The following is a 57,671-nucleotide window of genomic DNA, read 5'->3' on the forward strand; positions in this document are numbered from 1 at the left end:
CAGACGCCCGCGCCGGGTGCGCACGACTGCTACGCCGCGTTCAAGGCCGCCATCGAAAAATGCCACGGCGAGGGCGGCGGGCGCGTCGTCATCCCGCGGGGCGACTGGTTCTGCGCCGGTCCCATCGTGCTGCTGTCGAACGTGAACGTGCACCTCGCGCGCGGCGCCCACGTCTATTTCAGCAACGACCCGGCCGACTACGCGAAGTACGGCGACGTCGATTGCGGCGCGAACGGCAAGCTGGTCGTGTCGCGCTGGCAGAGCAACGACTGCCTGAACTTCTCGTCGATGATCTATGCCCGCAACCAGGACAACATCGCCCTCACCGGCGACGACTGGACCGCGATCCTCGACGGCCAGGGTGGCGTGCCGTTCGCCGGCCGCGCCGACTGCTGGTGGACGTGGAAGGGCAAGAACGCGACCGTCAATTCCGTCGCCCAGGACAAATCGCCGAACTACGTGCCCGGCAAGCTGGCGCAGAACCACGTCAACGAACTGAATCCGAAGTCGCTGGCGGACGTCGCGCCCAACCTGCCCGAAGACAAGCGCCGGCTGATCCAGGGCGAAGGCGACAAGTGGCGCGCCGACGACGCCTACCTGCCCGCGCTGTCGGAAGCCGGCGTGCCGCTCGAGAAGCGCGTGTTCGGCCTGGGGCATTACCTGCGCCCGCCGATGATCCAGCTGATCGGCTGCACGAACGTGCTGCTGGAGGGCTACCAGGTGACGCACACGCCGTTCTGGCAGCACCACCCGGTCGCCTGCCGCAACCTCGCGATCCGCAAGGTGCATGCGAACAGCCTGGGCCCGAACAGCGACGGCTTCGATCCGGAAGCGTGCGACACGGTGCTCGTCGAAGGCTGCCAGTTCAACACGGGCGACGACTGCATCGCCATCAAGGCCGGCAAGAACCTCGATACGCAGTACGGCCCGGCGCAGAACATCGTCATCCAGAAGTGCACGATGCAGAGCGGCCACGGCGCCGTCACGCTGGGCAGCGAGATGGCCGGCGGCATCCAGAACGTGTACGCGCAGGACCTCGTGTTCGAGAACATGAACTGGGCGACGAATCCGCTGAACACCGCGATCCGGCTGAAGACGAACATGAACCGCGGCGGCTTCCTGCGCAATTTTTACGTGCGCAACGTGAGCATCCCGAACGGCGTGCAGACGAGCCCCTCGTTCTACGCGTCGCTGCCCGGGTCCCCGATCGCGTCGAAGACGGTCGCCACGGCCGCCGGCGCCGTCGTCACGTTCGACTGCGACTACACGCCGCGCGCGGACAACGTGCGCGTGCGTCCGCCCGAGGTGCGCAACGTCCACATCTCGAAGGTCAGGGTGGGCAACGTGAAGACGAAGGACGGCAAGCAGGCGTCGTGCTACCAGGCCTTCGTCATCCTCGGCCCCGTCGCTTCCGACTACAACGGCCCGGCCCCGGCGCCCGCCGTCCTGCCGGTGCGCGACGTGACGATCACCGACTGCGACTTCGGCACGCCCGTCGACACCGATCACCCGTGGTACACATACAATGTGCGCGGGCTGAAACTGGCCAACGTCATGATTGGCGGGAAGCGGTACGACACGACGCTGTCCGCCTGAGCGTCTGGATGGGCCGTCGGCCCGGCGTCCATCAGCCGCCGTTCCCGCGCAGGCGGGAACGGCGTACATACGTGCGCGCCAGCACGACAACGCCATCGCCTCTCCCTCGATGGCATGGATGACGCCGGCACCGGCGTGACGGGCACCATCGCCCGGCCGCCGCTGCGCCCGCAGCGACAGCGGCCGGCCTTAACATGCCTTTACCATATCAAAACAAGATATATCCCCCAGCATTGGGCATAACTCGTTTCCCGGCGTCACGCTAAGCTTCTTGCCTCAGGAAAAGTCCGCACGCCAGGGCAGCCGTGCGCGCCGCGACCGACGGTAGAATGGCCGCAAACGCCGGCGCCAGCCTCTGCTGCCGCCGGCCTGCGCGTCGCTCCCCGCCCGGCCGGTTGCGGCTTTCCGTCCATCCGAATCGCAGAAGAAGACCATGTTCAATCCATCCGACCATCCGCACCGCCGTTACAACCCCCTCATGGGCGACTGGGTCCTCGTGTCGCCGCACCGCGCCAAGCGTCCGTGGCAGGGGCAGCAGGAAGCCATCGACCGCTCGGCGCGCCCGTCGCACGATCCGACCTGCTACCTGTGCCCGGGGAATACCCGCGTCAACGGCGAAAAGAACCCCGACTACACGGGCACCTATGTGTTCGAGAACGACTTCGCCGCGCTGATGCCGGACACCCCGGAAGCCGCGCCGGGCGCCGACCCGCTGTTCCACACGATGAGCGCGCGCGGCACGAGCCGCGTGATCTGCTTCTCGCCGGACCACGCCAAGTCCCTGCCCCAGCTGTCGCTGCCGGCCATCGAAGGCGTGATCGACACGTGGTGCGGGCAGGCCGCCGAACTGGGCGCCACGTACCGCTGGGTCCAGGTGTTCGAGAACAAGGGCGCCGTGATGGGCTGTTCGAACCCGCACCCGCACGGCCAGATCTGGGCCACGAGCTATGTGCCGAACCTGCCGGCCGCCGAGGATCGCCAGCAGAATGCCTACCACGCCGAGCACGGCCGCCGCATGCTGCTCGACGTGGCCGAGCGCGAGATCGCCGCGGGCGAACGCGTGGTCGTCCAGACCGAGCACTGGGTCGCCGTCGTCCCGTACTGGGCCGCGTGGCCGTTCGAGACGCTGGTGCTGCCGCGCTTCGCCGTGCGCCGCCTGGAAGAGCTGCAACCCGCCCAGCGCGCCGACCTGGCGATCCTGCTGAAACGCCTGACGACCCGCTACGACAACCTGTTCCAGACCTCGTTCCCGTACTCGATGGGCTGGCACGGCGCGCCGTATCCCGTCCAGGGCGCCAGCACCGAAGACGGCGCCGGCTGGCAGCTGCATGCCCACTTCTACCCGCCGCTGCTCCGTTCCGCCTCGGTGCGCAAGTTCATGGTCGGCTTCGAGATGCTGGCCGAGGCCCAGCGCGACCTGACCCCGGAACAGGCGGCCGAACGCCTGCGCGCGCAATCCGAAGTGCACTACCTTGAAACCGAATCCCCTCAATCGACCTGACATGACCGATAACCGCCTCATTTCCCGCACCGACCGTACCGCCGCCGCCTTCGAAACCGCCTTCGGCAGCGCGCCGACGCTGTTCGTCCAGGCCCCCGGCCGCGTCAACCTGATCGGCGAACACACCGACTACAACGACGGCCTCGTGCTGCCCTGCGCCATCGACTACCGCACCGCCATCGCGGCGCGTCCGCGCGCCGACCGCAAGGTGCGCGTGGTGGCCGCCGACTATGCCGACGCGCTCGACGAATACGACCTCGACGCCCCGATCACCCGCCTCGCCGCGCCGATGTGGGCGAACTACGTGCGCGGCGTCGTCGCGCAGTTCGTCGCGCGCGGCCTGCCGATGCAGGGCATGGACCTGGCCATCGCCGGCGACGTGCCGCAGGGCGCGGGCCTGTCGTCGTCGGCCTCGCTGTCGGTCGCCGTCGGCCGCCTGTTCGCGACCCTGCCCGGCTTCGAGGCGCTGTCCCCGATCGACATCGCGCTGATCGCGCAGGCGTCGGAAAACGACTTCGTCGGCACCAAGTGCGGCAACATGGACCAGATCAGCTCCGCCTGCGGCGTCGCCGGCCACGCGCTGCTGATCGACTGCCGTTCGCTCGACGTGAAGCCCGTCCCGGTGCCGGACAACGCCGCCATCATGATCTTCAATTCCAACGTGACGCGCGGCCTGGTCGACAGCGCCTACAACGTGCGCCGCGAACAGTGCGAGGCGGCCGCCCGCCACTTCGGCCTGCCCGCGCTGCGCGACCTCGACCTGGCCACGCTGGAAGCGCGCGGCGTTGAGCTGGACCCGGTCGTGCTGCGCCGCGCGCGCCACGTCGTGACGGAAGACGAGCGCGTACTGGCCGCCGCCGACGCGCTGGCCAGCGGCGACCTCGCGCGCCTGGGCGAGCTGATGGCCGCGTCGCACGCCTCGATGCGCGACGATTTCGAGATCACCGTGCCGCCGATCGACAAGCTGGTCGACATCGTCAAGGGCGTGATCGGCCTCGAAGGCGGCGTGCGCATGACGGGCGGCGGCTTCGGCGGCTGCGTCGTGGCCGTGGTGCCGCATGCGCTGGTCGACGCGGCCCGCACGGCGGTGGAGCGCGAGTACCGCTCGCCGGACGGCAAGCCGGCCACGATCTACGTGTGCAAACCGGCCGCGGGCGCGGGCCAGGTCGTACCGTGACCTGGAAGGCGGCGGCCGGACGCTATGCCTCGATGCCTTACCCGCATTGCGGCCGCAGCGGCCTGCGGCTGTCCGCCGCGTCGCTGGGGTTGTGGCACAACTTCGGCGGTGCCGACGATCTTGACCGCCAGCGCGACATCGTGCGCACGGCGTTCGACCACGGCATCACGTGCTACGACCTGGCCAACAACTACGGCCCGCCGCCCGGGTCGGCCGAAACGAATTTCGGCCGCATCCTCGACCTGGACCTGAAGCCGCACCGCGACGAGATCGTCGTGTGCACGAAGGCCGGCTACACGATGTGGCCGGGCCCGTACGGCGACTGGGGCAGCCGCAAATACCTGGTCGCGAGCCTGGACCAGAGCCTGAAACGCATGGGCCTGGACTACGTCGACGTCTTCTATCACCACCGTCCCGATCCCGACACGCCGCTCGAGGAAACGATGGCGGCGCTCGATTACATCGTGCGCAGCGGCCGCGCGCTGTACGCCGGCATCTCGAACTACGGCGGCGAACGCACGGCCGCCGCGGCGGCCGAACTGCGCCGCCTCGGCACGCCGTTCGTGATCCACCAGATGCGCTACAACATGCTCACGCGCCAGCCCGAGACCGACTTGCTACCCGTACTGGAACGCGAAGGCATCGGCGGCATCGCGTTCTCGCCGCTGGCGCAGGGACTCCTCACCGACCGCTACCTCGGCGGCGCGCTGCCCGCGGATTCGCGCGCGGCGGGGTCCGTCGGATTCCTGAAGCCGGAGCACATCACGCCGGCGCGCCTGCACATGATCGGCGCGCTGAACGACGTCGCGCGCACGGGCGGGCGCACGCTCGCGCAACTGGCGCTCGCGTGGGTGAAGCGCCAGCCGGCCATCGCGTCGGTGCTGATCGGCGCCAGCAGGCCGCAGCAGGTGCTCGATGCCGTGCGGGCCGTGCAGATGGCGCCGCTGGCGGGCGACGAGATCGCGGCGGTGGAGGCGATTCTCGCCGGGCAGTAGCCACGCGGTCCGGACGCCCGTGTGGCGTCGGTGTCCCCCGTACCGGACGACGCTTGGCGAGCGATTGTTCACAAATAAAAAAGTCTGCCATAACCGCTCCAAAGAAATCAAAGAGTTAGACCCGACTGGACTACAGTTGCCCAACAAAAAAGTTCGCCACAAAAGCGTTCGATCGTTAGTATGAGGCAATCATCGCAATAAAAATGTTTGCCACAAAACGGGGCAGTTGTTGCTAGCCCAACGTCTGCTTTTGACCGAGGCTGTGTCAAAACGCAGACCCGGTGAGACGTCCGCGAAGCTCGGCCTTTCAAAACGCTCGCTACGAGGTTTTCACGAGGTCGGGAATGGTAAAGAGACCCCCGAAAACGTCGTGATTTCGCGTTTTTACACAGCCTGGACCCGAAGCGGACAATATCTCGGCAGGTTAACCGATGGGTCTACGAGAACATGCGTTGTGCCAAAGCGAAGGCGAGAGGTAACACTGCGATGGCAGCCAATACATACACCCAACTAGGGTGCGCGAAATTAAGTGTCCATCCCATCACGGGCGTAGCTTTCGGCACTATTAGCCGAGTGTCGCGTTTACTGGAATAGAGGCCGAGCGGCCCGCGCCAAGTCCAATTGGCTGGGTTACGCCATTCCATTTCATTGATATCGTCTTGTTTCATTCGCCGCCACCTCGGGTTCCATCGACTGATGAAATTTTACGCTCGGCTACCGTAAAAGTAGCGTAAAAAGTACACTTAAAACCGTTGCGAGACGACTGCTATTGGCCGATCTCGGCCGTTGGACTCGAAAGCGTGTCGTGACGAAATTTCGGGGCAGCTTACTGGAGTATCCTTAGAATTTCAGCAAGCAAGACATCTAAGGCAGGCTTGAAATCCACCTGTGCGGCGGATGGTAGCACCTCAGATTTCCTAACTTGCTGATGTAAGTGCATATCCGCAACTTTGCGCATAGAGCCGTCCAAGTGTTTCATCTGATCACTAAAAGATCGGGGCGCTGTGTAATTATTGGCTACTTCGGCTTTGTTGCGTAAATTGAGCGAAGGCCGAGCTGACGCTATTTGTGGTTCGTTTTATAACACTGGAACCGTAACCGGGGCGCCCAGCCGAGTAAAGCGGTTCAGCACGGCAGCCCGCACGTGTAGCTCGGCAACCTGACGGTCGAAGTCGCGTGCCATGATGCGTTCGCCCAGCAACTTGAAGCAGCGCATCTTGGTCTCAACGAGGCTACGCCGGTGGTAGCCGCCCCATCTCTTCCATATTGCCCGCCCCAGCCTTTTTGTCGCCCGGAGGATGTCGTTGCGTGCATCGGCACCGCAGCGGTATGCCTTCCAGGGCCTGGCGTTCTTGCGGGTTGGGATGATCGCCTGCGCAGCACGCAACGCGATGGCTTCATGGCAGTCCTTCGTATCGTAGGCGCCGTCGCCACTGACACTGGCAATGCGCTCGTGAGCGGGAATCTGGCCCAGCAGCGCTGGCAGGACAGGTGCGTCGCCGATACTGTTGTCGGTGACTTCCATAGCCCGGATCTCAAGCGTAGACGCATCGATCCCAAGGTGCACCTTGCGCCATTGGCGGCGGTAATCCGCGCCGTGCTTCTTCGTCTTCCATTCGCCTTCGCCCAGCATCTTGACGCCCGTGCTGTCCACCAGCAGATGCAAGCCCGTTGTGGTCGGCACAGCGCCGATAACGACCTGCAGCGTCTTTTGCCGCCGGCTAACCGTGCTGTAATCCGGCACCGGCCAGTCGAGCCCAGCCAGGTGCAGTAGGCTTTGCGTCATCCCCATGGCCTGGCGTAGTGGCAAATTGAAGAGGCACTTGATGCCCAGGCAGAACTGGATCGCCTCGTCGCTGAACGCCTGGCTGCGTCCGCGCTTGCCGCTCGGTCGCCCGTGCCAGTTCATCCTCGGATCAAGCCAGATGAGCAGCGAGCCGCGTGATTTCAACGATTCGTCGTACGTCTTCCAGTTGGTCGTGCGGTACTTCTGCGGGGCTGGTTTCATCCCGCTCAGGCTACCAGACCTGCGCGTTTTACGCCGGTCGGGCCTGATTTACGCAACAAAGCCTCAGGGCAGTACCAACTGCTTGGCTGGGATCCCGACCAATATATTTGCCGGGGCAATGACGACTATAATTCCGTGAATTGCGCTGACTCCGCCGCGTGGTTTGTTATCGACAAGCCGAGCCTGGTGAAGAAAATGGATAACGGCATCTCGCAGGACGACGCCGTTGCTGCGAGCAAGGCAGTCAACGGCGGGTCCACTATTGAAACCGTTAACGGGCTGGACGTTCGACTTCAAAGCATCATGTTCTTGCGCGATATCCTGCTGGACCGGGTCGCCGATGCGCCATCTGAAAGCCTGACATTCTCCTAAAGAAGGAATAGTGCGCGGGAGCCCACTGGCCAATTCAAACAAGATGGTACACCCGTGAAGCGTTTTATATTAAAAGTCCCGCCGTGGCAGATCGTTGTGTCACTTGACAAACAAAGGCCGTAATTCCATGAAGATTTCCGCGTTATTATTTCTAGCCGTAGTCGCAGCAACCAACGTTGCTCATGCCGAAGTCGAGGTCGAGCAAACATGTTGGACGCACGTTTCGCGAGGAAAAACAGATCGAGACATTGCATTCGTCATGAGAACTTATAAGGACACAGAATTGAATAAGGAGGTGGGCGCGGTTATTCAGTACGCGGGTTCCAAGGAAACCATTCCGCTTGTTTTCGAAAATTTTCAGACCGATCTTGACGATCCCGATTCGGGTAATTACGAGCTCGCCCGGATTGAAGTCGTCAACGGCAAAGCCGGTGGAGAATATGTGTTTTCTCAAACGGGCCAAGGGATCAAGCAGGGCAAGGGAGTGGCATACAAGAAGTCGAAGACCTCGAAGCCAATACTGTTCTTCTATACCCCAGAATCGCTAGCAAAGTGCCCGTTTCCAAAACCTCAGAAGTAAGAAGCGGTTTCTCCAATCCACGCGTGCAGTCCCCTGACGAGGAAATTCGCGGTCATCGGCAATAGCAGGTTTGCGCAGACGCGCCGATCACGGCGCCGACACCGCGCTTGCTACGCCAGGTCCGCCGGCGTGCGTCCGGTCAACTTGTCCGATGTGGCGGGGCAAGGTGCGCCTGCCGGGTGTCGGCGTGCGGCCGATCGTTTTCCATGGCCGCTCAGATCGACAGCTTCAATTTCGCTTCTTGCTGGAAGCGGTGCACCACGGGCATATCCGGGGTCGCGGCGTTCTTCGGTCCGAGCAGGCTATTGTCGTTGGCATGCGATCTGAACGACCCACTGGTGCCGAGCTCGATACCTTGAGAATTGAAGGTGGCGTAGCTTCGCGCGCCGTTGATCTGAATTTCTTCCTTGGCGGTGAACGTGATCCGGTTCGCCGTGTGTGTGATGTTCAGCTTTGCCAGCAGGTTGATGCTGTCCGAAAGGGCCTTGACGTCGATGTCGCCTGCAGCGGCGATCAGGCGCATTCCGAGTTCAACTCCGACGTTCAGTTCCGAATTATTCGCTTGAGCGAGGTCGAGCTCGCCAGCTGCCCTCAGCAAGAAGTTTGCGATCAAACGTAGCTCATCCGGTGTCCTATGAAAATCCACGTTAGAGATCGTCATGGGCAGAATACCGCCCTCTGAATCTGATTCTTCAGGCCAGCCCACAATGCGCATGGAATATCCTACGTGTTAGATGACCGCTCCTGGCCGATATCAGTCTCTGTCAAATAGTGAGACACTGCGAGATCTAATTTTAGGTGGACCATGCGCTGCAAGAATGCGCTAGAAAAATTGCTTGTTTGAGTTGCAAATCCTGGCCGCGTTGCAACCGCAAAATCCAGAACAGCCCCAGCCAGACCGGCAGCGGTTGCAAGCTTCCAAATTTCGTCATGATTGTTTGCTAAATACGATTCAGCATCGGCCAGTTGGGCCGGGAAATTATCAATTTCGGCGTCACTTACGACAAAATTAGCGCCTGAATCAACATGAAATCGTCCCTTCAAAGGTCGCTCCTGCCCCTTTTTCCAAGTGCGGAACGGAACCAATTTTAGCCCTGGAAGTAACGCATCAATTTCAAGGTCCTCACCGTACACTCGTAACACGCAACTCATATCTTTTCCCATTTCACGAATGGCCGGTAGTGGCCGAAGCCGGTCTGTCGCGGCAGAATAGCAGGTTGCTCGGCAGGAAAATCCTTGGATTGTCACGACCGGCCGGTCCCGACCCATACCAGACGTTGCTGCGATGGCTTTACCGTTGGAGAAACCTCGTCAGGAAGAGCAGCGCGAACGGGCTGATCAGTAACGTTGCAGTCAGCATCCTCAATCCTAGAGCCACTCGCGAGCGGCTTTGAGGGTTTGCCCGTACCAGATCCCATGACCAAGCCGCACTTGTGCCTGCCACCGCAGCCGTAAAGATAAAGCTCAGAACAAACGGGCCAATCGTGCTGAGCGGATCCATTATTGGGATGATTGTTCGGTGACTGGGTGTCCAGGTCAGGATCCCGATTAGCCACACGACAAAGAACGCCAAAGGAACTATCCCTACGCTCATCAGCCCGTTGGCTATCAGGAGCTTGGTGCGTGTCGACATACCTGTACCTTATTCGGGAGTTGCCATAACGTCTGCGTCTGGCCAATCTACGCCGTCCAGCGTACGGCAACTGTCGACCCAATCCGGACCTTCACAGCCACTACGATCAGGCATCACGTTTAGCGTCGCGGGGCCAGACTATTATTCAGATAGGAAGAGATAACTACCTCGTCTATCTTGTTTGACTACGCCCTGCCAGTGCGCCGCAGGTTGTTGAGCGCACAGGCGTTCCCTTGCCTCTTCTGACATCGAACTAAAAACTGCACGATACCGTTCATGATGGGGAGAGTTTCCTACAATACTCCCAGTAAACTCCTTGATATTTGGTGCTCGACAGCTATCAAGGATCATGCTGCCGAATACCGAGACGGTCTTACCAATGTAATGATCGCCGTATCGCAGCATATACACTGGGTCCACGAATCGATACCCTACAATCAAGGGTTCCGGGTCGCAAGTTTGCGGTTCATCGTTAAGCTGATGTAGGCGTTGCTCCATTCTGCTGGCGAGACAGGTTGCTAGTCCCTCTGCCTTCTCGAAAACACCTGGTATGTTTCGACAGTCCCACCGCTCGCGCAACCAATACTTCTGACCCTGTATCAGCAGTGGGCAAAGCGAAGGGCATGCGCGCCCTAGAGCGTCAAGTCTGTCTGAGATTGCCTTGTCTTGTGCTGTTAGCGAAGGATGAGAGCAAATGGTCTCTTCCACGTCGTACTTTGCCAGTGAACAATCGATCGGTGCTGAAAGCGCAAGTGAACAACTAACGGTTGATGAGACCAGCATCAGTGCAGGCATTAAAACTGGGCGACGTCGTGTTTTATCCATGGCAAACAATTCAACAATCGCAAGTATCGTTATTCGGAGTGAACTGCAAACGTCTGCTCCTGGCCGAACCCGGCCGATGATCCAGCATAGCATGTTGCTGATGCGGAAAAGTTACGGACAGTGATAACCGGCCGCAACCGTCCCCTTGCAGACGTAATCATGTCAAGCACGGATGCTAATCGAGTTGAACAAGGTCGTAATCTTGGTACCGCTTCACCCAAGGGAAAAACCTCGAACGAACTATTCGCTGGCCACAAAGCGCCTGGATGTCCGACAGGTCGAAATCGAAACTCGACGCCCCTGGCGGCACTGGCTCACCGCGAGCGTAAACGAGCGGGTTGAGTAAATAGAGAATCTTGCCGTCACGATTGACCACGAGTTGCACCTTCCTGCCACTGTGAAGACGAAACGCTGTAGCCAGGATGTCGGAACCATTAGAGTCCCGCTGCCAGCCGTCTTGCCAGTGTCCAGCAGCTCTAATTTTTTCGAGTAGCTTTTCGGGGAGATTGCACATGGTTCCTGAAATTTCGACAGTCCGGTATTGGCCGATTTCGGCCGCTCAACGCGGCTTATCCATTGTTCCGTCAACCGGTAAGTAATTTCCATAGAACTGTAGCGCAAACAATCACAAGTAATAGCTGGAACGAAACCACGAACCAAAACCGAATCGGTTGATTTTTCCTTCTGTATAACGTGCCAGCAGCATTCGCAACTCCGCTGCGAAGGGCGAGAACGACGCGCTGGCCAACGTAGAGCCCAAGGCAGGCCACTAGTGTGAATCGAAAAATTGACGCCATGTCGCCCATATTTTCTAAACTTTCGGCACCGCGGTTAATCAGCAAGGAGCCGTCGGTTATTCCGCTCTTGGCCAATCTCACCCGTTCGGTGTACGGCAACTTTCGACCCAGAGCAGAGGTCCAGAAATCGGAACGAGCCGTTGTAGATCCGACATTCGCCGCACTGCGCGCTACAGCACGCGTTCTGAATGTGTAAACCGTAGGTAGATTGTTTCGACTAGGGCGTGCTTGCCCGCAAGCTCGGGATGGCTTGGCCAAGCTCTCACTATCACTCGAACGTATCGCCAGTCGATTACATCCAGCAAATCCCAGTCAAAGAAGGTGACGAACGAAAGCACCGCGTCGCCTGTGAACTCTGTTTGTGCGTGATCCCAGTAGCCAGAATCCAATTCTCGATTGAGCATCCAGGGCGCGAGCTCGCCATATGCCAACGCGAGCGAAATGCGCTCCTGCGGCTTCCCGTAACTGCCGCACGGCAGGCCTGCGGGCATGGTGACCAGTGCATCGAATAGATGCTCTTCGACGAGCGAGAAACGCTCTTGAGCCTGCCATGCTTCGTCATCACGCCCACCTGTGCGGAAATAGTTGTTGAACAGTTCTCGACTTGCCAAGCGAAATCTCATCATCGCCGAGTGAATGTCGAATTCAGGAACCACGAAACTGGTCATGCAGGTCCACCCTTAAACTGGCTCAGTTCTTCGATTAGCTTGCAGACAGAAGCCCCTCGCCCCGCTCCGCTCTTGGCCGAGATCCGTTTGTCGCGATGGACTGCCTTCGACCCGAAGCAGACCAAAAAGAAAGATTTGTAGTTCGCCTGGCGCATGAATACATCAGGACGAGTTGGTGTCACGCATACTCTGCGGCTCCCCCTTCCAGAACGCCATGGCAAGCAAAAAGCCTCCGGCAACGACGCCATTTGTTATCAATGCAAGTACCCCGTGAGGGGCCAAAATTATCGAGCCGCCGAAGAGCAGCACGAAGAAGATCAAGATGACCGCCCATCCTTCCCATACCAAAGGGAGTCCCCATCCCCAGCCATTTCTGGCTGATCGCACGGGGAACCAATAGCGTTTCTCCCTCATTACCATTCTCCAATGGTCGAGTGACCGCTTGTGGCCGAACCCGGCCGATCGAGCCAGCATAGCATGTTGCTGCGCCGACAATCTATCGGACTGTCACGACAGGCCGAGTTTGACCCGAAGCGGACCTTCACAAACGATTTTCGGGTCGCATGCAATTCCTAAACACCTAGGGCCATGCCGCCTTTGATGGTTGCCCAAGTGACGTCGCATTCGACACTCCCTTCGGAACGTACAAGACGTACGGTCTCCGGCAACACGAATGTTGACTCGATCAGATCGAAATCGATGGGCTTTGCCAAGACGCAGAAGAATCCGCTCCGGTTCTCTCCCCATCGGTATGGCCGCACTAGTTCATTCCCATGCTGCAGAAGCAGATCGACTATGGGTTCCAGGTGCGTGTAGATAGGCCGAGTAGACGAGTCAAACGAGATAGTTGTAACCATTGAATTATCTTGCTGCGTTTGAACCGGCGAAGTATCAGTTGCCTACGGACGCTCCTGGCCGAGCTCGGCCGTTCAAGCCAGCATAGCATCTCATGTTCGGTTTCCTTTTTTTTCAGGTCTTGGCCGTCGTGTTGGTGTCTTCAGACTGTTTTTGTTGATTGGAGAACGAGACCAGGGTCGTCACCACCGATACAAGGCACATTCCTACCAGACCAATGCATGACAGTAGATCCGAGGATCCGCCGAAATACCACGGGCCGTAGCTGTCCCTGAATAGGAAACCGTCACCAGGTGATTTGACCGGGCCGAGTAACAGTAGAGAGACAACAACGTTAGCCATAGCAATCGAGACTCCCGAGTGGCCCCGGGCCAGACAACGGGTCAATAGCCAGTTAAGGAAGATCAGCACCGGACCGACCCAATACACGTAAAGGAGAGCGGCGATAAGTATCGCGCTTGAAAAGTCCAGCATCGCTAGTTTCCGTTATCGAACGACCTGATGAGTAGCTGATGTGCGTCCGCTTCTGGCCGAACCCGGCCGTTCGACTCAGCATAGCAGGTTGCCGAGCTGGAAAAGTCGCGAACTGTCACGACAGGCCGGAACCGACCCATACCAGACGTTCCCGCGCAGATCAACCGGGCACTCGAAGCAAAATTCGCCTAACTACATCAGCATCGGCCTTGTAGTGTTCGATCCAGAAGAGGCCCGCTTGCTGAACGTATCGCCAGAACTCGCCCTCGGTAATGATCACTTCGTCATCAGACACGCCAAATGCCACACCATTAAAGTGCATCCTCGCGTCAGGATCGTCGGGGTCAGGAAAGGCGCAGTATTCCTCGTTGTATGCGTATGTGCCTCTCTGCGTAACGACATCGAGGACCCTAACGAGCGCTCGCTGTTCGCAAACGTAGTTGAAAAAGCTCTTGACCGTCCAATGTGGATCGTCACGCCAATCGGCAATAGGGAAAGGAACTTTGTTCACGCTTACTTTCTCGACAGGCCATACTGAAGGGCCGCTTCTGGCCGATAGCGGACGTTCAGAATGGCTCAGCTTACGGCGTTGTTGCTCTCAGAGCAAGTCGACCGCTTGTCATGTGCTCTAAGCACCGCCGCAGTTGTGGCAAACTTTTTTAGTTTGTGGCTAACTTTTTATTTTGTGGCGGACTTTTTTATCGCGCCACAGCGATCCTACTTTGGCCACAGTGGAACGAAGTGGGCGCCGAATTGCAGGATCGTGCAATTTGTTCCCGCGGCGTTGCCGACCGAAGTCATGTTTTGAACTGTCCCACCGTATCCGATCGCGTATATCTGGACGTGCAATCCACGCGTGACCGCCATGAGGTGACCGGTCGTGCCTACGTCGATCGTCGCGCCGGTTGGAAGACCGTAGGCCAGGCGCTCCTGGACGAAGTCCGGCATGACGTTCGGATCATTGGCTTCCAGCTGAGCGAGGGTATGGATGAGGCAATTGTGTCCTTCGGGCGTGGCCTGGCCCTCGTTGAAGTGTTCAAACAGGTTCGCAAGCGAGGCATCGGGCGCCTGAACACCTTGTTGCTGGAGAAACTCGGTGACCGATTTCGGATACGACGGCACTTGCAGTGGTTCGAACATGACGATGTCGTCCGGATTGCCCGAGCCGGGGCCTTGTGGGTCCTCGTCCTCGTCCTCGCCCTCGACCTCGACCTCGTCCGACGCCGCGCCCCATGAAAGGGTTGCGGCGGTACCGCCGACCGAGGAAAAGCCCTTGTTGAATGCCGTAACCTTTCGGGCCAACGCACGCTGGACCTGGACCGACTGTTTCTCGGCGGTGTTGAGGCGGGCTTTCTCCGTCGGCATATTGGCCACGCCGAAATAGGGATTTACCAGGGCAGCGGAAGAAATCGTCGGGAGCGACTCGTAGCCGACTATCTTCCAGCCCAGCTGCTGCGCCTCGCTCGCCGCACAGCCGATGGCGCGCGCGGCCAATTCTTCCTGCCAGTTGTCGAGCTTCGATTGCTTCATCGGATCGCCACCCTCTTCGTCCGGCGCATAGAAGTCGAACCCCGACGCACCGACGAGGAGACGCCCCACGAGGCAGGCCGACGACATACCTCCGAGAACGTTCACCTCGGCCTCGTTGAGGATGCGCGCCTTTATCGACAGGCTCTTCTGCGCCGCGAGTTGCAGCACGTTGTTGAGGCGCAGGATGTTGTCAGGGACGAGTGGAATGAGATAAATGTAGAGCTCGCCCATCATTCCCTGACGGCGCCGTTGCTCGGACTGCTCTTCCGGCGTTTTGATGCCCAGCACGTAGCGGATCGAGTGCACGGGATTGAACGAGAACGATACGAAGGGCGTCAGGCTGAAGTCGAGACCTCGATACAGTGCGGGCGCCTTGTCGGCCTGTTTGATTTCGGTGCTGAAGGCACCATACGTATTGATGTAGCGCTGGATGAGGCTGTAGTATTGGTCGCCCTGCTTGTTCCCGCTCCAGTGCTGCTTGACCGCCTCGCCCTCGAGGGCGCGCAACTTGCGGGCGATGCCCATGGCTTCCTCGTCGAGTTGATCCAGTTGCGCCTGCGATTCGACCAGCCCCGGCTCGACGCTCGCGCGGTGGCGGGCCTCTTCGCTCGAGGCCGGAATCTGGTCGAGCGAGGCAAGACTCTGGTTCAGGATATCGAAATCGCTGAAGTAGTCGCGGCGAAAATGCAGCCCCCGATAGACGGCAATGCATTCGATTTGCTCGGTCGTCTCCGGCAAACCGGCCATGCCGGGCATGCCGGGCATGCCACAGGGGATGATGCTCGTCACGGCGGACTTGCTGGAGGAAAAGGACTGCCCGGCCTGCACCGTCTTCTTCTCGAAGTCCGTGACCTTCTGCGTCCATGTCGTCTCGGCCGCGAGCAGCCGAGAAGCGATTTTCCTCAACCAAGCCGCCGGATTCTTGCCAGCGTTCTTGTGGATTAACTCCAGCGCCTCGCTCGCTGCGATCGACCTGCATCGTCGATGAAATTGCTTGAGTTCGTGACCATGGTAGGCGATCGTTCCAAGCAATTGCTGACCGGTCGCCAGGTCGACCAGGCCGCCGTTGACATACCGGGAGACCGTCTGCGCGAGCAACCGGGTGCGCCGGGCCACGCGCGCCCCGAACGCGGCGTGGCTGCGCAGCGTCATCAATGCCGTGATCTGCGCCTCGAACAACGTGTTTTCCGCGATCTCTGCCGGAAGCAACGGCAAGCCGTGGTTGGCTTGCGCTTGCAGGAGGTCACGCCCGAGCGCGCGCAGCAGGGACGACATTTTCTGGAGCGCGGACTCGAAGGCTTCGATGGCCTTGCGGTCGAGGACATTCCCTTCCATGAACGTCTTGATGGCCACGCAAAGCTGGAGAAGGCACGCCTCGATCCGCTTCTTCACTCGACCTCTCCCGCGCCGGCCACACGTCGCGCCGCTTCCGCATAAAGTGCCGTCATGAGGTCGTTGCCGTCGGCGATCGAACGCGGCACAGGCTCGAGCAGGGGCGCGGCCCAGGACATCGAATCGAACTCGGCGCCGTGGACGAGGACGATCTGCGCCCACTGCCAAAGCGCCTGTTCCGACACGATCCCGCGGGCCAGGGCCCGATCCAGGCCGGTACTCACATGCGCGCGGACGGCCGCCCTGCCCCTCGCTTCGATCGCCTCGGGCCGCAGCGCCGCAAGCGCCTCGAACAAGCGCTGCGCGAAGGCCTGACGCTGGTCGTCTTCGAGAATCGATTGCTGGCGCGCGCGGATCAGGAGCACGGCAGTCCTTCGACGGCAGGATCGCCAGCGCGTGCCGGGCCGTCCGTGAATGCAATGTGCCCGCACCCGCCCCCCGCCTCGACTTCGCCAGAAGCCACAGTCCGCCGGCACCCGGCAAATGGCAGCAAGTGGATAGATCGTTCGAGTCCGAGAATCCGTATGTGCATACGATGGTTCGTTGTCGTTGGACGGTGGCCGTGGCGGCGCCAATATCGGTTGCGCGACGGGAACGTGGCCTTGCCTCCCGCACGTCAGCGCGCTGCAATGTTGACGAGATTGTAAACGATTGCACAGCCGTCTACCGTCAATAGACCGTAGACCGATAAATTTTTGCCAATCGACACGATGCCGGTGCCAAGCATTCCCGTCCCCGTTCCATGGCGGCGTTCTGCACCAAATTCGGGTCAGGCACGACAGGATCGCGGCAGTCGGACCGTTTCCGCCCGGGCCGTGGCGGCTAATCCGTTCTGCGCGCGCACCACGTCGCCAGCGCGGACCCGGACAGGTTGTGCCACACACTGAACAGCGCGCTCGGCACGGCGGCGAGAGGACTGAAATGCGCCGCGGCCAATGCCGCGCCGAGGCCGGAATTCTGCATCCCGGTCTCGAACATCACCGCCTTGCGCTTGGCGAGGTTCATGCCGAACAGCCGGGCAAACCCATAGCCGAGCGCAAACCCGAGCAGGTTGTGCAGGATGACCGCCGCGAATATCAGCAGGCCGTTCGTCAACAGTTTCGGCTGGTTCAGCGCGACGATGATCGCGATGATCAGCACGATCGCCACCGTAGACACAAGCGGCAGCGCCTTGACGCTGGCCGCCGCCTGCCTGGCGAACAGGGTCTTGGCCGCGATGCCGAGCGCGATCGGCAGGATCACCACCTGCACGATGTCCACGAACAGCGAAGTCGTATTAATGTGCATCCACCCGCCCGCGAGCAGCGACACGAGGGCCGGCGTCGCGAACGGCGCGATCAAGGTGGACACCGACCCGATCGACACCCCGAGCGCGACGTCGCCCTTCGACAGGAAGGTCATCACGTTCGACGCGGTGCCGCTCGGGCAGCAGCCGACGAGGATGACGCCGACCGCGATCTCGGGCGGCAGGCGCAGCGCGAGCGCGAGCAGGTAGGCGATGCCGGGCATGATGAGGTAGTGCCCGACGACGCCGATCGCGACATCCTTCGGCCGCCGGAAGACTTCGCGGAAATCCGCCGCCGACAGCGTGAGGCCCATGCCGAACATGACGATGCCGAGCAGCGGCGCGATCCAGGTCTTGTAGCCGGTGAACAGCGGCGGCGCGAAGAATCCCAGGGCGGCGAACAGGAGGACCCACACCGAAAAGGTCTTGCCGACGAAGGCGCTGGCTTTTTCTACGGCGTTCACGCGTGGGTTCTCCTGGTGTCGATGTGCGATGGGTCCGGCATTATATGTCCGCGCCCTGACCTTTGGCGGATGCGGCGCTGCGCAATCCGCGTTAGTATCGCCCCACCATGACCGATACCGCCTCCGCCCCCATCCGCCTGCCGATCGGCACCCTCGACGGCGTCGCGTTCGACGTCGTCGCATGGGGCCCGGCGCACGCCGACGTCGACTTCAGCGTGGCCTGCATGTTCGAGCACGAACTGGGCGGCGCCATGGGCGGCGGGCTGCTCGCCCTGGACCAGGCGCTCGGCGGCCAACTGGCGCGCCTGCGCGCGGCCGGCGCGTTCCGGGCGCAGCCGATGGAAACGCTGCTGGTCACGACGCCGCCGCCGGGCGTGACGCCGCGTGCGGTGCTGGTGATCGGCATGGGCGATCCGGCGGCGCTGGACGGCGACCTGCTGCGGCGCGCCTGCCGCGTCGCGATGCGCGAGGCGATCCGCCACGGCGCGACGTCGATGGCGTTCGCGCCCAGCGTGCTCGATGCCGGCCACACCGACAACGCGGCGCTGGACATGCAGGAGGTCATGCTGGACGGGATGCTCGGCGCCTTGCGCGCGGAGCACGTGCTGGCCGACGCCGGACTGGCGGGCACGCCGGCGCTGCGGCATTGCACGTTCGACGTCGGCGCGCCGCGCGCGCAGGCGGCCGGGCGCGCATTCGCGGCGGCGTTCGCGCGGGCGACCGCCGCAACCCGTCAATGAATCAGTCCCGGTCGGCGCGGCAGCGCATGCCCTGCAACTCCTCAGGCGTCGGCGACGCCAGGGCCGGGCCGTTGATGGCATACGTCGCCCCGTTCGACGCGGTCACGACGTTATGACTCCCGTCGATGGTGGCCGTGCTGTTCGGCCTGCCCCAATGAAAAAACCAGCGCAACGTCCCGTGCGCGCCCGGCTCGACGAGAATGCCGAAGATATCGCGGTAGCCGGCAAGCGTCGGAAAGACCGGCACGTTTTGGTGCAAGCGCTTCCGCGTAAGGTCGTACGCGCGCCGACGTTGGCGGTCGTTGTGCATCGGGACATTGATCCAAACCGGGCTCTGACCCCGGTGGCAAAAAAAACGGCGCGCCGCCCGAAGGCAAGCGCGCCGGTGGCAACGACAGGCCGGCACCGCCGTGCCGTCCCGTCCTACTCGGAAATCAGAAGTGATATTCGGCCTTCACCATCGGCGTGCTGGCCGATGCGCCCGGCACGTGCTTGCTGTCGTTGCCGAACTTGTTGTGCCAGTACTGGTACTCGAAACCGGCGCGGAAGGTCTTCGGCTTGGCGCCCAGCAGCGGGCCGACGTCGTACAGCAGCTGCATGTCGATGTTCGTTTCCGGCGCGGTCTGGTTGCCGAATTCGTCCTTGCCCTTGGATGCGATCCAGTTCGCGAAGCCTTCCCACGACCAGCCCGTGCCGCCGACCGGGAATGCCCACACGGCGCCCAGCATCGGGTGCGTGTCGTAGCGGTAGCGCGGGGTCGAGACGCCCGAGAACTCGTTGGTCGGCGCGTTGCTCTCCCACAGGCCGTAGATGCCCACGTTCAGCAGGCCCGGTGCCTTGAAGGAGAACGTCGGGCCGACGACCAGCATGCGCTTCTTCGAGTTGTAGCCGGCGTCGTCCTTCGTGTTGACGTCGAAGCCGAAGGTCATGCCGACGTCGCTCACGGGGCCGTAGGCGAACGGGTTGCCGGTCGCCTTGGTCAGCGAAACCGTGTTGCGGTACAGGAGGTAGAACTCCTGCGCGCCCGAGCTCGCGCCCGGCGCCGACGGGTCGGTCTTGTTCGACAGCAGGACATCCAGGTTGAAGAAGTTGGTGCCGTAGGCATAACCGCTCACGTGGTTGATGTCGAGGATGTCCTTGTGGATGTCCGCGCCGTTGAACGGCTCGCGGAAACGGCTGCCGGTACGGTAGCCGATCGACGTATCGCTCCATTCGGCGGCCTGGACGGACGTTGCCGCGCACGCGCACAGCGCCATGGTCAGGACGGTTTTCTTCATGCTTTGCTCCCTTGGACGATTGGTTGGTGGTTGTTGGTGGCGCCCGCATCCCCATGGCTCTCGGCAGGGATGTCGCGGGTTCCGTTAAAGAAGAGGTTCAGCGCGACCGCGGCGACGGCGGTCAGCAGGATGCCCGACTCCAGCAACGGATGCAGGCTGTGGGCCATCTGTTGGGCCCAGCGCGGCGCCACAAGCGGGATCAGGCCGAAGCCGATCGACAGCGCGACAATATACAGGTTGTAGCGATTGTTCCGGAAGTCGACGCGGGTCAGGATGCGGATGCCTGCCGCGGCAACCATCCCGAACATCACAAGGCCGGCGCCGCCCAGCACGAATTGCGGGATCGCTTCCACGAGCGCCGCCATTTTCGGCAGCATGCCCAGCACGATCATGATGCAGCCGCCGGCCACGCACACCCAGCGGCTCTTGACGCCGGTGACCGCGACCAGGCCCACGTTCTGCGAAAAGCTCGTGTGCGGAAAGGTGTTCAGCAGGCCGCCGATCAGGGTGCCCAGGCCGTCCGTGCGCAGACCGGCCGCGAGCTGCTTGCGGTCGAGGTCCTTGCCCGTCAATTCGGACAACGCGAGGAACATGCCGGCCGATTCGATCATCACGACGATCATGACGACGGCGAACGTGACGATCATGACGAGATCGAACGTGGGGGCGCCGAACGCCAGCGGCGTCACGAGCCGGAACCAGGCGGCCTGGCCGACCTTGGCGAAGTTCATCTCGCCGAACGCGAACGTCACGATGCAGCCGGCGACGATGCCCAGCAGGACGGAAATATTGGCGAGGAAGCCACGGGTGTAACGCACGAGGCACAGCACGACCGCCAGCACGAACGCGGCGATGCCCAGGTGGTCCAGCGCGCCGTAGTTCGGATTCGGCGTCATCGGCACGGGGCCGGCCAGCTTCAGCGCGGGCGCCGCACTGCCCGGCGGCAGCGCGCTCGCGGCCTGCGCGGCGCTGGCGCGCGCGGCGTCGACCATCGCGGCCAGCTTGACCGTGTCGACGCTCTGCGCCGTGTTGTCCGGACCGCCCATGGCCCAGCCCACGCCGACGCGCATCAGGGTCACGCCGATGATCAGGATGATGGTGCCGGTGACGACGGGCGGAAAGAAGCGCAGCAGGCGGCTCATCAACGGGGCGATGAGCAGCGCCACGGCGCCGGCGCCGATGCCGGCGCCGAAGATCGCGCGCGCCCCGTCGACGCCGGGCACCGCGTTCGCGATGGCCACCATCGGGCCGACGGCCGCGAAGGTCACGCCCATCATCACCGGCAGGCGGATGCCGAACCAGGAAGTCAGGCCGAGGGACTGGATGAGGGTCACGATGCCGCAGCAGAACAGGTCGGCCGAGATCAGCATGCTGACCTGTTCGGGGGGAAGTTTGAGGGCGCGTCCGACGATCAGCGGCACGGCGATGGCGCCGGCGTACATGACGAGGACGTGCTGCAGGCCGAGCGCGGTCAGGCGCCCGAGGGGCAATCGCTCATCCACGGGATGGCGGGAAATTTGGGTCATGCTTGTCTCCTGTGCGGGGGTGGTCCCCCTTTGGTTTTTGAACTGCCGGTGCTGCCGTACTGCGTGTGGTGCGTGTACTGCGTTACTGCGTTCGAAACGAAGGATGCATGCTGCCCGCGGGACGCCGGCCGCGCTCGTGACGCGGCCGGCCGGGGCACGGGGCCCCTGGTGATCAGTTGACTGGGGCGCCCTCCTCGTACCAGCGCTTGATCAGGTTGCGCTCGTCGGGCGTGATCTGGGTCGCGTTATTCAGCGGCATCTGCTTGAGCACGACGGCCTGCTGGTACATCTCCTGGGCGTGGCGCTTGATCGATTCCGGCGAATCGAACGAGATGCCTTTCGACGCCATCGCGGCCGAGTGGCACATCGAGCAACGCTGGGCGACGACGCCTTTCACCTGTTCGAAGCTGACGTTCTGCGCGCTGGCGCCGGCGGCGGCGCCGCTGTTGGCGACGGCCGCGGTGGGCGCGGCGGACGCGATGGTCGGCACGTCGATCTCGGGTTTCGGGACCAGGTAGACGATGAGACCCATCAGGGCGGCGACGCCGAAGCCGGCGAATTCCCACGGCACGCGCTTGCCGTGCACCATCGCCTTGTGGCGGGCCACGAAGCTCTGGCGGATCAGGGCGCCCGTCAGCATCATCAGTACCAGAACGACCCAGTTGTTGTCGCCCGAATAGAGCCAGCCGTAGTGGTTCGACAACATCGCGAACAGCACCGGCAGCGTGAAATACGTGTTATGGACGCTGCGCTGCTTGGCGCGCCAGCCGTAGATCGGGTCGACCGGCTGGCCGGCCTTGAGCTGGGCGACGACCTTGCGCTGGCCCGGGATGATCCAGAAGAACACGTTGGCGCTCATCGACGTGGCCAGCATGGCGCCCACCAGCAGGAAGGCGGCGCGGCCCGCGTACAGCTGGCAGGCCAGCCAGGCGGCGAACACGACGAACACGAAGATGATACCGCCGACGATGGCGTCGCCGTTCTTCTTGCGGCCGAACGTGCGGCAGATCGTGTCGTACACGAGCCAGAACGCGACGAGGAAGCCCAGCGCGGTGCCGACGGCGGCGCCAGCGGTCCAGTCGTGCACCTGCTTGTCGACCATGAAGGTGCCGGCATTGAACAGGTACAGCACCGTGAACAGGCCGAAACCGGACAGCCACGTGGCGTAGCTCTCCCAATAGAACCAGTGCAGGCCTTCGGGCATCGACTTCGGCGCCACGAGGTATTTTTGCGGGTGGTAGAAGCCGCCGCCGTGCACGGCCCACAGCTCGCCGTCGACACCCTTCTCCACCAGGTCGGGAGAGGTCGGCTTGGTCAGCGAATTGTCGAGGAAGACGAAGTAGAACGATGCGCCGATCCAGGCGATCGCCGTGATGACGTGGGTCCAGCGCAACAGCAGGTTGGCCCAGTCGAGCAGATAGGATTCCATAGAGCCTCTTACGAAAGGAAGTACGGCATGAACGACTGCACGTACTGTCCCATCACCACAGCGGGCTCTGTGAGGGGCAAATCATCGCAACCACCGGCGTCGGGCTGGGCCCGCATGCCGATGTGCTCCGCGGCGACATCTACAACTGTATACGATCTTGTCGAAAATGGGGAGATTTTTTATGACAAGAACAAGGCTTGATGCTTACGAGCCACGGTAGGTCGAATACGACCACGGGCTGACCAGCAGCGGCACGTGATAGTGGCCGGCCGCGTCCGAAATACCGAACTCCAGCGGCACGACGTCGAGGAAGGCCGGCTCGGGCAGGCTGACGCCCTTCTCGCGGAAGTACGCCGCGACGGCGAACGTCAGGCGATAGCGGCCGACCGCCATCGTCTCGGCGTTCAGCAGCGGACCGCCGTCGTTGCGGCCGTCGCTGTTGAGCGTGAGCGTCCTGATCGTGCGCGCGCCATTGGCGTCGAGCGCTTCGAGCGTCACGCACATGCCGGCCGCCGGGCAGCCGTTCATGGTGTCGAGCACGTGGGTGCTGAGGTGTCCCATCTGTTTTCCTTTCTTGGTTGACGAAAAAATTGCATACACTTTGTGTTTTCTTTTTTTCGAAAAGTGTATACACTCCAATCACGATGTCAATCACTTATTGTGTAAAGCGACCATGAGCCGAGCCCGAACGCCCCTGAAGATCGTCCCGTTGACCCATGATACGCCCGCGGGCGCGCCGGCCGGCGGCGCCACGCAGCGCATCGTCGACGCCATCACCACCGCGATCGCCGAGCGCCGCCTGATGCCCGGCACCAAACTGTCCGAACAGAAGATCGGCGACATCTTCAAGGTGTCGCGCACCGTGGTGCGCCAGGCGTTCAACCAGTTGTCGCGCGACCGCCTCGTAGTGCTGGAACCGGCGCGCGGCGCGTTCGTCGCCACGCCCACCGCCGAGGAAGCGAACGACGTGTTCGAAGTGCGCACTATCCTCGAGACGGCCGTCACCAGGCAGCTGTGCGCGACGATCACCGACGCCCAGATCAAGCAGCTGCGCGAACACCTGCAGCTGGAACAGGCCGCCGTCGCCAACGCCGAAGTCCCGGGGCGCACCCGCCTGCTGGGCGACTTCCACCTCGTGCTGGCGCAGATGCTCGGCAACCAGGTACTGGTGCAGATGCTGTCCGAGCTGCTGACGCGCTCCTCGCTGATCGCGCTGATGCGCCAGTCGTCGCAGTCGGCGGAGGAATCGCTGGACGAGCACGTGGCCATCGTCGACGCCTTCGAAAAGCGCGACGTCAAGGCGGCCGTGCGCCTCGTCTCGAAACACCTGGCCAACGTGCAGCACAACCTGCACCTCGATCCGCAGCGCGTCGACCTGGCCGACATCCTTCACCCGTGACCCACGAACGAGCCATCATGACCCAACCCTACCCACGTGACCTCGCCGGCTACGGCCGCGAACAGCCGTACGCCGACTGGCCGGGACGCGCCCGCGTCGCCGTGCAGTTCGTCCTGAACTACGAAGAAGGCGGCGAGAACAGCGTGCTGCACGGCGACGCCGGCAGCGAGCAGTTCCTGTCCGAGATGTTCAACCCGGCCTCGTTCCCGACCCGTCACCTGTCGATGGAGAGCATCTACGAATACGGCTCGCGCGTCGGCGTCTGGCGCATCCTGCGCGAGTTCGAAAAGCGCGGCCTGCCGCTGACGGTCTTCGGCGTCGGCATGGCGCTGGAGCGCAGCCCGGACGTGACGAGCGCGTTCAAGGAACTGGGCCACGAGATCGCCTGCCACGGCTGGCGCTGGATCAGCTACCAGAACATGGACGAGGCGGCGGAGCGCGCCGACATGGCGCGCGGCATGGACGCCATCGAACGCCTGACCGGCGAACGCGCCCTCGGCTGGTACACGGGCCGCGACAGCCCGAACACGCGCCGCCTCGTCGCCGACTACGGCGGCTTCGAATACGACAGCGACTACTACGGCGACGACCTGCCGTTCTGGCTCAAGGTGCGCAAGACCGACGGCACGCAGGCGCCGCAACTGGTCGTGCCGTACACGCTGGACACCAACGACATGCGGTTCGCGCTGCCCCAGGGTTTTTCGCACGGCGATCCGTTCCTGGCCTATCTGCGCGACGCCTTCGACGTCCACTACCAGGAAGGCGGCGACCGTCCGTCGATCCTGTCGATCGGCATGCACTGCCGCCTGCTGGGCCGCCCGGGACGCTTCCGCGCGCTGCAGCGCTTCCTGGACTACATCGAGCAGCACGACCGCGTGTGGGTCGCGCGCCGCATCGACATCGCGCGCCACTGGAAGACCGCGCACCCCTACAACCCCGACACCGCTTTCGCGTGGGAGTAATGACAATGTTAACGCTGGAGACACTCAACGCCGCCGACGAGGCGCACTTCACCGCGCTGCTGGACGGCGTCTACGAGCACTCGCCGTGGATCGCGCAGCGCGCCTGGCCCAGGCGCCCGTTCGCGACGCTCGCGCAGCTGAAGCGCGGCCTCGTCGAAGCCGTGCGCGACGCCTCGCACGAGGAAAAACTGGGCCTGATCCGCGCCCACCCGGAGCTCGCGGGCAAGGCGATGGTCAGCAAATCGCTGACGGCGGAATCGACGAATGAACAGAACAAGGCCGGCCTGACGAACTGCACGCCGGAGGAATTCGCGACGATCCAGAAGCTGAACGCGGACTACAACGCCAAATTCGGCTTCCCGTTCATCCTCGCGGTGCGCGGCCCGCGCGGCCTCGGTTTGCAGAAGGCCGAGATCATCGCCACCTTCGCGCGCCGGCTGGGCAACGGGCCCGACTTCGAATTCGCCGAAGCGCTGCGCAACATCCACCGCATCGCCGAGATCCGCCTGGACGACAAGTTCGACCAGCACCCGGCGCTCGGCAACGACGTGTGGGACTGGCACGAACAGCTGGCCACCCACACCGAACCCGGGTACGCCGAGCGCGGCGAGCTGTGCGTGACCTACCTGACCGATGCGCACCGCGCCGCGGCGCTTCATCTGGCGCAATGGATGCGCGAGGAATGCGGCTTCGACGACGTCACGATCGACGCCGTCGGCAACGTCGTCGGCATCTATCATGGCGCCGATCCTGCCGCGAAGCGCCTGCTGACCGGCTCCCACTACGACACCGTCCGCAACGGCGGCAAGTACGACGGCCGCCTTGGCATCCTCGTGCCGATGGCCTGCGTGCGCGAACTGCACCGCCAGGGCAAGCGCCTCGCCTACGGCATCGAAGTCGTCGGCTTCGCCGAAGAGGAAGGCCAGCGTTACAAGGCCGTGTTCCTCGGTTCGGGCGCCCTGTGCGGATCGTTCGACATGGCGTGGCTCGACCAGAAGGACGCGGACGGCATCACGATGCGCGCGGCGATCGAACACGCTGGCCTCAAGGTCGAGGACATCGCCGCCCTGAAACGCGATCCGGCGCGCTACCTCGGCTTCGTCGAGACGCACATCGAACAGGGGCCGGTGCTGAACGACCTCGACCTGCCGCTGGGTGTCGTTACCTCGATCAACGGCAGCGTGCGATTCGTCGGCGAGATCGTCGGCGTCGCCAGCCACGCCGGCACCACGCCGATGACGATGCGCCGCGATGCCGCCGCCGCCGCGGCCGAACTGGTGCTGTTCGCCGAGAAGCGCGGCGGCGCGGTCGCCGATCTCGTCGCCACCGTCGGCATGCTGGACGTGCCGAACGGCTCGATCAACGTGGTGCCGGGCCGCTGCCGCTTCTCGCTCGACGTGCGCGCCACCACCAACGACGTGCGCGACGCCGCGGCCGCCGACATCCAGGCCGAACTCGCGGCGATCTGCCAGCGCCGCGGCCTCCAGTACGCGCTCGAGGAAACGATGCGCGCGGCCGCCGCGCCGTGCGCCGCCGAATGGCGCCAGCGCTGGGAGCGCGCCGTCGCGACGCTCGGCCTACCGGTATTCCGCATGCCCAGCGGCGCCGGCCACGACGCGATGAAACTGCACGACATCATGCCGCAGGCGATGCTGTTCCTGCGCGGCCTGAACGCCGGCATCAGCCACAACCCGCTCGAATCCATCACCAACGACGACGCCGAACTGTGCGTCCAGGCGTACCAAGCCCTTCTCGACCAACTCGCATCGGACTTCTGACATGACCATGACCGCCACCAACAACACCGCCGCCCCCTACGAAGCGCTGGACGCCTGGATCGACGCCCATTTCGACGAGGAAGTGCGCTTCCTGCAGGAGCTCGTGCGCGTGCCGACCGACACCCCGCCGGGCAACAACGCCCCGCACGCCGAGCGCGCCGCCGACCTGCTGCGCGCATTCGGCTTCGACGCCGAGAAGCACGCGGTGCCGGCGCCCACCGTCAAGGCCGCCGGCCTGGAGACGATCACGAACCTCGTCGTGCGCCGCAAATACGGCGCGGGCCGCACCGTCGCGATGAACGCGCACGGCGACGTGGTGCCGCCGGGCGACGGCTGGAGCCATGATCCGTACGGCGGCGAAGTCGTCGACGGCCAGCTGTTCGGCCGCGCCGCCGCCGTCAGCAAGTGCGATTTCGCGACCTTCACGTTCGCGACCCGCGCCCTGGAAGCGCTGGGCGCCCCGCTCAAGGGCGGCGTCGAACTGTACTTCACGTACGACGAGGAATTCGGCGGCGAACTGGGCCCGGGCTGGCTGCTGCAGCAAGGCCTCGTCAAGCCGGACCTCCTGATCGCCGCGGGCTTCAGCTACCAGGTCGTCACCGCGCACAACGGCTGCCTGCAGATGGAAGTGACGGTCAACGGCAAGATGGGCCACGCGGCCGTGCCGGAAACCGGCGTCGACGCGCTGCAGGCCGCGACCCGCATCCTCGTCGCGCTGTACGACCAGAACACCCAGTACAAGCAGGTCAAGAGCCAGGTCAAGGGCATCAACCACCCTTACCTGAACGTGGGCCTGATCGAAGGCGGCACCAATACCAACGTCGTGCCGGGCAAGGTCGTGCTGAAGCTCGACCGCCGCATGATCCCGGAAGAGAACCCGCTCGAGGTCGAAGCGACGCTGCACAAGGTGATCCGCGCCGCCGTCGCCGACTGCCCGGGCATCACCGTCGAGATCAAGCGCATGCTGCTGGCGAACGCCCTGAAACCGCTGGACGGCAACCAGCCGCTGGTCGACGCCCTGTCGCGCCACGCCACCAGCGTGTTCGGCGAAGAGATCGGCGCCGCCGGCACGCCGCTGTACACCGACGCGCGCCTGTTCGGCGAGGCGGGCGTGCCGGCCGTGCTGTACGGCTGCGGTCCGCGCACGGTCGGCGAGAGCAACGCCAAGCGCGCCGACGAGCACATCGACCTGGAAGACCTGCGCCGCGCCACCAAGGTCATCGCGCGCACGCTGTTCGACCTGCTCGACTAAGACTTCCTCCGCCCTCGTGGCAGCGGGCGCTCCGGCGCCCGTTTTCATTGGCACGCCGCCCACGCGTTCGGCCGACGCGTGAATGACCGGTATCCGTCCGTGTCGGAGCCGGCTGCGCGTGGGCACGGGGTGCCCACCCTACCGGGCCGTCAGGCGCAGCGCCAGCGGCGTCTCCGGCCTCAGGGTGATGTTGAAGACCGGTCGCGGCGGCGCCATCCCGCCCGGCACCGCGACCGTGTAACGCTGCAGGAACATCGCCGCGAGCAGCGTCATCTCGGCCAGCGCGAGATGCTGGCCCAGGCACACGCGCGGCCCCGTTCCGAACGGCATGAACGCGCCGCGCGGGATCGAAGGCGCATCCGCCGCGAACCGCTCGGGACGGAACGCCTCCGGTTCCGGGAACCAGCGCGCGTCGTGGTGCATCAGGTGCAGCGGCACCGCGAAGATCGTCCGCGCCGGCAACTGCCAGCCGCCCAGCGTGATGGGCCGCAGCGCGCGCCGCGAGATCAGCACCGGCGCGGCCGGATACAGGCGCAACGTCTCCTGCAGGGTGCGCCCCAGATAGTCCAGCACGGGCAGGTCCGCGGCCGTGGGCGCCCTGCCCTGCAGCACGGCGTCGACCTCCGCGCGCGCGGCCGCCTGCGCGTCCGGATGCGCGGCCATGCACCAGGACCACCACGTCAGCGTCGCCGCCGTCGTCTCGTGCCCTGCCAGGAACGCCGTCATGCACTCGTCGCGCACGGCCTTGAGCGGCCACGTCGCCGGGTCGTCGACGTGCAGGGTCAGCAAGCGGGTGAGCAGGTCCTGCGGCCAGTCCGCCCGCGCCATCGCCATGCGGGCGTGCACCTGGCCATCGATCAGGCGGTCGAGCGTGGCGATGGCGCGGCGCTTCGTGCGCTTCCACGGCATCCAGTCCGGCCAGCTGGCGGGCCAGTACATCTCGGCATTCCCGGCGACGGAGCACACGTGTACGGCCCGCTCGGCCTCGCGCGCGTCGGCCGCGATCCCGCTGGAGAACATCATCCGCACGATCACGTCCATGCCCAGCGACGTGAACGCGCTCTCGATCGGCCACGCATCGTCCGCCTGCGGCCAGTGCGCGAACGCGGCGGCGGCGGCGGACGCGATGGCGGGCGCGAACGCCTGCACGGCCTTGGGCGTGAACGCCGGCTGCAGCGCCTGGCGTTTCGTGCGCCACGCGGCGCCCTCGGACGTCAGCGTGCTGTGCCCGTGCACTTGCGAGAATACCTCGATGCCGCGCTCCCAGCGGACCAGCGCGTCGTGCTGGTCGACGAGCAGTTCACGCACCAGTTGCGGGTCGGTGACGATGACCTGGTGCTCGGGCCAGATGGGCAGGTGCACCATGTCGCCGTACTCGCGCCGCCAGCCCGACAAGGTACCGAGCAGGTCGCCCGACATCTGGCGCAGGAAGCGCCAACCGGTCAGGCCGGACGGCGGGCCGGGAGGCCAGGTGCCGAGTGGATGGGATACCGGGGCCGCATGCGTCGCGCCGGCATGGAAGGGGCAGGATGGGGGCGTGGTCGTTTTCATGGCGCCCATTGTCGAACCGGGCCGGCGTGCGGTATTGAACGAAAACGACATCGGGGGGATTTTGTGTGAGTATGTCGACCGGTCCGCGGACGTATACTAGGGCTCCGCTTCTCGCCGAAAGATCGCATGGATATCCATACCCGTATCGCCGCCGTCCTCCACGTCGTCCTGGGGCTCATCGGTGCAGCCTTCCTGATGTTGGGCGGGCTCGCGTTCGGCGGCTTCGCCGCCTTCGTGAAGGATGCGCACGTACCCGGCTTCATCCTGGGGCTGGGTGTCGTGTTCCTGACCCTGTTCATCCTCATCGCCCTGGCCGACGCCGCCGCCGGCATCGCGGTGCTCAGAGGGAGCCGGAATGGCCGCGTCTTCCTCATCGTATTCAGTGTACTCGACCTGTTCAAGTTCCCGTACGGGACAGCGCTGGGTGCCTACACGCTGTGGGCGCTGCTGCGCAAGCAGCCAGCGCCCATTCGCACGCCGTGATCCCGACCCGGCGCCCGCCCTGCCCCGATCCACTCGCACGCGCACCCCGCGCCGCCGCGCCCTCCGGCCGGCCGACCGACTGGCTGCGCCTGCCCCCGCCGTCGCTGCAGGGCGCGCTCGTCGCGCTGGCCGGGCGCGACACCCGCGGCCTGCACCTCGACGACGTCCAGCGCCTGTCGCATTTTCCGTCGTCGCCGCTCGTCACGCTGTCGTGGTTCCGCGACGTCGACGTCGGCCAGGTCAGGCAAGGCGCGCACGGCGTGGAATGGCAACCGTTCGGTTCACCCTGCGTCGTCTCCGGCACGCAGGCCGATCCCTGCACGAGCTGGGCGCCGACGACGGGACACGGCTGCATGGCGCTCTTCCGCGCCGACGCCGCGCAAGCCCTGTTCGGGCTGGACCTCGCGCGCATCCAGGACCGGTTCGTGCCGGCGGCAGACGTCATGGACGCCGCATGGACGCCGTTCTGGGACGCGCTGCGCGCCAGCGCCGACGCGGATCTGATCGACGTGCTGGAGCGTCACCTCGCGCGCCGCTGGCAGGCGCTGCGCGGCCGCGATTCCGGCCAGGCCTCGCTGCGCCAGCTCGGCCGGCACTGGGTCGAACGCCTCGCGTGGCAGGCGCACGAATGGCGGCGCGAACACAGCCCGCGCCACGTCGAGCGCCGCATCAAGTCGTTCAGCGGCCGTTCGCTGCGCGAGTGGCAGGCGATCGTGCGCACCGAAGGCCTGTTCTTCGCCGCGCGCGACCGCCACGACGCCGGCCAGCCGTTCGACTGGGCCGCCATGGCGCTGGACGAGGGCTTCGCCGACCAGGCCCACATGACGCGGGCCGTACGCCGCATCACCGGCTTCGCGCCGGCGGAATTCGCACGCCGCTTCGTCGACGACGAGTCGTTCTGGATGTACCGGCTGTGGGTGTGAAGCGTGTGCGGACTCAATCGAACGTGCAGCGCACGCCGAAACGGATCGTGCGCGGCGCGCCGGGCGCGTAAAAGGTCGAGTGCACGGGGCGCGCGCCGTCGCCCCGCGCCATCGGCGTGCCGTCCGCCGTGAAGCCCGCCACGCCCAGTTGCGCCGCCGTCGCGTAGCGCCGGTCGAACAGGTTGTCGACCTGGACGAACAGGCGTACGCGTGGTGCCGGCGCAAAGATCGTCCCGAGGTCGAACACGGCATGGCCCGCGGTCAAGCCGCCGCCCAGGAACCCGGTGCCGTCCGGGCGATGCAGCCCGTTCTCGTTGCCGCGCGCCGTCGCATCCGACACCGCCTGCATGCCCAGTTCCGCCGACCACGCGGGCGCGACGTGCCACTCGGCGCGCGCCTTGAACACGTGGCGCGGCATCAAGGGCAGGCGGTCGCCAGGCCGCACCGCGATGTTGCCGTCCGCGTCGGCGCCGCTGTTGCCGGCACCGTTGATGGTCTCTCCGCTTTCGAACGTCGCGGCCAGGTAGGTGTAATGCACGGACATCACCACCGCACCGGCATGAGTGTCGGCACCCAGCTCGGCGCCCTGGCGGCGCGTGCGGCCGACATTGCGGAAGTAGCCGAAGCCCGCCGCGTCGTCGGCGACGAACAGGATGTCGTCGGCGTTCGTCGCGCGAAACACACCGGCGTTCCAGTGCACGCCGCGGAGCGTCCCGCGCAGGCCCGCTTCCCAGGTGCGCGTGACGACCTGGCGCAGCGGCGGGTCGCCCGCCATCGCGTTCGGCAGCTTGCATGGAGTCGCCGGGTCGGCGCAGCCCAGTTCCACGGCCGTCGGCGTGCGGCTGCCTTCGTTGTAGCCGGAATAGGCATGCAGTGTCCGCGCCGGCGACCACGTGATGCCGGCCGCGGGATTGAAGCGGCCGTAGCGATCGTCGCCGTCCAGCGAACCGCTGCCGCCGCCGGGATGGATGCGGTCGCGGTTGTGGACGGCCGTGCGGTTGTAGCGGCCGGACAAGGTGACGTGCAGGCCGTCGCGCAGGCGCAGCGTGTCCATCGCATACACGCTCCACGTGCGCGTGCGGCCGCCGAGGTCGACCGCCCTGGCGCCGTCGAACAGCTCGACCGGCGCGATGGCGCGGTCCGAAGTCACGGTGCCGAATTGCGCGCGCTGGCGGAAGTCCACGCGGCTCGCGTCGAACGCCGCGCCGGCCGCCAGCCCACCGGACAGCGACGCCTGTGCGCTCAATCCGGCACTCGCCTGCGTGCTGGCCGTGCGGTTGACGAGTCCATTCGGCGCGTCGTCGACGAGCGCATCGTCGTTCAAGTCCCCGTTGACTGTCGATGTACGGATGTGGCGGTAGTACGCGTTCCCCGACAGCAGGACGCCGGCGGCGACGTCGCGACTCCCCGCGAGATTCAGCAGCGCGGCGCGGTTCCCGGTCACGTCCGGCTTCGTGTAGACGCTGGCGTAGTCACGCGCCAGCAGCCGCGACTCCTGCAAGCCGTTGCCGGCCAGGTGGCTGGACGAGAACGCGGCACTCAGCGCCACGTCGCTCGACCCGCCGCGCCAGCCCACCTTGCCGAACAACTGGCCGAGGCGCGTGGGCGAATCGTCGCGCCAGCCGTGGTCGCGAAACTCCGTGCCGGTGACATACCAGTGCAGTCCCCGCCCGTCATGGCCGCCGTGTTCGAATCCGGTCTCCGCGCGGCCGTAGCTGCCCGCCTGCGCATCCACGACCGTGCCGGGATCGTGCGCGCCATCCTTGGTGCGGACGACCAGCGCGCCGCCCAGCGTGTTCAGTCCGAACAGCGGATTCGAGCCCGGCATCAGGGTCAGCGCCGCTATGGCCGCGCGCGGGATCAGGTCCCAGCCGACGACGTCGCCGAACGGTTGATTCATGCGCACGCCGTCCATGTACACGGACAGTCCCTGCGGCGTGCCGAGCAGCGGCGACGCCGTGAAGCCGCGGTAGTTGACGTCCGGCTGGAATGGATTGCCCTGGATCTCGTTGACGAAGACGCTGCCCAGCCGGCGGTTCAACGCGTCCGGCAGCGTGGCGCCGTCCGGCGCGCCGATGGCGCCGGCGTCAAGCGCCTGCACGTTCGCCGCGATCCGTTCGCGTGCGACGCCGGGTCCCTGCAGCGGCGTCGTGCCGACGATTTCGACGACGGCCGGCGGCGTGTCGGCGGCCGCGATGCCGTGCCAGGCCGCGGCAACGGCGAGTACGGTCCGCCGCAGGTGCTTGCGATATGCCATGGTCGATGGGGTCCCTGTCTCCGTGATGGTCTGTTGCTGCCATCACTGCAGGAACCATTCCAGGACGCGGCGCCACGACATCGGCCGGCGCGGGCACGCCGTTGCGCCACTTCGGATCAACCGGGTGTTCCGTTCCGGTACAACTCAGGCTGGCGTGAAGATACGGTTCAGGGTCGCGGCGTCGAGCGCATCGTCCGCGTAGGCGAACGTCCCCTGCTCCAGCACTTCGCGCGCCGCGCGCATGAGCGCCCCGTACGCGGCGCGCGCGAGCGACGCGCCCAGGCTCACGCGCGTGACGCCGAGCCGGGCCAGTTCGGGAACGGTGAGCGGCATGCCGGGCATGCCCATCATGATGTTGACCGGGCGGTCGACCGAGCGCACCACTTGCGCGATGTCTTCGGCGGTCCGCAGGCCCGGTGCGAACAGCACGTCCGCGCCCGCTTCCTGATAGGCCTGCAGGCGGCGGATGGTGTCGCCGAGATCCGGCCTGCCGACGCGGAAGTTTTCGGCGCGGCCGGTGAGCACGAACTTGAAGCCGAGCGAGCGCGCCGCCTCGGCCGCCGCGCGGATACGGTCGGTGGCCAGGCCGATGTCGTACAGCGGGTCGTGCGGATCGTCGGTCGCATCCTCGATGGAGCCGCCCACGATGCCGGTCGCCGCCGCCTCGACGATCGTGCGGGCCGCGTCGTCGGCGGACGCGCCGAAACCCGACTGCAGGTCGGCGGACAGCGGCAGGTCCGTCGCCGCGGCCAGTTCGGCCAGGTGCGGCAGCATCGCGCGCACGGTGATGGTCGGATCCGTCTTCCCTTGCGAGAACGCGAAGCCGGCGCTCGTCCCCGCGAGCGCCGGCACGCCCAGGTGCTGGAGCAGCTTCGCCGATCCGGCATCCCACGGGTTTGGGATGACGAAGCAGTTGCCGCGCCGGTGCAGGTCGGCGAACGCCTGCGCTTTGTCCAGCCGGGTCTTCATGTGTTCCATGATGCGCATCTCCTGTCGGTGGTGGAACGCTACGTTACCAGACACGCGACGCGGCAAGATGCGCGGAATATCACATGCCGGGTTCCTCACCCACGCGCACCACGTGCAGCAGGTTCGTGCGGCCCGGACGGCCGGACGGGAAGCCGGCCACCACCACGACGTCGTCGCCCACGTCGGCCAGGCCGTGCTGCTGCGCGGCCGCGACGCCGTCCGCCACCATGCGCTCGAAGCCCTCGGCTTCCTGGAACGCGACCGGATGCACGCCCCATACGAGCGCCAGGCGGCGTGCGATCTCGGCGCGCGGCGTCAGCGCGAGGATGGGAGCGGACGGCCGCTCGCGGCTCGCGCGCAGGCACGTGGCGCCGCTGGCCGTGTACGTCACCGTCGCGGCGGGCGCCAGCAGGTTCGTCACACGCCGCAGCGCGCAGCAGATCGCATCGGCCGTCGTCTTGTCGGCCGGCTGGTGGCTCGCGTCCAGGCCTTCGCGCCAGCGCGCGTCCTGCTCCACTTCGCGGATCACATTGTCCATCACGGCCACGGATTGCACCGGATACTGGCCCGACGCCGATTCGGCCGACAGCATGACGGCGTCGGCGCCCTCGTAGATCGCGGTGGCCACGTCGGACACCTCGGCGCGCGTCGGCACCGGCGCGGACGTCATCGATTCCAGCATCTGCGTGGCGACGACGACGGGACGGCCGGCGGCACGCGCGGCATGCACGATCCGGCGCTGCAGCACGGGCACCTGTTGCGGCGGGAGTTCCACGCCCAGGTCGCCGCGCGCCACCATGATGCCGTCGGCCAGGGCGACGATGCCCTCCAGCGCGTCGATGGCGGCCGGCTTTTCCAGCTTGGCCATGATCCAGGCGCGGTCGCCGATCAGGGCGCGCGCCTCCACGATGTCTTCGGGGCGCTGCACGAACGACAGTGCCACCCAGTCCACGCCCAGCTCCAGGCCGAACGCCAGGTCGGCGCGGTCCTTGTTCGTCAACGGCGAAATTGGCAGCACCACACCCGGCACGTTGACGCCCTTGCGGTCCGACAGCGCGCCGCCCGCCATGACGGTCGTCTCGGCGAAGTCGGGGCCGCAGGCGTCCACGCACAGGCGCAGCTTGCCGTCGTCCAGCAGCAGATCGGTGCCGGGCCGCAGCGCGGCGAAGATTTCCGGGTGCGGCATGCCGGCGCGGGCCGCCGTACCCTCGGCGGTGTCGAGGTCGAGGCGGAAGCGGGTACCGGTTTCGAGCATCGCCTTGCCGCCCGCCATGCGGCCGACGCGCAGCTTGGGTCCCTGCAGGTCCATCAGGACGCCGATGGGCCGGACGATGTCGCGCTCGACGGCGCGGATCGTGTTGAAGCGCGCGGCGTGATCCTCGTGGCTGCCGTGGCTGAAGTTGAGGCGGAAGACGTCGGCGCCGGCCAGGGCCAGCGCGTAGATTTGATCGGGGGTGGAACTGGAGGGGCCGAGAGTGGCCAGGATGCGGGCGCGGCGTTGGCGTAGCATGATCAATCCTTAATATTCGGGGTCGAGGCTCGTAATATTCGGGGTCGGAGCTCGAATTTCACGGGTGAGCTCGGACCCCGACTGACTAGAGGAATAAAAAAAGCGGGTACGCCGCCGCCGCGGCGTACCCGCTAAAGGGAAGTCTCTTTTCTCGGGGACGGCGCCCGGTTTTCAGGGTGGGCTCCGACCCCGACCGACTGACAGCGGATGGTCAGGCCACGTAGATCGCGCGGAAATCGTTCACGTTGGTCAGCGTGGGACCCGTGATGAGGGAATCGCCCAACGCACGGAAGAACGTGTGCGCGTCGTTGTTCTCGAGGCTCGCGCGCGGCGGCATGCCGCGTTCCCAGCCGCGTGCCAGCGTGTCCGGCGTGACGAACGCGCCGGCGATTTCCTCGGCGCCGTCGACGCCGTCGGTATCGCCCGCCAGCGCGTGGATGCCGGGCGCGCCGTCCAGCGCGACGGCGAGCGCCAGCAGGAATTCGACGTTGCGGCCGCCGCGGCCGTCGCCGCGGATGGTGACGGTCGTCTCGCCGCCGGACAGCAGCACGCACGGTCCCGCCACCGGCTGGCCGTGGCGCCTGGCCTGCAGCGCGATGCCGGCCATGACCTTGGCGACGTCGCGCGCCTCGCCTTCGATGCTGTCGCCGAGGATCAGCGGCGTGACGCCGGCCTTGCGGCAGACCTCCGCGGCCGCCTCCAGCGCCATCTGCGGCGAGGCGACGATGTGGGTTTCGACGTGCTCCAGCCGCCGCGCGCCCGGCTTGACGGTCTCGCCCGCGCCGGATTCCAGCAGGCGGCGCGCGCCTTCCGGCAAGTCGATGCCGTAGCGGCGCACGACTTCCAGCGCGTCCGCGCAGGTGGTCGGGTCGGCCACGGTGGGGCCGGATGCGATGTCCATCGGGTTGTCGCCCGGGACGTCGGAAATCAGGAGGTTGACCACGCGCGCCGGGTGGCAGGCCGCGGCCAGCCGGCCACCCTTGATGGCGGACAGGTGGCGGCGCACGCAGTTCATTTCGGTGATGCTGGCGCCGGACGCGAGCAGCGCGCGGTTGATCGCCTGCTTGTCTTCCAGCGTGACGCCCTCGCCCGGCAGCGGCAGCAGCGACGAGCCGCCGCCGGAGATCAGGCAGATCACGAGGTCGTCCGCCGACAGCCCGCGCACCGTGCGCAGCATGCGCTGGGCGGCTTCGCGGCCGGCGGCGTCGGGCACCGGGTGGGCGGCTTCGACGATCTCGATGCGCTCGCACGGCACGGCATAGCCGTAGCGCGTGACGACCAGGCCGGACAGCGGCCCCGGCCAGCTCCGCTCCAGCGCCTGGGCCATCGCGGCCGACGCCTTGCCGGCGCCGATCACCACCGTGCGGCCCTTGGGCGGCGCCGGCAGGTTGCGCGGAATGCACAACGAGGGCTGGGCCGCGTCCACGGCGGCGGTGAACATGCTGGCGAGCAGTTCGCGCGGATTCATCGTAGTCATCAAAGTCTCCTGTTCGGTTCCCGATACCGCCTCGAGACGGGCGGCTTGTCGTAGGGTGGGCTCCCCGAGCCCACGCGCGCGTTGACGTTGTGTTGGCGTTACTGCTTCTGTCCGATCTCGAAGTTCGCCATGATCTCGAGCGCGCGCACCATGGCCGAGTGATCCCAGCTGCCGCCTTCATGCGCGGCGCAGGTGTTGAACAGTTCCTGCGCGGTGGCGGTGTTCGGCAGCGGCACGCCCAGCTGGCGGCCGGTGGTCAGCGCCAGGTTCAGGTCCTTGCGGTGCAGGTCGATGCGGAAGCCCGGCGCGAACGTGCGCTTGACCATCCGTTCGCCGTGCACTTCGAGGATGCGCGAGTTCGCGAACCCGCCCATCAGCGCTTCGCGCACGCGGGCCGGATCGGCGCCGGCCTTGGCGGCCAGCAGCAGCGCCTCACCCACGGCTTCGATGGTCAGCGCGACGATGATCTGGTTGGCGACCTTGGTGATCTGGCCGTCGCCGTTGCCGCCGACGAGCGTGATGTTCTTGCCCATCTTGTCGAACAGGGGCTTCACTTTCGCGAAGGCGGCCTCGCTGCCGCCGACCATGATGGTCAGGCTCGCGGCCTTGGCACCGACTTCGCCGCCCGACACCGGCGCGTCCAGGTATTCGCAGCCCAGCGCATTGACGCGTTTGGCGAAGTCCTTGGTGGCGACCGGGGAAATCGAGCTCATGTCGACGACGATCTTGCCGGCCGTCAGAGCCGATGCGACGCCGTCCTTGCCGAACAGGACCTCGTCCACCTGCGGGGTGTCCGGGACCATGATGAAGACGATGTCCGATTGCGACGCCACTTCGGCGCCGTTCAGGCACACGCGGGCGCCCGCTTCGACGAGGGCCGACGGGGTCGGGCCGACGGTGTTCGTGAACAGCGTGTGGCCGTCGTTGATGAGGTGACCCGCCATCGGGGCACCCATGATGCCCAGGCCGATGAATCCGATGTTTGCCATGATGATTCTCCTTCAGTGTTTTGATGACAGGGCTTACTGCGCGGCCAGCTTGGCGATCCAGTCCAGGCCCGCGCGGGTGTCGGCGGCCGGCTTGTATTCGCAGCCGATCCAGCCGTCGTAGCCGATGCGGTCCAGGTGCCTGAACAGCCACGGGTAGTTGATCTCGCCCGTGCCCGGCTCGTTGCGGCCCGGGTTGTCGGCGACCTGGATGTGCGCGATTTTGGCCAGGTGGCGTTCGACCGTCTTCGCCAGTTCGCCTTCGGTGCGCTGGGCGTGGTAGACGTCGTACTGGACGAACAGGTTGTCCGCGCCGACCGACTCGATCAGGTCCAGCGCCTGCTGCGTCGTGTTCAGGTAGAAGCCCGGGATGTCGTACGTGTTGATCGGCTCGATCAGCAGGCGGATGCCGGCCTGCTTCAGTTGCGTCGCCGCGTAGCGCAGGTTCTCGATGACGGTGCGGCGCAAGGTGCCCGCATCGACGCCCGCCGGGGCGATGCCGACCAGGCAGTTCACCTGACGGCAGTTGAGCGCCCTGGCGTACTCGATGGCGCGGGCCACGCCCTCGCGGAACTCGGCCTCGCGGCCGGGCAGCACGGCGATGCCGCGCTCACCCTTGTCCCAGTCGCCGGCCGGCAGGTTGTGCAGGACCTGCGTCAGGCCGAACTGCTGCAGGCGTTCCGCCAGCGCTTCCTTCTCGAAGGCGTACGGGAACAGATACTCGACGCCCTTGAATCCCGCGTCGTGCGCGGCCTCGAAACGGTCGAGGAACGGCAGTTCGTTGAACAGCATCGTCAGGTTGGCTGCAAATCTTGGCATGTCTGTCTCCTGATTCCGGATCACGCGCGGATCGCGGTCGGTGCGTCGCCCGGCTGTTCGGCCAGCGCCTCGAATTCGTTGACGGCGTCGATCTCCGTGCCCATCGAGATGTTGGTCACGCGCTCGAGGATGATCTCGACGATCACCGGCACGCGGTGCTTGGCCATCAGCGCCTTCGCCTCGGCGAACGCGGGCTGGATGTCGTCGACGTCGCGCACCCGGATCGCCTTGCAGCCGAGGCCTTCGGCGACCGCCACGTGGTCGACGCCGTAGGCACCGAGATCCGGCGCGTTGATGTTCTCGAACGCCAGCTGGACGCAGTAGTCCATGTCGAAGCCGCGCTGCGACTGGCGGATCAGGCCGAGGTAGGCGTTGTTCACGACGACGTGCAGGTAAGGCAGCTTGAATTGCGCGCCGACGGCCAGTTCCTCGATCATGAACTGGAAGTCGTAGTCGCCCGAGATCGCAACGACGTCCGTCTTGGCGCCCGAAGCGACGACGCCCAGCGCGGCGGGCACGGTCCAGCCCAGCGGGCCGGCCTGGCCGCAGTTGATCCAGTTGCGCGGCTTGTACACGTGCAGGAACTGCGCGGCGGCGATCTGCGACAGGCCGATCGTGCTGACGTACGTCGTGTCCTTGCCGAAGGCGCGGTTCATTTCTTCGTACACGCGCTGCGGCTTGATCGGCGAGTTCTCGAAGTGGGTCTTGCGCAGCATGGTGCGCTTGCGTTCCTGGCATTGCGCCGCCCAGGCGCTGCGGTCCGGCAGGCCGCCGATGGATTTCATGCCGCGGGCGACGTCGATCATCAGGTCCAGCGCGGCGCCGGCGTCGGAGACGATGCCGTAGTCCGGGCCGAACACGCGGCCGATCTGCGTGGGTTCGATGTCGATGTGGACGAACTTGCGGCCCTTCTTGTACACGTCGACGGAACCGGTGTGGCGGTTCGCCCAGCGGTTGCCGATGCCGATGACGAAGTCGGATTCCAGCATCGTCGCGTTGCCGTAGCGGTGCGACGTCTGCAGGCCGACCATGCCGGCCATCAGCGGGTGGTCGTCGGGGATCGCGCCCCAGCCCATCAGGGTCGGGATCACGGGCACGCCGACGATCTCGGCGAATTCCTGCAGGCGCGCCGCGGCGTCCGCGTTGTACACGCCGCCGCCGCAGACGATCAGCGGACGCTCGGCCGCGTTCAGCATGGCGAGGGCCTTCTCGGCCTGGGCGCGGGTCGCGGCGGGCTTGTAGACCGGCAGCGGCTCGTAGGTCTCGATGTCGAATTCGATCTCGGCCACCTGCACGTCGAACGGCAGGTCGATCAGCACCGGGCCGGGACGGCCGGAACGCATGATGTGGAAGGCTTGCTGGAACACGCGCGGAACGAGGTCCGGCTCGCGCACGGTGACGGCCCACTTGGTGACCGGCTTGGCGATCGACTCGATGTCGACGGCCTGGAAGTCTTCCTTGTACAGGCGGGCACGCGGTGCCTGGCCCGTGATGCATAGGATAGGTATCGAATCGGCCAGGGCGGAGTACAGGCCCGTGATCATGTCGGTGCCGGCCGGACCCGAGGTGCCGATGCAGACGCCGATGTTGCCGGCCTTGGCGCGGGTGTAGCCCTCGGCCATGTGCGAGGCGCCTTCTACGTGGCGGGCGAGCACGTGCTCGAAACCGCCGTTCTTCTTCATTGCCGAGTAAAACGGGTTGATCGCGGCGCCGGGCACGCCGAACACCGTGCTCACACCTTCCTTGCGCAGCACTTCGGCTGCGGCGTCGATCGCTCTCATTCGGGCCATGTTCTCCTCCGTTTCATTGGTTGGTTTTAGACGATGACCCAGCATATCGATTACCCAGCACAAGATGAATTGCTGCTATTATCGGCACTGTCGATACTTAAAGTATTGAATGAGAAAGACAGCATGGATCGCTATACCGAAATACGGAGTTTTGTCCTCATCACCGAAAAAGGGAGTTTCGCCGGCGCCGCCCTCGCGGAAGGCGTGACGCCCGTCGTCATGGGCCGGCGCCTGGACGCCCTCGAACAGCGCCTCGGCGTGCGCCTCATGCACCGCTCGACGCGCGGGCTCACGCTCACGGCGCTGGGCGAACAGTTCATCGAACCGTGCCGCCAGCTGCTGCGCGATTTCGACATCACGGAAAACAGCATCAGCGCGGGCCGCAGCACGGTGCGCGGCCACCTCGTCGTGTCGGCGCCGGCCGCGTTCGGACGGAAGCACGTGGCGCCGCAGGCACCGCCTTTTCGCGCCATCCACACGGAACTCAAGATGTCGTTCAACTTCACCGACAGCGTCGTCGACCTCGTGCGGGAGGGCTACGACATGGCGATCCGCATCGGCGAAGTCATGGACCCGAACTACGTCGCGATCCCGCTGTTCCCGAACCGGCGCGTGGTCTGCGGCACGCCCGACTACTTCGAGCGCAACGGCGTGCCGCGCACGCCGGAAGACCTCGCGCAGCACAACTGCCTGGCCTTCAACCTGCAGGGCGGCCAGCAGCGCGGCTGGACGTTCCGGCGCGACGGCAAGCTGTTCGCCGTGCGCGTGGACGGCGACCTCGCCTGCAACGACGGCGAGCTGTTGTTCGATTGGGTCAAGCAGGGACTGGGGATCGGCTGGCGGTCCACGTGGGAGATCCAGGCCGAGCTGAAACGGGGCGAACTGGTGACCGTGCTGGACGAGTACGCGGTCGGCAATTACCCGATACAGGCCGTGTTCCCGCAGCAGCGCTACCTGCCGGCGAAGATCCGGCATTTCATCGATCACCTCAAGGCGGTGTACAACACGCCCGGGTATTGGGAACGGCAGCTCGGCGCGGGATGACGACCGTCAGGCGGCCGCGCGGTCCGGCACCGCGGCAGGTCCCCTGACGTTCAGCAGCGCGAGGCGGCCCTCGGCGGCCGCCCGCTTGAGGTCCGCATCGGCCGCGGCGATCACGCCTGGTGCCAGCACGCCGGCGTCGACGATGCCGATCGCCTGGTTGCGGCCGCCCGTCTTGGCCGCGTACAGGCACAGGTCGGCCAGGTGCACCAACTGCTCCCAGTCCGGATCGATGGCGTCCGGCTGCAGGGCCTTGGGGCAGAAGCCGATCGAAATGGTCGCGGTGAGTTCGCGGTCGTCGAGCGCGATAGTCGTGCCGCCCACGGCCGCCAGCACGCGCGCGCAGACCTGGCGCGCTTCGTCCGTGCCGATGCCGGGCAGGTAGGCCAGGAATTCCTCGCCGCCCCAGCGGATCAGCACATCCTGTTCGCGCAAGGTAGCGGCCAGGCGCGCCGCGACGTTCTTCAGCACGACGTCGCCCGCACCATGGCCCAGCGTGTCGTTGATCGACTTGAAGCGGTCGATGTCCATCAGCAGGAACACGCCGCCCGTGCGGCCCTCGGCGCCGGCGCGCCGGTCGGACGCCGCACCGGCCTTGCGGTGATGGCGCGGCACGACCTGCTCGTAGAAATAGTGGCGGTTGAAGAGCCCCGTCAGCGAATCGCGCGTGCTCTGCATGAACAGTTGTTCGTTCTTCTGCTGCAGTGCCTTGTTGGCCTTCGCCACGCGCCCGTACAGGAGGGCGATCAGGATGACGGCGACGCACGTCGTGGCGCTGAGGGCCACCCACAGGCTGCGCTGGCGCCGGGCGCTCGTCAATTCCGCGGCCTTCAGCACGCTCTCGTGGTGGAGCGCGGCGAGCTCCGTCTGCTTCTTCTGGTTGTCGCGCGCGCGCTGGAGCGCCTCGTACGACAGCTCCTTTTCCTTGCGCCACGCGGCCAGCGACACGGAACCGGCCTTCTCGTAGATCGTCAGGGCCGCTTCGCCGAAACCGACCTGGCCCAGCGCATGGCCGTAATTGAGCAGCATGCGGACATACTGGTCGTCGCTCTTCAGGGCCTCGAGCGCCTTGTCCGCCATGGCCCTGCCCTCGGCGATGTTGCGGAAATAGATTTGCGTGAGCCCGAGTTCGAACGTGGCGAGCCGGATGCCGTAGTCGTCGCCGACCGCGCGCGAGATGCGCAGCGCCTTCGTCGCCGCGCGCTCCGCTTCGCCGTAGCGCCGGCCCTGCATGTAGAGTTCGGAGAGGTTCGCCAGCGGCACCGCGAGCCGCTCCTGCGCATCGAGCTTCTCGAGCAGGTCGACCGCCGCCCGCAGCGCGCTTTCCGCCCGCTTCGGATTGCCCGCGCGCGCGGCCGTCGCGTACTCGGACAGCCGCGCGTGCGCGAGCTGGCCGCGAATGCCGCGCGCGCGCGCGGCGGCGATCATCTCGTCGGTGCGCGCCAGCGCCTCGGTGAATTTGCCGACACTGGCCAACAGGCGCGCCTGTTCGCGCAACGCCATCTGCAACGCGTCCGGATCGTTGCCGGCCCGCGCGACATCCACCGCGCGGGTCACGAGTTCGATGCCGCCGGCCGTGTCGCCATCCTCTTCGGCCAGCATGCCCTGCGTGACGAGCGCCTCGGTTTTCAGATAGGGATCGGCCGAGTCGTCCGCGAGCCGCGCGGCGCCCTGGACCAGGCGGCGCGCCGCTTCCTGGTCATGCACATACTTGGACAGCGCATACGCATGGTGCAGCATCGCCTGGGCCAGCAGGTCGTCGTCGTGCAGTTCGCGGCCGAGCCGTTCCGCGCCAAGGGCGGCGTCGACGGCCCGGTTCATGTCCTTGAGCCACCAATAGGCGCCGCTCGTCACGACCAGCACCTGGCCCAGTTCGCGGCCCGTGTGTCCCTGCCTGAGGACGTCGAGCCGGCGCAGCGCCGCCCGCGGCGTGACGTAGGCCTCTTCCCGGATGGCGGTCAGATCGCGGGTGAAGTCCGCATGCGGATCGCCGGACTGGGCCACGGCCGCCTGGCAGACGAGCAGCAGGCCCAACAATAACCGGCGTACAACCATGCTTCCTCCAAACGTAGTCCCAAATAGTAACACCGGGAAACGTCAGATTCCACAAATCAAGTTGTAACGTATTAATTGGCCCACGGAAACGTATTAGTCGGGCATCTTTTCGCCGGCCCGCAAGGTCAGCACGCGCACCCCGCTGCCCGTCACGGCCACCGTGTGCTCGAACTGCGCCGACAACGCCCCGTCGCACGTGACCACCGTCCAGCCGTCGTCCTCGGTCCGCACGGCGTTCCGGCCCGCGTTGAGCATCGGTTCGATGGTGAACACCATCCCTTCGCGCAGCACGAGGCCCGTGCGCGGACGACCCCAGTGCAGCACCTGCGGCGGCTCGTGCATCTCGCGCCCGATCCCGTGCCCGCAGTATTCGCGCACGACGGCATACCCGTGGCGCCGCGCATGCCGTTCGATCGCATGCCCCACGTCGCCCAGCCGCGCGCCGGGACGGACGGCGCGGATGCCCTTCCACATCGCCTCGTACGTCACCTGCACGAGCCGCCGTGCCTCGCCCGCCACGTCACCCACGAGATAGGTCTTGCTGGAGTCGGCGATATAGCCGTCTTTTTCGAGCGTGATGTCGAAATTGACGATGTCGCCGTTTTGCAGGACCTCGGTCGCGGACGGCACGCCGTGGCACACGACGTCGTTGCGCGACGTGTTCATGGCGTAGGCGAAGCCGTACTGCCCCTTGCTGGCGGGACGCGCGTCCAGCGTGTGCACGATGAAGCCGTCGACCAGGTCGTTCACCTGCATCGTCGTCATGCCGATCAGGTCCAGGCGGTCGAGGTGGGCGAACACCTCGGCCAGCAGCTTGCCCGCCGCCGCCATCAGCGCGATTTCTTCCGGCCGCTTCGTCATGACGCCACCTTGAGGGCTTGCGGGACGACGCCCGCCGCCCGCAGTTCGCGCGCCATGATCTCGTTGAAGCTCTGGGTCGGATGCAGTTCGCACAGCATGCCGATGCGGACCCAGAACGCGGCCTGCGCATTGATCGAGCGGCACGATACGGTGCTCGCCTTGCGGATCTGGTCGTGCAACTCGTCTTCGATGTTAACGATGCCCATCATATACTCCATATATAGAACGTATACAGAGTATATATCATCTTGTCATCTCCAGGCGATACTTTCCAGCTCGTCCGAGATGACCTGCTGGCCGTGCTCCACCATGAATTCGTGGAACGACGCGGCCACGGTCGGAATCGCGCGCGCCGCCTTGTGCATCACATGCCACTCGCCCTGCACGACGACGCCCGGCACCGGCAGCACGCAGAGCAGCTGGTTGCGCACTTCCAGCGTGCAGGCGTGCACGGATAAAAAGGCGACGCCGAGGCCCGCCGCCGTCATCTGCTTGATCGCCTCGTTGCTCGACAGCTCCGACCCGATCGCGAGCGCCACGCCCTCTTCCTCGTAGCGGCGTTCGATCGCCGCGCGCGTGCCCGACCCGCGCTCGCGCACGAGCAGGTTGTGGGCGCCGATATCGGCCAGGGTCACCGCTTCCATCGCCAGCAGCGGATGGCCGGGCGCGACGAAGAAGGCCATCGGGTGGCGCGCGAAGCGGCTGGCGCTGGTCGGGAATTCGCGCGGCGGCGTGCCCATGATGGCCAGGTCGATCTCGTCGCGACTGAGCATGCCGATCACCTCCGGCCGCGAGCCCACCTGCAGCTTGATGCGCACGTGCGGCCGTCCGGTCGTGAAGCGCACGAGCATCGGCGGCAGCAGGTGCTCCGCCGTCATCACGGCGCCGATGCGCAGCGTGCCGGACGTCACGCCCTTCAGCGCGGCGATCTCGTCGCCCGCCTCTTCCCACAGGCCGAGGATGCGCTCCGCGTAACTCACCAGCAGCTCGCCCGCCGCCGTCATCTGGATGTTGCGGCCCTGGCGGCGGGTCAGCGGCACGCCGGCCGCCTCTTCCAGCAGCTTGAGGTGCAGCGACACCGCGGGCTGCGTCACGTGCATCGCCTCGGCGGCGCGCGAGACGCTCTGGTGGCGCGCCACCAGCATCACGGCCTGCAGCTGTTTGAAGCTGGCTGGATACATAAGTTATCCCTTATCGGATTTTAAAAATTACTTATTTTTATTTTATCCGTCCCAGCCGTATAGTAAAGATAATTCAAGCGACAACGGCCCACAAAAGGAGATCATCATGACGGCACAAGCGTTCATCTTCGACTTATCCGCCTTCCCCAGCACACGCGCGGCGGAGGCCGCGGCGAATGCGCCGGTGGCGGACGCCGTGCGCCTGCTGGACCAGGCGATCGAGAACGGCCTGCCGTGCGCCCTGATCTCCGAACTGCCGCACGAACAGGCCGGCGAACAGCTGCGCCGCCGCTTCGGCGACACCGCCCACCACATCTTTTCCGTCGTGCTGACCGGCGCCGACTTCGGCGCGCGCGGCCACAAGGCCCCGTACTCCGTCGTGCTGGGCCAGCTGGGCGTGCCGCCCGACGAAGCGCTGGCCGTGACCACCTCGCCGCGCGCCATCGCCGCGGCGCGCACCGCGCACATCGGCGTACAGACACCGAAAGCGGTCGTCATGCGCAAGGACATGCGCAAGGTACTGATGCAGACCACGACACACTGAGCAGTCTTCCCGGCATCCGCGGGTACTGCGCCCGGCGGATGCGCGAACGCAGCGAAGCCGGGAGTCCCGCCCGGCCGGGTCACCCTCGCCCACATCGATTCGAAAAAGAAGGGAGCACACCATGCAGTCCATCGTCATCGTCGGAGGCGGCGTCGCCGGCCTCGAACTCGCCACCCGGCTCGGCCGCCGCCTGGGCAGCAGCCACAAGGATCGCATGATCCTCATCGACAGCGCGCCCATGCACTTCTGGAAACCCCTGCTGCACGCCGTCGCCGCCGGCACCATCGACCCGGCCGACCACATGATCGACTATGCGCGCCAGGCCATCGACAACCATTTCACGTTCGTGTGCGGCGAAGTCGTCGGCGTCGACCGCGCCCGCCGCACGCTGACGGTGCGCAGCCGCAGGTTCGACGACATGAGCGACGCGCCGGACGCGCACACCGTCATCGCCTACGAACGCGTGGTGCTGGCCTACGGCTCCGTGACGAATTTCTTCGGCATCCCGGGCGCGCAGGAACACTGCCTGGCACTCGACAGCGTGCAGGGCGCCGAAGCCTTCCGCCAACGCTTCCTCGGCCTGTGCGCCCAGGCGGGACGGCGCCGCAACGCCCGCACGGACGCCGGCGCGCCGCTGCTCGACATCGTCATCGTGGGCGCCGGCCCCACCGGCATCGAACTGGCGGCCGACCTGCGCCACACAGTCGACACGCTCGCCCACTACGGCCTCGCCGGACTGGAATCGCCGCACCAGGTGCACATCCGCATCGTCGAGCGCGGCGCGCAGGTGCTGCCGTCGCTGGATGCGGAAGCGTCCGGGCTGGCCGTGCGCAAGCTGCGCGCGATGGGCATCGAGATCTGCACCGGCACGGCGATCGCCTCGGTGCGCGCGGACGCAGTCGAAACGACGGACGGCCGCGTGTTCCCCGCCGCGATCACCGTGTGGGCGGCCGGCGTGAAAGGTCCGCGCTTCAGCACGGGCCTCAATGTGGCGCTGAACCGCAACGACCAGGTCGTGGTCGACGCCCGGCTGCGCAGCGTGACCGACCCCGACATCCACGCGATGGGCGATTGCTGCACCCTGCTCAATCCGGACAAGACGGCGATGGCGCCGCCCAGCGCCCAGGCGGCGCGCCAGCAGGCCGTCTATCTCGCGAAGCTGCTGGCGCACAAGGCGCCGGACACGCTGCCGGGCTTCCAGTACCGCGACTACGGCACGCTCGTGTCGCTGGGGCAGGCGGGCGCGGTCGGCATCCTGCGCCGCGCGATCGGCAACCGCCACCTGCACGTCAGGGGCCCGTTCGCGCTGGCGATGTACGGCCTCACGTACCAGCGCCACGTGATGGGCCACCTCGGGCCGGCGCGGATGTGCGGCAACCTGCTGGCGCGGTGGTTCCGGTCGAAGATGTTGATGCCGGTGCGCTGGCACTGAGGGCGTATTCCGGCGAGCCGACGCGGACGGTGACGTGACCCGGACGGCGACGCGACGCGAACGTTCGCGTGGGCGAGGGTTGCCCACCCTACGGCGGCGTGCGGCGACGGTAAGGTGGGCGGCCTCCGCCCACCAGGCGTATGCGTCCTTCGAACGCAATCGTGGGCACGGGGTGCCCACCCTACCGGACAGGCGACGGCGTGTGGTGGCGGCGCGCAGGCGCTACAGGCGCGCCAGCCGCGCGCCGTCGACCCGCAGCGAGGTGCCGTCGACGAAGCGGGCTTCGTCCGCGAGCAGGAAGGCGATGGCGGCGGCGAGGTCTTCCGCCGCGCCGACGTCGGCCTTGTCGATCACTTCGACGCCGGCCTTCACGTTCGGGTTATCCCACAACATGGGCGTGTCGACGGCGCCGGGCAGCACGGCGTTCACGCGGATGCCCTTGGCCTTGCCCTCCAGCGCCGCCGAGCGCGTGAGCGACAGCAGCGCCGCCTTCGCGGCCGCGTACGGGGCGACGAGCGGTTCCGTCTCGACGGCATGCACGCTCGACACGTTGACGATCGCCCCGCCCCGGCGCATGCGCAGGAACGCCTGCTTGGTGAAGAAGAACGCGCCGAGCAGGTCGACGTCGAGGATGGCGCGCCAGTCCTGCTCCGTTTGCTGCTCGATGGGCTTGAACGACATCGTGCCCGCATTGTTGACGGCCAGGTCCCAGCCGCCGAACCGCTTGATCGTGGCGTCCACCGTCGCGATCACCTGGTCTTCGCGCGCCACGTCGCAGGCGATGGTGGCGATGCGGGCGGCGTCCGCTTCGCGCGCCAGTCCGGCGGCGGCGTCGACGGTGTCCTGGTGGTGGCCGGCCAGCATCACGCTGGCGCCCTCGCCCAGCAGGCGGCGCGCGGTGGCCAGGCCGATGCCGCCGGCGGCGCCGGTGACGATGGCGATGCGCTGGTCGAATCTCATGGGGTCTCCTTCGCATTAGGCTCGAGCACAACGATAGCACGGTGCCCGCGGCGCCGGCGCATGGGTCATAATCGCGCTGGTCGCAACCCGATCGTCACTGGAAAACCATCATGTTCGAGATCAGCCAGCTCCGCTGCTTCGTGGCCGTCGCCGAGGAATTGCATTTCAGCCGCGCGGCGGAGCGCCTGAACATGACGCAGCCGCCGCTGAGCCGCCAGATCCGCCTGCTCGAACACCACGTCGGCGCCCGCCTGCTGGAGCGCAACAGCCGCACCGTCAGGCTGACCGCGGCGGGCAAGGCATTCTTTCCGGAAGCGGCGCGCATCCTGCGCATCGCCGAGGAAGCCACGTTCACCGCGCGCCGCGCCGCCAAGGGCGAGCAAGGGACGCTGGCCATCGGCTTCACGTCGGCGTCCGGCTACAGCCTGCTGCCGGAAGTCGTGCGGCGGCTGCGCGAGCGCGCGCCGGGCGTCTCGCTGAATCTCAAGGAACTCGTCAGCACGGCGCAGGTGGAGGCGCTCAGCTCGGGCGAACTGGACCTCGGGCTGATGCGGCCGCACACGATCAACGGCGACCTCGAAAGCCGGCCGCTGCTGACCGAACCGCTGATGCTCGCGGTCCACGCCGACGACGCCGGCCGCTGGCCCCTGGCGCCCACGCTCGCCGACCTGCATGGCCGGCCGTTCGTGATGTACTCGCCGTACGAAGCGCGGCCGTTCTACCAGATGCTGAGCGAACGCTTCGCCCGCGCCGGCGTCGTGCCCGACGTCGTCGAGCACATCGGGCAGGTGCACACGATGCTGGCGCTGGTCCGGGCCGGCGTCGGCGCCGCCCTCATCGCGGCCGGCGCGGCCAACCTCAAGTTCGACGGCATCGTCATGCGCGAGATGGCAACGGAGCCCGTCGAGATGGTCTGCACGTTCCGGCGCGTCAATGAGAATCCCGTCTTGCGGCTATTCCTGCGCGACGTCCTGCCGACCTTTCACCGCTGATTGATTCAATTCCTGAATGTTACGCATCACAGTTTGGTTTGATCGTGAATTAATCAAGGCATATGATCGTTTGCAGCACATAAGCCACCTGGACCATCGATCCGGGTAGCATCAGGAGACACTCTCACTGCGGTCGGCCGGCCAGGTAACAGCATGTCTCTCTTCTTTAACGCAACAATGGAAGAGATTATGAACAAAACAGCAGCCCTCCTCGCCGCCGGCGCCGGCTACACGGTGGCCAACGATACGGAATCCGGTACCGGCAACACCGGCTACGACCGCGGCATCCGCCACACGTCCTGACCTCCATGACCAACGATAACCGACAACCGGAGACTACCGTGGAACAATCCCGATCCGTCAATGCCGCGGCAGCGGCCAAGGTCCAGACCAGGACGCGCTGGATGATCCTCGCGATGCTGTTCGCGATCACGACCATCAACTACGCCGACCGCGCGACGATCTCGATCGCCGCGCCCGGCATCAAGAAGGAACTCGGCCTGGACGCGATCCAGATGGGCTTCGTGTTTTCCGCGTTCGCCTGGTCCTACGTCATCGCCCAGTTGCCCGGCGGCTGGCTGCTGGACCGCTTCGGCTCCAAGATCACCTATTTCTGCAGCATCTTCCTGTGGTCGATCTTCACCATGCTGACCGGGACGGCCGGGTTCCTGGCGGGCGGCGCCGCGGTCGCCACGCTGTTCACGCTGCGCCTGCTCGTCGGGGCGGCCGAAGCGCCTTCGTTCCCCGGCAACAGCCGCATCGCGTCGGCGTGGTTCCCCACGCACGAACGCGGCCTGGCCGCCGCCGTGTTCAACTCGGCGCAATACTTCGCGACCGTGCTGTTCGCGCCGATCATGGGCTGGCTCGTGCACAGCCACGGCTGGCACAGCGTGTTCTACGTGATGGGCGGCCTGGGCATCGTGATGGCCTTCGTCTGGCTCAAGACCATCTACGGTCCCAGGGACCACCCGTCGGTCAGCGCCGGCGAACTGAAATACATCCAGGACGGCGGCGCGCTCGTCGACCTGGACAGCGGCAGCCGCACGGCCCAGCCGAGCCAGGTGGACACGTTCGCCTGCATCAAGGAACTGCTGGGCAACCGCATGCTGCTGGGCGTCTACATCGGCCAGTACTGCATCACGACGCTGACCTATTTCTTCCTGACCTGGTTCCCCGTCTACCTCGTGCAGGAACGCCACATGACGATCCTGAAGGCCGGCTTCGTCGCGTCGCTGCCCGCCATTGCCGGCTTCCTCGGCGGGATCACCGGCGGCTGGATCTCGGACCGCCTGAGCCGCGCCGGCTATTCGCTGTCGGTGTCGCGCAAGGTGCCGATCGTGCTGGGCATGCTGATGTCGATGACCATGATCGCCTGTAACTACATCGAGGCGGATACGCTCGTCGTCGCCGCGATGTCGCTGGCGTTCTTCGGCAAGGGCGTCGGCGCGCTGGGCTGGGCCGTCGTGTCGGACACGTCGCCGAAGGAAGCGGGCGGCCTGTCCGGCGCCCTGTTCAACACCTTCGGCAACACGGCCGGCATCACGACGCCCATCGTCATCGGCTACATCGTCCAGAACACCGGCTCGTTCGCCGGCGCCCTGCTCTTCGTCGGCGCCAACGCGGCGCTGGCCATCGTGTGCTACCTGTTCATCGTCGGCGACATCAAGCGCGTCAAGCTCGTGAAGTCGCTCGTGAACCAGTAGACTCTTCCATTCAACTCACCCAACGTCTTTCACCATGAACACTATCGGCACCAAAGCCCCCGTCGTCACCGAACTGCGCGTCGTCCCCGTCGCCGGCCAGGACAGCATGCTGCTCAACCTCTCCGGCGCGCACGGCCCCTGGTTCACCCGCAACATCGTCATCCTCAAGGACAGCGCCGGCAACACGGGCCTGGGCGAAGTGCCGGGCGGCGAGAAGATCCGCCAGACCATCGAGGATGCGCGGCCGCTCGTCGTCGGCAAGACGCTGGGTGAGTACAACAACGTCCTGAACGCCATGCGCGGCGCCTTCGCCGACCGCGACGCGGGCGGGCGCGGCCAGCAGACGTTCGACCTGCGCACCACCATCCACGCCGTCACGGCCGTGGAATCGGCGCTGCTCGACCTGCTGGGCCAGTTCATGAACGTGCCCGTCGCCGCGCTGCTGGGCGAAGGCATGCAGCGCAGCGCCGTCGAGATGCTGGGCTACCTGTTCTACGTGGGCGACCGCAAGAAGACGCCGCTGGCCTACCGCAGCGAGCCGGACGCCGCCGACGCCTGGCTTCGCCTGCGCAACGAAGAGGCGTTGACGCCGGACGCCGTCGTGCGCCTGTGCGAGGCCGCGCGCGAGCGCTACGGCTTCAACGACTTCAAGCTGAAAGGCGGCGTGCTGTCCGCCGACGAAGAAATGGAAGCGATCGTCGCGATGCACGAGCGCTTCCCGGACGCGCGCATCACGCTGGATCCGAATGGCGCCTGGTCGCTGCAGGAAGCGATCCGCGTATGCCGCGACAAGCACGGCATCCTCGCGTACGCGGAAGACCCGTGCGGCGCCGAGAACGGTTTCTCGGGACGCGAAGTGATGGCCGAATTCCGCCGCGCCACCGGCCTGCCGACCGCGACCAACATGATCGCCACCGACTGGCGCCAGATGGCCCATTCGATCCAGCTGCAGTCGGTCGACATCCCGCTCGCGGACCCGCACTTCTGGACCATGCAGGGCTCAGTGCGCGTGGCGCAGCTGTGCCAGATGTTCGGCCTGACCTGGGGTTCGCACTCGAACAACCACTTCGACATCTCGCTCGCCATGTTCACCCACGTGGGCGCGGCGGCGCCGGGCAAGGTCACCGCGATCGACACGCACTGGATCTGGCAGGACGGCCAGCGCGTCACGAAAGAGCCGTTGAAGATCGAAGGTGGACTGGTGCACGTCCCGGCGCAACCGGGCCTCGGCATCGAGCTCGATGAAGCCGAACTGGAAAAGGCGCACCAGGCCTACAAGAACATGGGACTGGGCGCGCGCGACGACGCCGTCGCGATGCAGTTCCTGGTGCCGAACTGGAAGTTCGACAACAAGCGTCCCTGCCTCGTGCGCTGATCCCTGGCGGACGAACGAACGGCTCAGCCCCGCGCGTCCGCCGCGTAGGGCTTGCCGTTGACGACGACATTCTCCAGCACCGGCGCGGCCGCGTCTTTCACGTGCAGCCGCGTGTCGGTTAGTTGCACATCGATGTCCCTCAGCACGACCGCGGCGATGTCGGTCTGGCCCGGATTCGGCGCGATGGTGCCGAAGGCGCCGAAACGGCCGCGGATGCCTTCCAAGGTGACGTTGCGCACGGTGGAATGCGGCGGCGCCTCGCCTTTCAGGTCGAAGTACTGGCTCCACGGCCGGATCGACACGATCTCGCCCTTGCCGGAATCGAGCACCAGGTCGCGGAAATGGATGTCTTCGTAGCGCTGCGGCGTGTCCGGGCGCAGTTTCAGGTGGGCGACACTGCCCACGTCCTGCACGCGGCAATGTTCGACGACGACGTCGCGCACGACGGTCGCCTCGCTCCCCAGCGTGAACATCGCGTGGCCGCGCCGGAACACGCAGTTGCGCACGCGGATGCGCTCCACGGGCGGACTGTCCTTGTCCTCCAGCGCGCGCGGCCCCTTCGAACCCTTGGCCGCGATGCAGTCGTCCGTCACGGAAAAATGGCAGCCGTCGACGAGGACGTCCTGGCAGCTGTCGATGTCGATGCCGTCCGTGCTGGGGGCCTGCACATAATCGTCCGGCACCTGGAAACTCGTGTTGCGCACCACCACGTCGCGGCAGCGGTACAAATGCAGGTTCCAGAACTGCGAATCCTTGAACGTGATCCCGTCTACCGTCACGCCGCGCGACGCTTCGATCACGGCCAGCCGGGCGCGCGGCAGGTCCAGGTTGCGGAAGCTCCCCTTGTCCTTCGCGGCCTTGCGCAGCTGCCAGAACCGGTCCCAGATCGGCCGGCCGGCGCCATCCAGCGTGCCTTCGCCCGTGATCCGCAGGCCGTCGCAGCCGGCGGCATTGACCAGACCCGGATTGAAGCGCTCTTCGAAATGGCCTTCGATGCGCGTGCGCTGGACCGGGAAATGCCGCATGTCCGTCGAACACCGGAGGACGGCGCCGCGGTCGAGGTGCAGATGGACGTTCGGCTTGAGAAACAACGCGCCGCTGACGAACACACCGGCCGGCACGACGACCGTGCCGCCGCCCTGCGCCGCCAGCCGGTCGATCGCGGCCTGGATGGCGCGCGTATTGACCGTGGCGCCATCGGCGACGGCGCCGGCGTCAAGGATGGACAGGCGTTTGGCTGCAGGCGCCGCGGCGTTGGCCGCGTGCTGCCAGGCCGGGAGGGACAACAAAGACAGGACGACGCGGCGGCGAGGCGAAAAAGGCACGGGCATGATATTCCGGATCGGAAGTCGGGATCCGGTTCATGCTAAAGCACCCGCGCCGCCGACGCGGATCAATCCGCTGATCGATTCAACCGAACAGCGATTTGAACGCCCACACGATGGTCTTGGCCACGAACTGCGCGAACGGGAGGGCCAGGACGACCAGCAGGATGATCTGGCCGACGCGCAGCACGGGTTCGAACGCATGCCAGTCGCGGTGGACGTGCGGCATGTGGAAATGCGGCCGGTGGATGTGCGACAGGTGCAGATGAGCCCTCATGCGGGCGGGCGCGATTCCGAATTTCATCGTTGTCTCCGTATATGTATATACGTTTCAAGCATATGCTCATGCAAGACGCGATGTGGATGATTTTTCTGATCGCGCGGGCAGAACAGATTTAGGGAATCAATTTGCTATCTCGTTGTACTGATCTAGACTAAAAGGCTGCCGCCCAGCGATCTGGCGCGGTGTTCAGAATCGGTACGCCACATTCGCCAGCACCGACGGCGAATGGGCCGTGTCGTCCGTCAGCGACGCCCCGCCGTGCGTGCGCCAGGCCACCGTCACGCCGCCGCTCCACGCATCGCGCACATAGCGCAGGCCCAGGCCGCCGCCCGCCAGCGCGCGGTGGTTGTCCAGCGTCGTCCATGGCGACTTGTTCAGCGTGACGCGGCCGGCGTCGTAGAACAGGTAGGGGACGACCGGTCCGACGGCATAGCGCACTTCGGCCTGTGCCACCCAGCCCATGTCGCCATAGCCTTCGCCATTCGGATAGGCGCGCACGCCGTTCACGCCGCCCAGGCCCAGCTTTTCCGACGAATCGAGGTTGTGGCCCGTCCACTGCGCGGACACGCGGCCGTACAGGTCCAGGCGGTCGCTCAGCGACTGGATGCGCGCCAGGTCCAGGTTGAACCGGTCGAAGCTCCCCGCCGAGCGCGCGCTGGCCGCGTCGACGGCCTGCGTGTCGCCGTTCATGCCCAGGCGGCCGCGGGTCCAGCTCAGGGCGCCAAACGTGATGCCGGCGTGGAGGAACTGGTCGCGCACGTCGAACGACAGCGTGACCGGGATGACGGAACTCGATTTCTGCGTGTCCGTCGCCGTCGCATCCTGCCGGTCGTGCAGGCGCTTGTGGTCGACGCTGGCGGACAGGGTCAGGTTGCGGACCTGCGAGCGCACGATCGGATACGACAGGCCCACGCTCGCCACGTCGGCCGTGCCGCGCGCGCCCAATGCGGCAAAGCTGCCGGCCAGGTCGTAGTAGGAATGCGTGTAGCTGGCGCGGCCGCGCAGGCCGCTGTAACCCAGCGGCGCCGCATAGGCCAGGGAGCCGAACCACATGCCCTCTTCCGTGTACAGCGCCTGCGCGGCGATCTGGTCGCCCAGCATGAACGGGCTGTCCACGTCGGCGCTCACGTGCGCGCGCGTGCGCCCGGTCGCGCGGGTGCCGTAGTTGTCCAGGCCCGCCTCGCCCTTGTAGCGATGGTCGCGCCGGACTTCGACGAGCAGGTCGCCCGTGCCGACCTCCGCGCCCGGCCGCACGAGCGGTACGGTGCGCACGCCCGGCTGGTCGTCCAGCAGCAGCGTCACGCGTTCCAGTTTGCCGCTTTCGATGATCGCGCCGTGCGGCAGCGCGGACAGGAAGCCCTGCGCGCCGGCGGTGAAGGCCGGTTCGCCGTGGGCGGCGACCTTGCCGTAGCGGCCTTCCAGCACCTGCACATGCAGCTCGCCGCCGGAGAGATCCTGCTGCGGCAGGTAGGCGCGGGCGAACGGGAAGCCGGCCTGCTGATAGTAGGCGGTGATGCGCGCCGCGAGGGCCGCCAGGCCGGCGAAGTCGAACGGCTTGCCGTCCACCGGGCCGAGGGCGGCCAGCAGCGCGTCGCCGCCGATGCGCGTGTTGCCGGCGATGACGACGCGGCGCAGCACGACCTGCTGCCCGCCCGCCGCGACCGGCGCGGCCGGCGGTGCCTGCACGGCGGGGACCTTGCCGGCGCGGGGTTGCGGCAGCGGCCGCGCGTTTTCCTGCAGGGGCAACTGCTGGGCAAGCGCCGGCAGCGATGCCGCGACCAGGAGGGCCAGCGGCAAGCGTTTCAGGTTGTGGTTCATGCTCGGATGTCTTTGCGATTCGCGTTGCTTGATATTGTCAGGGGTTCGGCGCGTCCGTGCCGCCCGCTTCGTTCGCCCCGGCCGCCGGCATGCGGATGCCGCCGGAGACCACGAGCACGTTCAGGAATTTGACGTCGCGGCCGGCGGCCAGCGCCTGGCTGGACGATTGGCGGCGCTTGGTCGCGCCGACCGTCGCCGCGCCGTCGCCGGTCTCGGCGCCCTGGCCGTCCGCCGCCGGCGTCGTCGTCGTCGCGACGCTCGCCCCGCCGCCCGCCGTGCCGCCCACGCCGGCGTTCGCGGCGGACGTTTCGGGAACGGCCAGGTAGGCCAGGCCGCCGACGGCCGGCGCCGGCAGCACTGGGGCGAGGCCCAGCGATTGCGGCGCGATCGTGGCGGCCACCACGGCGGCGGTGGCCGGCGCCGGCGTGGTGGCCGGCGGCGTCACCGGCGTCACGACGGGTGCGGGGTCCGGGGTTGCGACGGGACTCGGCGGTGTGACGACCGGGGTCGGCGTCGGCGTCACGACTGGTGCCGGCGTGGGTGTCACGACCGGGGTCGGTGTCGGCGTGACGACTGGCGTGGGCGTGGGCGTAACGACCGGCGTCGGTGTCGGCGTGACGACTGGCGTGGGCGTGGGCGTAACGACCGGCGTCGGTGTCGGCGTGACGACCGGAGTCGGCGTCGGCGTAACGACTGGCGTCGGCGTCGGCGTGACGACCGGTGTCGGCGTCGGCTCAGGCGTGACGACCGGAGTCGGTGTCGGCGTGACGACTGGCGTCGGCGTGGGCGTAACGACCGGTGTCGGCGTCGGCGTAACGACT

The 57,671-nt window shown here is 66.0% G+C and carries 51 protein-coding genes (2 of these 51 running past the window's edge); 19 read left to right on the forward strand and 32 right to left on the reverse strand.

Annotated features, from left to right (window positions below; all coding sequences use genetic code 11):
• From U9J41_RS05935 to U9J41_RS05950, 4 genes are all read left to right on the forward strand, one after another.
• Positions 1–1,596, forward strand: partial view of a glycoside hydrolase family 28 protein gene (locus U9J41_RS05935; protein WP_322400846.1) — the 3' portion only. 270 nt of this gene lie to the left of the window's left edge; only the last 1,596 of its 1,866 coding nucleotides appear in the window; its start codon lies off the left edge, out of view; the stop codon is at positions 1,594–1,596.
• A 433-nt stretch (positions 1,597–2,029) separates the two neighbouring features.
• Positions 2,030–3,097 (forward strand): UDP-glucose--hexose-1-phosphate uridylyltransferase, encoded by a 1,068-nt coding sequence (locus tag U9J41_RS05940; protein WP_322400849.1) that lies wholly within the window; start codon positions 2,030–2,032, stop codon positions 3,095–3,097.
• Between the two features lies 1 nt (position 3,098).
• Positions 3,099–4,274: a galactokinase gene (galK, locus tag U9J41_RS05945; RefSeq protein WP_322400852.1), complete on the forward strand. Its 1,176-nt coding sequence runs from the start codon at positions 3,099–3,101 to the stop codon at positions 4,272–4,274.
• Complete coding sequence (locus U9J41_RS05950; protein ID WP_322400853.1) at positions 4,271–5,269, forward strand: aldo/keto reductase; 999 nt, start codon at positions 4,271–4,273, stop codon at positions 5,267–5,269. Before galK ends, U9J41_RS05950 begins: the two co-directional genes overlap by 4 nt.
• A gap of 1,078 nt (positions 5,270–6,347) precedes the next feature.
• Here the strand turns inward: U9J41_RS05950 and U9J41_RS05955 are convergent.
• On the reverse strand, positions 6,348–7,277 hold the full coding sequence (locus U9J41_RS05955) for an IS5 family transposase (protein WP_322400855.1): 930 nt from the start codon (positions 7,275–7,277) through the stop codon (positions 6,348–6,350).
• A gap of 135 nt (positions 7,278–7,412) precedes the next feature.
• Here U9J41_RS05955 and U9J41_RS05960 point away from each other — a divergent pair, with 135 nt between their 5' ends.
• Both U9J41_RS05960 and U9J41_RS05965 read left to right on the forward strand, forming a co-directional pair.
• Positions 7,413–7,649: a hypothetical protein gene (locus tag U9J41_RS05960; RefSeq protein ID WP_322400857.1), complete on the forward strand. Its 237-nt coding sequence runs from the start codon at positions 7,413–7,415 to the stop codon at positions 7,647–7,649.
• 127 nt (positions 7,650–7,776) lie between these two features.
• Complete coding sequence (locus tag U9J41_RS05965) at positions 7,777–8,229, forward strand: hypothetical protein (RefSeq protein ID WP_322400858.1); 453 nt, start codon at positions 7,777–7,779, stop codon at positions 8,227–8,229.
• A 214-nt stretch (positions 8,230–8,443) separates the two neighbouring features.
• Here U9J41_RS05965 and U9J41_RS05970 read toward each other — a convergent pair whose 3' ends face one another.
• The 9 genes from U9J41_RS05970 to U9J41_RS06010 form a co-directional block, all read right to left on the reverse strand.
• On the reverse strand, positions 8,444–8,944 hold the full coding sequence (locus tag U9J41_RS05970) for a DUF2345 domain-containing protein (RefSeq protein ID WP_322400859.1): 501 nt from the start codon (positions 8,942–8,944) through the stop codon (positions 8,444–8,446).
• Positions 8,945–8,952: 8 nt separating this feature from the next.
• Complete coding sequence (locus U9J41_RS05975; RefSeq protein ID WP_322400861.1) at positions 8,953–9,477, reverse strand: hypothetical protein; 525 nt, start codon at positions 9,475–9,477, stop codon at positions 8,953–8,955.
• A gap of 2,177 nt (positions 9,478–11,654) precedes the next feature.
• Positions 11,655–12,152 (reverse strand): hypothetical protein, encoded by a 498-nt coding sequence (locus U9J41_RS05980; protein WP_322400862.1) that lies wholly within the window; start codon positions 12,150–12,152, stop codon positions 11,655–11,657.
• A 162-nt stretch (positions 12,153–12,314) separates the two neighbouring features.
• Positions 12,315–12,566, reverse strand: coding sequence for a hypothetical protein (locus tag U9J41_RS05985; protein WP_322400863.1), 252 nt, complete (start codon positions 12,564–12,566; stop codon positions 12,315–12,317).
• 555 nt (positions 12,567–13,121) lie between these two features.
• Positions 13,122–13,481, reverse strand: a complete 360-nt coding sequence (locus tag U9J41_RS05990; protein ID WP_322400864.1) for a hypothetical protein — start codon at positions 13,479–13,481, stop codon at positions 13,122–13,124.
• 160 nt (positions 13,482–13,641) lie between these two features.
• The gene (cdiI, locus tag U9J41_RS05995; RefSeq protein ID WP_322400865.1) at positions 13,642–13,992 is read right to left on the reverse strand and encodes a ribonuclease toxin immunity protein CdiI; all 351 of its coding nucleotides are present in this window, start codon (positions 13,990–13,992) and stop codon (positions 13,642–13,644) included.
• A 206-nt stretch (positions 13,993–14,198) separates the two neighbouring features.
• Positions 14,199–16,403 carry a hypothetical protein gene (locus U9J41_RS06000; RefSeq protein ID WP_322400867.1) on the reverse strand — a complete coding sequence of 735 codons (2,205 nt, stop codon included), beginning with the start codon at positions 16,401–16,403 and terminating at the stop codon, positions 14,199–14,201.
• On the reverse strand, positions 16,400–16,768 hold the full coding sequence (locus tag U9J41_RS06005) for a hypothetical protein (RefSeq protein WP_322400868.1): 369 nt from the start codon (positions 16,766–16,768) through the stop codon (positions 16,400–16,402). The genes U9J41_RS06000 and U9J41_RS06005 overlap by 4 nt, the downstream gene beginning before the upstream one ends.
• Positions 16,769–17,225: 457 nt before the next feature.
• Positions 17,226–18,152, reverse strand: a complete 927-nt coding sequence (locus U9J41_RS06010) for a bile acid:sodium symporter family protein (protein ID WP_322400869.1) — start codon at positions 18,150–18,152, stop codon at positions 17,226–17,228.
• Between the two features lie 107 nt (positions 18,153–18,259).
• Here U9J41_RS06010 and U9J41_RS06015 point away from each other — a divergent pair, with 107 nt between their 5' ends.
• Positions 18,260–18,892 (forward strand): M17 family peptidase N-terminal domain-containing protein, encoded by a 633-nt coding sequence (locus U9J41_RS06015; RefSeq protein WP_322400871.1) that lies wholly within the window; start codon positions 18,260–18,262, stop codon positions 18,890–18,892.
• A gap of 1 nt (position 18,893) precedes the next feature.
• Here the strand turns inward: U9J41_RS06015 and U9J41_RS06020 are convergent, their stop codons facing one another.
• The 5 genes from U9J41_RS06020 to uraH all read right to left on the reverse strand — a co-directional run bounded on the left by U9J41_RS06020 (position 18,894) and on the right by uraH (position 23,685).
• Positions 18,894–19,202: a hypothetical protein gene (locus U9J41_RS06020; RefSeq protein ID WP_322400872.1), complete on the reverse strand. Its 309-nt coding sequence runs from the start codon at positions 19,200–19,202 to the stop codon at positions 18,894–18,896.
• Between the two features lie 124 nt (positions 19,203–19,326).
• Entirely contained in the window at positions 19,327–20,169 is an 843-nt protein-coding gene (locus U9J41_RS06025) for an outer envelope protein (protein WP_322400873.1), read from the reverse strand.
• Positions 20,166–21,695 carry a nucleobase:cation symporter-2 family protein gene (locus U9J41_RS06030; RefSeq protein ID WP_322400874.1) on the reverse strand — a complete coding sequence of 510 codons (1,530 nt, stop codon included), beginning with the start codon at positions 21,693–21,695 and terminating at the stop codon, positions 20,166–20,168. The genes U9J41_RS06025 and U9J41_RS06030 overlap by 4 nt, the downstream gene beginning before the upstream one ends.
• A 172-nt stretch (positions 21,696–21,867) precedes the next feature.
• Positions 21,868–23,124, reverse strand: coding sequence for a urate hydroxylase PuuD (locus tag U9J41_RS06035; protein WP_322400875.1), 1,257 nt, complete (start codon positions 23,122–23,124; stop codon positions 21,868–21,870).
• Between the two features lie 204 nt (positions 23,125–23,328).
• Complete coding sequence (gene uraH / locus U9J41_RS06040; protein WP_322400876.1) at positions 23,329–23,685, reverse strand: hydroxyisourate hydrolase; 357 nt, start codon at positions 23,683–23,685, stop codon at positions 23,329–23,331.
• A 112-nt stretch (positions 23,686–23,797) separates the two neighbouring features.
• On the opposite strand from uraH, the gene U9J41_RS06045 reads away from it, so the two are divergent.
• The 4 genes from U9J41_RS06045 to U9J41_RS06060 are packed head-to-tail and all read left to right on the forward strand — an operon-like array spanning position 23,798 to position 28,515.
• Positions 23,798–24,523: a GntR family transcriptional regulator gene (locus U9J41_RS06045; RefSeq protein WP_322400877.1), complete on the forward strand. Its 726-nt coding sequence runs from the start codon at positions 23,798–23,800 to the stop codon at positions 24,521–24,523.
• Positions 24,524–24,540: 17 nt separating this feature from the next.
• The gene (gene puuE, locus U9J41_RS06050) at positions 24,541–25,485 is read left to right on the forward strand and encodes an allantoinase PuuE (protein WP_322400878.1); all 945 of its coding nucleotides are present in this window, start codon (positions 24,541–24,543) and stop codon (positions 25,483–25,485) included.
• Positions 25,486–25,490: 5 nt separating this feature from the next.
• Entirely contained in the window at positions 25,491–27,263 is a 1,773-nt protein-coding gene (uraD, locus tag U9J41_RS06055) for a 2-oxo-4-hydroxy-4-carboxy-5-ureidoimidazoline decarboxylase (protein WP_425260082.1), read from the forward strand.
• A gap of 1 nt (position 27,264) precedes the next feature.
• Positions 27,265–28,515 (forward strand): M20 family metallopeptidase, encoded by a 1,251-nt coding sequence (locus U9J41_RS06060; RefSeq protein ID WP_322400881.1) that lies wholly within the window; start codon positions 27,265–27,267, stop codon positions 28,513–28,515.
• A gap of 138 nt (positions 28,516–28,653) precedes the next feature.
• Here the strand turns inward: U9J41_RS06060 and U9J41_RS06065 are convergent, their stop codons facing one another.
• Positions 28,654–30,066 carry a cytochrome P450 gene (locus U9J41_RS06065; RefSeq protein WP_341850615.1) on the reverse strand — a complete coding sequence of 471 codons (1,413 nt, stop codon included), beginning with the start codon at positions 30,064–30,066 and terminating at the stop codon, positions 28,654–28,656.
• A gap of 126 nt (positions 30,067–30,192) precedes the next feature.
• Between U9J41_RS06065 and U9J41_RS06070 the strand changes: the two genes are divergently transcribed.
• Complete coding sequence (locus U9J41_RS06070) at positions 30,193–30,549, forward strand: hypothetical protein (RefSeq protein ID WP_322400883.1); 357 nt, start codon at positions 30,193–30,195, stop codon at positions 30,547–30,549.
• Positions 30,546–31,472 carry a helix-turn-helix domain-containing protein gene (locus U9J41_RS06075; protein ID WP_322400884.1) on the forward strand — a complete coding sequence of 309 codons (927 nt, stop codon included), beginning with the start codon at positions 30,546–30,548 and terminating at the stop codon, positions 31,470–31,472. Before U9J41_RS06070 ends, U9J41_RS06075 begins: the two co-directional genes overlap by 4 nt.
• A 13-nt stretch (positions 31,473–31,485) precedes the next feature.
• Here U9J41_RS06075 and U9J41_RS06080 read toward each other — a convergent pair whose 3' ends face one another.
• From U9J41_RS06080 to gcl, 7 genes are all read right to left on the reverse strand, one after another.
• The gene (locus tag U9J41_RS06080) at positions 31,486–33,729 is read right to left on the reverse strand and encodes a TonB-dependent receptor (protein WP_322400886.1); all 2,244 of its coding nucleotides are present in this window, start codon (positions 33,727–33,729) and stop codon (positions 31,486–31,488) included.
• A gap of 144 nt (positions 33,730–33,873) precedes the next feature.
• Positions 33,874–34,698: an isocitrate lyase/PEP mutase family protein gene (locus U9J41_RS06085; RefSeq protein WP_322401101.1), complete on the reverse strand. Its 825-nt coding sequence runs from the start codon at positions 34,696–34,698 to the stop codon at positions 33,874–33,876.
• Positions 34,699–34,777: 79 nt separating this feature from the next.
• Entirely contained in the window at positions 34,778–36,208 is a 1,431-nt protein-coding gene (pyk, locus tag U9J41_RS06090) for a pyruvate kinase (protein ID WP_322400887.1), read from the reverse strand.
• 211 nt (positions 36,209–36,419) lie between these two features.
• Entirely contained in the window at positions 36,420–37,685 is a 1,266-nt protein-coding gene (locus U9J41_RS06095) for a glycerate kinase type-2 family protein (protein WP_322400888.1), read from the reverse strand.
• 98 nt (positions 37,686–37,783) lie between these two features.
• The gene (locus tag U9J41_RS06100) at positions 37,784–38,674 is read right to left on the reverse strand and encodes a 2-hydroxy-3-oxopropionate reductase (protein WP_322400890.1); all 891 of its coding nucleotides are present in this window, start codon (positions 38,672–38,674) and stop codon (positions 37,784–37,786) included.
• Between the two features lie 33 nt (positions 38,675–38,707).
• Positions 38,708–39,490, reverse strand: a complete 783-nt coding sequence (gene hyi / locus U9J41_RS06105) for a hydroxypyruvate isomerase (protein ID WP_322400891.1) — start codon at positions 39,488–39,490, stop codon at positions 38,708–38,710.
• Between the two features lie 20 nt (positions 39,491–39,510).
• Positions 39,511–41,280 (reverse strand): glyoxylate carboligase, encoded by a 1,770-nt coding sequence (gene gcl / locus U9J41_RS06110; protein ID WP_322400892.1) that lies wholly within the window; start codon positions 41,278–41,280, stop codon positions 39,511–39,513.
• Positions 41,281–41,403: 123 nt separating this feature from the next.
• Here gcl and U9J41_RS06115 point away from each other — a divergent pair, with 123 nt between their 5' ends.
• Complete coding sequence (locus tag U9J41_RS06115) at positions 41,404–42,324, forward strand: LysR family transcriptional regulator (RefSeq protein ID WP_322400894.1); 921 nt, start codon at positions 41,404–41,406, stop codon at positions 42,322–42,324.
• Between the two features lie 6 nt (positions 42,325–42,330).
• On the opposite strand, the gene U9J41_RS06120 is transcribed toward U9J41_RS06115, so the two are convergent.
• The 4 genes from U9J41_RS06120 to U9J41_RS06135 all read right to left on the reverse strand — a co-directional run bounded on the left by U9J41_RS06120 (position 42,331) and on the right by U9J41_RS06135 (position 46,418).
• Positions 42,331–44,376 carry a GGDEF domain-containing protein gene (locus U9J41_RS06120; protein WP_322400895.1) on the reverse strand — a complete coding sequence of 682 codons (2,046 nt, stop codon included), beginning with the start codon at positions 44,374–44,376 and terminating at the stop codon, positions 42,331–42,333.
• Between the two features lie 93 nt (positions 44,377–44,469).
• Complete coding sequence (map, locus tag U9J41_RS06125; RefSeq protein WP_322400896.1) at positions 44,470–45,237, reverse strand: type I methionyl aminopeptidase; 768 nt, start codon at positions 45,235–45,237, stop codon at positions 44,470–44,472.
• A complete protein-coding gene (locus U9J41_RS06130) occupies positions 45,234–45,443 on the reverse strand; it encodes a ParD-like family protein (protein ID WP_105376928.1) in 210 nt (69 codons plus the stop codon). The genes map and U9J41_RS06130 overlap by 4 nt, the downstream gene beginning before the upstream one ends.
• A 45-nt stretch (positions 45,444–45,488) precedes the next feature.
• The gene (locus tag U9J41_RS06135) at positions 45,489–46,418 is read right to left on the reverse strand and encodes a LysR family transcriptional regulator (protein WP_322400898.1); all 930 of its coding nucleotides are present in this window, start codon (positions 46,416–46,418) and stop codon (positions 45,489–45,491) included.
• A gap of 106 nt (positions 46,419–46,524) precedes the next feature.
• On the opposite strand from U9J41_RS06135, the gene U9J41_RS06140 reads away from it, so the two are divergent.
• Positions 46,525–46,962, forward strand: a complete 438-nt coding sequence (locus tag U9J41_RS06140; RefSeq protein WP_322400899.1) for an HAD family hydrolase — start codon at positions 46,525–46,527, stop codon at positions 46,960–46,962.
• Positions 46,963–47,083: 121 nt separating this feature from the next.
• Entirely contained in the window at positions 47,084–48,394 is a 1,311-nt protein-coding gene (locus U9J41_RS06145; protein WP_322400900.1) for an NAD(P)/FAD-dependent oxidoreductase, read from the forward strand.
• A gap of 222 nt (positions 48,395–48,616) precedes the next feature.
• On the opposite strand, the gene U9J41_RS06150 is transcribed toward U9J41_RS06145, so the two are convergent.
• Positions 48,617–49,354, reverse strand: coding sequence for an SDR family NAD(P)-dependent oxidoreductase (locus U9J41_RS06150; protein ID WP_322400902.1), 738 nt, complete (start codon positions 49,352–49,354; stop codon positions 48,617–48,619).
• A 110-nt stretch (positions 49,355–49,464) separates the two neighbouring features.
• On the opposite strand from U9J41_RS06150, the gene U9J41_RS06155 reads away from it, so the two are divergent.
• From U9J41_RS06155 to gudD, 3 genes are all read left to right on the forward strand, one after another.
• Entirely contained in the window at positions 49,465–50,346 is an 882-nt protein-coding gene (locus U9J41_RS06155; RefSeq protein WP_322400903.1) for a LysR substrate-binding domain-containing protein, read from the forward strand.
• A gap of 404 nt (positions 50,347–50,750) precedes the next feature.
• Positions 50,751–52,049 (forward strand): MFS transporter, encoded by a 1,299-nt coding sequence (locus U9J41_RS06160; protein ID WP_322401103.1) that lies wholly within the window; start codon positions 50,751–50,753, stop codon positions 52,047–52,049.
• Positions 52,050–52,083: 34 nt separating this feature from the next.
• Complete coding sequence (gene gudD, locus U9J41_RS06165) at positions 52,084–53,424, forward strand: glucarate dehydratase (RefSeq protein ID WP_322400905.1); 1,341 nt, start codon at positions 52,084–52,086, stop codon at positions 53,422–53,424.
• A gap of 23 nt (positions 53,425–53,447) precedes the next feature.
• Here gudD and U9J41_RS06170 read toward each other — a convergent pair whose 3' ends face one another.
• The 4 genes from U9J41_RS06170 to U9J41_RS06185 all read right to left on the reverse strand — a co-directional run.
• Positions 53,448–54,755 carry a glycoside hydrolase family 28 protein gene (locus U9J41_RS06170; protein ID WP_322400906.1) on the reverse strand — a complete coding sequence of 436 codons (1,308 nt, stop codon included), beginning with the start codon at positions 54,753–54,755 and terminating at the stop codon, positions 53,448–53,450.
• Positions 54,756–54,834: 79 nt separating this feature from the next.
• A complete protein-coding gene (locus tag U9J41_RS06175) occupies positions 54,835–55,053 on the reverse strand; it encodes a hypothetical protein (protein ID WP_322400908.1) in 219 nt (72 codons plus the stop codon).
• 165 nt (positions 55,054–55,218) lie between these two features.
• Complete coding sequence (locus tag U9J41_RS06180; RefSeq protein ID WP_322400909.1) at positions 55,219–56,850, reverse strand: ShlB/FhaC/HecB family hemolysin secretion/activation protein; 1,632 nt, start codon at positions 56,848–56,850, stop codon at positions 55,219–55,221.
• Between the two features lie 37 nt (positions 56,851–56,887).
• On the reverse strand, positions 56,888–57,671 hold the final stretch of the coding sequence (locus U9J41_RS06185) for a YDG domain-containing protein (protein ID WP_322400910.1). Its footprint extends 5,153 nt past the window's final position; only the last 784 of its 5,937 coding nucleotides appear in the window; the start codon falls outside the window, past its right edge; the stop codon is at positions 56,888–56,890.

The sequence above is a fragment of the Massilia luteola genome, from assembly GCF_034420155.1.
GTDB lineage: Bacteria > Pseudomonadota > Gammaproteobacteria > Burkholderiales > Burkholderiaceae_D > Telluria > Telluria luteola.

Coding starts and splice junctions, on each gene's coding strand:
- U9J41_RS05940 (WP_322400849.1), top strand. CDS start 2,030: ATGTTCAATCCATCCGACCATCCGCACCGCCGTTACAACCCCCTCATG.
- galK (WP_322400852.1), top strand. CDS start 3,099: ATGACCGATAACCGCCTCATTTCCCGCACCGACCGTACCGCCGCCGCC.
- U9J41_RS05955 (WP_322400855.1), bottom strand. CDS start 7,277: ATGAAACCAGCCCCGCAGAAGTACCGCACGACCAACTGGAAGACGTAC.
- U9J41_RS05965 (WP_322400858.1), top strand. CDS start 7,777: ATGAAGATTTCCGCGTTATTATTTCTAGCCGTAGTCGCAGCAACCAAC.
- U9J41_RS05970 (WP_322400859.1), bottom strand. CDS start 8,944: ATGCGCATTGTGGGCTGGCCTGAAGAATCAGATTCAGAGGGCGGTATT.
- U9J41_RS05980 (WP_322400862.1), bottom strand. CDS start 12,152: ATGACCAGTTTCGTGGTTCCTGAATTCGACATTCACTCGGCGATGATG.
- U9J41_RS05985 (WP_322400863.1), bottom strand. CDS start 12,566: ATGAGGGAGAAACGCTATTGGTTCCCCGTGCGATCAGCCAGAAATGGC.
- U9J41_RS05990 (WP_322400864.1), bottom strand. CDS start 13,481: ATGCTGGACTTTTCAAGCGCGATACTTATCGCCGCTCTCCTTTACGTG.
- U9J41_RS06015 (WP_322400871.1), top strand. CDS start 18,260: ATGACCGATACCGCCTCCGCCCCCATCCGCCTGCCGATCGGCACCCTC.
- U9J41_RS06020 (WP_322400872.1), bottom strand. CDS start 19,202: ATGCACAACGACCGCCAACGTCGGCGCGCGTACGACCTTACGCGGAAG.
- U9J41_RS06025 (WP_322400873.1), bottom strand. CDS start 20,169: ATGAAGAAAACCGTCCTGACCATGGCGCTGTGCGCGTGCGCGGCAACG.
- U9J41_RS06030 (WP_322400874.1), bottom strand. CDS start 21,695: ATGACCCAAATTTCCCGCCATCCCGTGGATGAGCGATTGCCCCTCGGG.
- U9J41_RS06035 (WP_322400875.1), bottom strand. CDS start 23,124: ATGGAATCCTATCTGCTCGACTGGGCCAACCTGCTGTTGCGCTGGACC.
- uraH (WP_322400876.1), bottom strand. CDS start 23,685: ATGGGACACCTCAGCACCCACGTGCTCGACACCATGAACGGCTGCCCG.
- U9J41_RS06045 (WP_322400877.1), top strand. CDS start 23,798: ATGAGCCGAGCCCGAACGCCCCTGAAGATCGTCCCGTTGACCCATGAT.
- puuE (WP_322400878.1), top strand. CDS start 24,541: ATGACCCAACCCTACCCACGTGACCTCGCCGGCTACGGCCGCGAACAG.
- uraD (WP_425260082.1), top strand. CDS start 25,491: ATGTTAACGCTGGAGACACTCAACGCCGCCGACGAGGCGCACTTCACC.
- U9J41_RS06060 (WP_322400881.1), top strand. CDS start 27,265: ATGACCATGACCGCCACCAACAACACCGCCGCCCCCTACGAAGCGCTG.
- U9J41_RS06065 (WP_341850615.1), bottom strand. CDS start 30,066: ATGAAAACGACCACGCCCCCATCCTGCCCCTTCCATGCCGGCGCGACG.
- U9J41_RS06070 (WP_322400883.1), top strand. CDS start 30,193: ATGGATATCCATACCCGTATCGCCGCCGTCCTCCACGTCGTCCTGGGG.
- U9J41_RS06080 (WP_322400886.1), bottom strand. CDS start 33,729: ATGGCATATCGCAAGCACCTGCGGCGGACCGTACTCGCCGTTGCCGCG.
- U9J41_RS06085 (WP_322401101.1), bottom strand. CDS start 34,698: ATGAAGACCCGGCTGGACAAAGCGCAGGCGTTCGCCGACCTGCACCGG.
- pyk (WP_322400887.1), bottom strand. CDS start 36,208: ATGCTACGCCAACGCCGCGCCCGCATCCTGGCCACTCTCGGCCCCTCC.
- U9J41_RS06095 (WP_322400888.1), bottom strand. CDS start 37,685: ATGACTACGATGAATCCGCGCGAACTGCTCGCCAGCATGTTCACCGCC.
- U9J41_RS06100 (WP_322400890.1), bottom strand. CDS start 38,674: ATGGCAAACATCGGATTCATCGGCCTGGGCATCATGGGTGCCCCGATG.
- hyi (WP_322400891.1), bottom strand. CDS start 39,490: ATGCCAAGATTTGCAGCCAACCTGACGATGCTGTTCAACGAACTGCCG.
- gcl (WP_322400892.1), bottom strand. CDS start 41,280: ATGGCCCGAATGAGAGCGATCGACGCCGCAGCCGAAGTGCTGCGCAAG.
- U9J41_RS06115 (WP_322400894.1), top strand. CDS start 41,404: ATGGATCGCTATACCGAAATACGGAGTTTTGTCCTCATCACCGAAAAA.
- U9J41_RS06120 (WP_322400895.1), bottom strand. CDS start 44,376: ATGGTTGTACGCCGGTTATTGTTGGGCCTGCTGCTCGTCTGCCAGGCG.
- map (WP_322400896.1), bottom strand. CDS start 45,237: ATGACGAAGCGGCCGGAAGAAATCGCGCTGATGGCGGCGGCGGGCAAG.
- U9J41_RS06130 (WP_105376928.1), bottom strand. CDS start 45,443: ATGGGCATCGTTAACATCGAAGACGAGTTGCACGACCAGATCCGCAAG.
- U9J41_RS06135 (WP_322400898.1), bottom strand. CDS start 46,418: ATGTATCCAGCCAGCTTCAAACAGCTGCAGGCCGTGATGCTGGTGGCG.
- U9J41_RS06140 (WP_322400899.1), top strand. CDS start 46,525: ATGACGGCACAAGCGTTCATCTTCGACTTATCCGCCTTCCCCAGCACA.
- U9J41_RS06145 (WP_322400900.1), top strand. CDS start 47,084: ATGCAGTCCATCGTCATCGTCGGAGGCGGCGTCGCCGGCCTCGAACTC.
- U9J41_RS06150 (WP_322400902.1), bottom strand. CDS start 49,354: ATGAGATTCGACCAGCGCATCGCCATCGTCACCGGCGCCGCCGGCGGC.
- U9J41_RS06155 (WP_322400903.1), top strand. CDS start 49,465: ATGTTCGAGATCAGCCAGCTCCGCTGCTTCGTGGCCGTCGCCGAGGAA.
- U9J41_RS06160 (WP_322401103.1), top strand. CDS start 50,751: ATGATCCTCGCGATGCTGTTCGCGATCACGACCATCAACTACGCCGAC.
- gudD (WP_322400905.1), top strand. CDS start 52,084: ATGAACACTATCGGCACCAAAGCCCCCGTCGTCACCGAACTGCGCGTC.
- U9J41_RS06170 (WP_322400906.1), bottom strand. CDS start 54,755: ATGCCCGTGCCTTTTTCGCCTCGCCGCCGCGTCGTCCTGTCTTTGTTG.
- U9J41_RS06175 (WP_322400908.1), bottom strand. CDS start 55,053: ATGAAATTCGGAATCGCGCCCGCCCGCATGAGGGCTCATCTGCACCTG.
- U9J41_RS06180 (WP_322400909.1), bottom strand. CDS start 56,850: ATGAACCACAACCTGAAACGCTTGCCGCTGGCCCTCCTGGTCGCGGCA.